General features: G+C 63.3%; 55 protein-coding genes and 4 tRNA genes (1 of these 59 cut by a window edge). 15 read left to right on the top strand and 44 right to left on the bottom strand.

The annotated features are described in order from the left end of the window. The 22 genes from nuoM to B2X67_RS15655 form a co-directional block, all read right to left on the bottom strand. Window positions 1–57, bottom strand: partial view of an NADH-quinone oxidoreductase subunit M gene (gene nuoM / locus B2X67_RS15760; RefSeq protein WP_273230585.1) — the 5' end (the start) only. 1,476 nt of this gene lie to the left of the window's left edge; 57 of the gene's 1,533 nt are visible here — the first part of the coding sequence; its start codon is at window positions 55–57; the stop codon falls past the left edge of the window. A 25-nt stretch (window positions 58–82) separates the two neighbouring features. Continuing rightward, the gene (nuoL, locus tag B2X67_RS15755; RefSeq protein WP_286786056.1) at window positions 83–1,927 is read right to left on the bottom strand and encodes an NADH-quinone oxidoreductase subunit L; all 1,845 of its coding nucleotides are present in this window, start codon (window positions 1,925–1,927) and stop codon (window positions 83–85) included. Next, window positions 1,924–2,232, bottom strand: a complete 309-nt coding sequence (gene nuoK / locus B2X67_RS15750; RefSeq protein ID WP_273230589.1) for an NADH-quinone oxidoreductase subunit NuoK — start codon at window positions 2,230–2,232, stop codon at window positions 1,924–1,926. Before nuoK ends, nuoL begins: the two co-directional genes overlap by 4 nt. Window positions 2,233–2,236: 4 nt before the next feature. After that, the gene (nuoJ, locus tag B2X67_RS15745) at window positions 2,237–2,737 is read right to left on the bottom strand and encodes an NADH-quinone oxidoreductase subunit J (RefSeq protein WP_090230953.1); all 501 of its coding nucleotides are present in this window, start codon (window positions 2,735–2,737) and stop codon (window positions 2,237–2,239) included. Window positions 2,738–2,831: 94 nt separating this feature from the next. Beyond that, window positions 2,832–3,377, bottom strand: a complete 546-nt coding sequence (gene nuoI / locus B2X67_RS15740) for an NADH-quinone oxidoreductase subunit NuoI (protein WP_090230952.1) — start codon at window positions 3,375–3,377, stop codon at window positions 2,832–2,834. Window positions 3,378–3,387: 10 nt separating this feature from the next. Continuing rightward, window positions 3,388–4,383 carry an NADH-quinone oxidoreductase subunit NuoH gene (nuoH, locus tag B2X67_RS15735; RefSeq protein ID WP_273230593.1) on the bottom strand — a complete coding sequence of 332 codons (996 nt, stop codon included), beginning with the start codon at window positions 4,381–4,383 and terminating at the stop codon, window positions 3,388–3,390. Continuing rightward, on the bottom strand, window positions 4,380–7,091 hold the full coding sequence (nuoG, locus tag B2X67_RS15730; RefSeq protein ID WP_286786055.1) for an NADH-quinone oxidoreductase subunit NuoG: 2,712 nt from the start codon (window positions 7,089–7,091) through the stop codon (window positions 4,380–4,382). The genes nuoH and nuoG overlap by 4 nt, the downstream gene beginning before the upstream one ends. A gap of 132 nt (window positions 7,092–7,223) precedes the next feature. Next, window positions 7,224–8,576: an NADH-quinone oxidoreductase subunit NuoF gene (gene nuoF / locus B2X67_RS15725; RefSeq protein ID WP_286786054.1), complete on the bottom strand. Its 1,353-nt coding sequence runs from the start codon at window positions 8,574–8,576 to the stop codon at window positions 7,224–7,226. Further along, window positions 8,573–9,073: an NADH-quinone oxidoreductase subunit NuoE gene (nuoE, locus tag B2X67_RS15720; RefSeq protein ID WP_273230596.1), complete on the bottom strand. Its 501-nt coding sequence runs from the start codon at window positions 9,071–9,073 to the stop codon at window positions 8,573–8,575. The genes nuoF and nuoE overlap by 4 nt, the downstream gene beginning before the upstream one ends. A 1-nt stretch (window position 9,074) precedes the next feature. Further along, window positions 9,075–10,856: an NADH-quinone oxidoreductase subunit C/D gene (gene nuoC / locus B2X67_RS15715; protein ID WP_273230598.1), complete on the bottom strand. Its 1,782-nt coding sequence runs from the start codon at window positions 10,854–10,856 to the stop codon at window positions 9,075–9,077. 62 nt (window positions 10,857–10,918) lie between these two features. Further along, on the bottom strand, window positions 10,919–11,593 hold the full coding sequence (locus B2X67_RS15710; RefSeq protein ID WP_286786053.1) for a NuoB/complex I 20 kDa subunit family protein: 675 nt from the start codon (window positions 11,591–11,593) through the stop codon (window positions 10,919–10,921). Between the two features lie 10 nt (window positions 11,594–11,603). Next, window positions 11,604–12,017, bottom strand: a complete 414-nt coding sequence (locus B2X67_RS15705) for an NADH-quinone oxidoreductase subunit A (RefSeq protein WP_090230945.1) — start codon at window positions 12,015–12,017, stop codon at window positions 11,604–11,606. Window positions 12,018–12,316: 299 nt separating this feature from the next. After that, window positions 12,317–13,912, bottom strand: coding sequence for an isocitrate lyase (locus B2X67_RS15700; RefSeq protein WP_273230601.1), 1,596 nt, complete (start codon window positions 13,910–13,912; stop codon window positions 12,317–12,319). A gap of 473 nt (window positions 13,913–14,385) precedes the next feature. Next, on the bottom strand, window positions 14,386–15,195 hold the full coding sequence (locus B2X67_RS15695) for a secretin N-terminal domain-containing protein (RefSeq protein WP_286786052.1): 810 nt from the start codon (window positions 15,193–15,195) through the stop codon (window positions 14,386–14,388). Then, window positions 15,192–15,818: a histone acetyltransferase HPA2 gene (locus tag B2X67_RS15690; protein WP_273230605.1), complete on the bottom strand. Its 627-nt coding sequence runs from the start codon at window positions 15,816–15,818 to the stop codon at window positions 15,192–15,194. The genes B2X67_RS15695 and B2X67_RS15690 overlap by 4 nt, the downstream gene beginning before the upstream one ends. An 8-nt stretch (window positions 15,819–15,826) precedes the next feature. Continuing rightward, the gene (locus B2X67_RS15685; RefSeq protein ID WP_286786051.1) at window positions 15,827–16,252 is read right to left on the bottom strand and encodes a GNAT family N-acetyltransferase; all 426 of its coding nucleotides are present in this window, start codon (window positions 16,250–16,252) and stop codon (window positions 15,827–15,829) included. After that, the gene (locus B2X67_RS15680) at window positions 16,245–17,411 is read right to left on the bottom strand and encodes a cupin domain-containing protein (protein ID WP_286786050.1); all 1,167 of its coding nucleotides are present in this window, start codon (window positions 17,409–17,411) and stop codon (window positions 16,245–16,247) included. The genes B2X67_RS15685 and B2X67_RS15680 overlap by 8 nt, the downstream gene beginning before the upstream one ends. 61 nt (window positions 17,412–17,472) lie before the next feature. Beyond that, window positions 17,473–18,843, bottom strand: a complete 1,371-nt coding sequence (gene purB / locus B2X67_RS15675) for an adenylosuccinate lyase (RefSeq protein ID WP_273230611.1) — start codon at window positions 18,841–18,843, stop codon at window positions 17,473–17,475. 84 nt (window positions 18,844–18,927) lie between these two features. Beyond that, entirely contained in the window at window positions 18,928–19,548 is a 621-nt protein-coding gene (hflD, locus tag B2X67_RS15670) for a high frequency lysogenization protein HflD (protein WP_090230938.1), read from the bottom strand. Continuing rightward, window positions 19,545–20,663 carry a tRNA 2-thiouridine(34) synthase MnmA gene (mnmA, locus tag B2X67_RS15665; protein ID WP_286786049.1) on the bottom strand — a complete coding sequence of 373 codons (1,119 nt, stop codon included), beginning with the start codon at window positions 20,661–20,663 and terminating at the stop codon, window positions 19,545–19,547. Before mnmA ends, hflD begins: the two co-directional genes overlap by 4 nt. Window positions 20,664–20,724: 61 nt before the next feature. Further along, window positions 20,725–21,171 (bottom strand): NUDIX hydrolase, encoded by a 447-nt coding sequence (locus tag B2X67_RS15660; RefSeq protein WP_286786048.1) that lies wholly within the window; start codon window positions 21,169–21,171, stop codon window positions 20,725–20,727. 101 nt (window positions 21,172–21,272) lie between these two features. Next, window positions 21,273–23,504 (bottom strand): NADP-dependent isocitrate dehydrogenase, encoded by a 2,232-nt coding sequence (locus tag B2X67_RS15655; RefSeq protein ID WP_286786047.1) that lies wholly within the window; start codon window positions 23,502–23,504, stop codon window positions 21,273–21,275. Between the two features lie 354 nt (window positions 23,505–23,858). Between B2X67_RS15655 and icd the strand changes: the two genes are divergently transcribed. Beyond that, complete coding sequence (gene icd, locus B2X67_RS15650; protein ID WP_273230620.1) at window positions 23,859–25,115, top strand: NADP-dependent isocitrate dehydrogenase; 1,257 nt, start codon at window positions 23,859–23,861, stop codon at window positions 25,113–25,115. Between the two features lie 61 nt (window positions 25,116–25,176). Here icd and cspD read toward each other — a convergent pair whose 3' ends face one another. Then, entirely contained in the window at window positions 25,177–25,440 is a 264-nt protein-coding gene (gene cspD, locus B2X67_RS15645) for a cold shock domain-containing protein CspD (protein ID WP_090231083.1), read from the bottom strand. A gap of 216 nt (window positions 25,441–25,656) precedes the next feature. Between cspD and clpS the strand changes: the two genes are divergently transcribed. Both clpS and clpA read left to right on the top strand, forming a co-directional pair. Next, a complete protein-coding gene (gene clpS, locus B2X67_RS15640) occupies window positions 25,657–26,019 on the top strand; it encodes an ATP-dependent Clp protease adapter ClpS (protein ID WP_090231082.1) in 363 nt (120 codons plus the stop codon). A 30-nt stretch (window positions 26,020–26,049) separates the two neighbouring features. Then, a complete protein-coding gene (gene clpA / locus B2X67_RS15635; RefSeq protein ID WP_273230622.1) occupies window positions 26,050–28,320 on the top strand; it encodes an ATP-dependent Clp protease ATP-binding subunit ClpA in 2,271 nt (756 codons plus the stop codon). Between the two features lie 71 nt (window positions 28,321–28,391). Here clpA and infA read toward each other — a convergent pair whose 3' ends face one another. From infA to trxB, 4 genes are all read right to left on the bottom strand, one after another. After that, complete coding sequence (gene infA, locus B2X67_RS15630) at window positions 28,392–28,610, bottom strand: translation initiation factor IF-1 (protein ID WP_002553999.1); 219 nt, start codon at window positions 28,608–28,610, stop codon at window positions 28,392–28,394. Window positions 28,611–28,710: 100 nt separating this feature from the next. Beyond that, window positions 28,711–29,418 (bottom strand): arginyltransferase, encoded by a 708-nt coding sequence (locus B2X67_RS15625; protein ID WP_273230624.1) that lies wholly within the window; start codon window positions 29,416–29,418, stop codon window positions 28,711–28,713. 53 nt (window positions 29,419–29,471) lie between these two features. Then, entirely contained in the window at window positions 29,472–30,152 is a 681-nt protein-coding gene (aat, locus tag B2X67_RS15620) for a leucyl/phenylalanyl-tRNA--protein transferase (protein WP_273230752.1), read from the bottom strand. A gap of 43 nt (window positions 30,153–30,195) precedes the next feature. Beyond that, window positions 30,196–31,146: a thioredoxin-disulfide reductase gene (trxB, locus tag B2X67_RS15615; RefSeq protein WP_282341685.1), complete on the bottom strand. Its 951-nt coding sequence runs from the start codon at window positions 31,144–31,146 to the stop codon at window positions 30,196–30,198. Between the two features lie 229 nt (window positions 31,147–31,375). Here trxB and ftsK point away from each other — a divergent pair, with 229 nt between their 5' ends. From ftsK to cysG, 6 genes are all read left to right on the top strand, one after another. After that, entirely contained in the window at window positions 31,376–33,778 is a 2,403-nt protein-coding gene (ftsK, locus tag B2X67_RS15610; RefSeq protein WP_273230628.1) for a DNA translocase FtsK, read from the top strand. A 15-nt stretch (window positions 33,779–33,793) separates the two neighbouring features. Then, entirely contained in the window at window positions 33,794–34,420 is a 627-nt protein-coding gene (gene lolA, locus B2X67_RS15605; protein ID WP_090230928.1) for an outer membrane lipoprotein chaperone LolA, read from the top strand. A gap of 18 nt (window positions 34,421–34,438) precedes the next feature. After that, the gene (locus B2X67_RS15600) at window positions 34,439–35,764 is read left to right on the top strand and encodes a replication-associated recombination protein A (RefSeq protein WP_273230631.1); all 1,326 of its coding nucleotides are present in this window, start codon (window positions 34,439–34,441) and stop codon (window positions 35,762–35,764) included. Continuing rightward, on the top strand, window positions 35,761–36,135 hold the full coding sequence (gene crcB / locus B2X67_RS15595; protein WP_273230633.1) for a fluoride efflux transporter CrcB: 375 nt from the start codon (window positions 35,761–35,763) through the stop codon (window positions 36,133–36,135). Before B2X67_RS15600 ends, crcB begins: the two co-directional genes overlap by 4 nt. A gap of 57 nt (window positions 36,136–36,192) precedes the next feature. After that, window positions 36,193–37,473: a serine--tRNA ligase gene (gene serS / locus B2X67_RS15590; protein ID WP_286786046.1), complete on the top strand. Its 1,281-nt coding sequence runs from the start codon at window positions 36,193–36,195 to the stop codon at window positions 37,471–37,473. A gap of 68 nt (window positions 37,474–37,541) precedes the next feature. Continuing rightward, window positions 37,542–38,927, top strand: coding sequence for a siroheme synthase CysG (gene cysG / locus B2X67_RS15585; RefSeq protein ID WP_286786045.1), 1,386 nt, complete (start codon window positions 37,542–37,544; stop codon window positions 38,925–38,927). Window positions 38,928–38,934: 7 nt separating this feature from the next. Here cysG and B2X67_RS15580 read toward each other — a convergent pair whose 3' ends face one another. The 6 genes from B2X67_RS15580 to tusD all read right to left on the bottom strand — a co-directional run bounded on the left by B2X67_RS15580 (window position 38,935) and on the right by tusD (window position 42,393). Continuing rightward, window positions 38,935–39,933, bottom strand: a complete 999-nt coding sequence (locus tag B2X67_RS15580; protein WP_286786044.1) for a glutathione S-transferase family protein — start codon at window positions 39,931–39,933, stop codon at window positions 38,935–38,937. A gap of 88 nt (window positions 39,934–40,021) precedes the next feature. Then, complete coding sequence (locus B2X67_RS15575; protein ID WP_273230639.1) at window positions 40,022–41,005, bottom strand: glycosyl transferase family protein; 984 nt, start codon at window positions 41,003–41,005, stop codon at window positions 40,022–40,024. Window positions 41,006–41,013: 8 nt separating this feature from the next. Continuing rightward, window positions 41,014–41,349: a TusE/DsrC/DsvC family sulfur relay protein gene (locus B2X67_RS15570; RefSeq protein WP_273230641.1), complete on the bottom strand. Its 336-nt coding sequence runs from the start codon at window positions 41,347–41,349 to the stop codon at window positions 41,014–41,016. Further along, on the bottom strand, window positions 41,346–41,645 hold the full coding sequence (tusB, locus tag B2X67_RS15565) for a sulfurtransferase complex subunit TusB (RefSeq protein ID WP_273230643.1): 300 nt from the start codon (window positions 41,643–41,645) through the stop codon (window positions 41,346–41,348). The genes B2X67_RS15570 and tusB overlap by 4 nt, the downstream gene beginning before the upstream one ends. Then, window positions 41,645–42,004: a sulfurtransferase complex subunit TusC gene (gene tusC, locus B2X67_RS15560; RefSeq protein ID WP_273230645.1), complete on the bottom strand. Its 360-nt coding sequence runs from the start codon at window positions 42,002–42,004 to the stop codon at window positions 41,645–41,647. The genes tusB and tusC overlap by 1 nt, the downstream gene beginning before the upstream one ends. Next, window positions 42,004–42,393: a sulfurtransferase complex subunit TusD gene (gene tusD, locus B2X67_RS15555; RefSeq protein WP_273230647.1), complete on the bottom strand. Its 390-nt coding sequence runs from the start codon at window positions 42,391–42,393 to the stop codon at window positions 42,004–42,006. The genes tusC and tusD overlap by 1 nt, the downstream gene beginning before the upstream one ends. A gap of 247 nt (window positions 42,394–42,640) precedes the next feature. Between tusD and B2X67_RS15550 the strand changes: the two genes are divergently transcribed. Both B2X67_RS15550 and B2X67_RS15545 read left to right on the top strand, forming a co-directional pair. Beyond that, the gene (locus tag B2X67_RS15550; protein ID WP_273230649.1) at window positions 42,641–43,015 is read left to right on the top strand and encodes a response regulator; all 375 of its coding nucleotides are present in this window, start codon (window positions 42,641–42,643) and stop codon (window positions 43,013–43,015) included. 29 nt (window positions 43,016–43,044) lie between these two features. Beyond that, the gene (locus B2X67_RS15545) at window positions 43,045–43,236 is read left to right on the top strand and encodes a hypothetical protein (protein ID WP_273230651.1); all 192 of its coding nucleotides are present in this window, start codon (window positions 43,045–43,047) and stop codon (window positions 43,234–43,236) included. A 35-nt stretch (window positions 43,237–43,271) separates the two neighbouring features. On the opposite strand, the gene B2X67_RS15540 is transcribed toward B2X67_RS15545, so the two are convergent. From B2X67_RS15540 to B2X67_RS15505, 8 genes are all read right to left on the bottom strand, one after another. Continuing rightward, window positions 43,272–44,456, bottom strand: a complete 1,185-nt coding sequence (locus B2X67_RS15540) for a GAF domain-containing sensor histidine kinase (RefSeq protein ID WP_273230653.1) — start codon at window positions 44,454–44,456, stop codon at window positions 43,272–43,274. A 336-nt stretch (window positions 44,457–44,792) separates the two neighbouring features. Next, a tRNA-Leu gene (locus B2X67_RS15535) sits at window positions 44,793–44,879 on the bottom strand. Window positions 44,880–45,036: 157 nt separating this feature from the next. After that, window positions 45,037–45,110, bottom strand: a tRNA-Cys gene (locus tag B2X67_RS15530). A gap of 45 nt (window positions 45,111–45,155) precedes the next feature. After that, window positions 45,156–45,231: transfer RNA gene (locus tag B2X67_RS15525), tRNA-Gly, on the bottom strand. A 65-nt stretch (window positions 45,232–45,296) separates the two neighbouring features. After that, window positions 45,297–45,857 carry a CDP-diacylglycerol--glycerol-3-phosphate 3-phosphatidyltransferase gene (gene pgsA / locus B2X67_RS15520; RefSeq protein WP_090230839.1) on the bottom strand — a complete coding sequence of 187 codons (561 nt, stop codon included), beginning with the start codon at window positions 45,855–45,857 and terminating at the stop codon, window positions 45,297–45,299. Between the two features lie 33 nt (window positions 45,858–45,890). Further along, window positions 45,891–47,717 (bottom strand): excinuclease ABC subunit UvrC, encoded by a 1,827-nt coding sequence (uvrC, locus tag B2X67_RS15515; protein ID WP_273230754.1) that lies wholly within the window; start codon window positions 47,715–47,717, stop codon window positions 45,891–45,893. A 2-nt stretch (window positions 47,718–47,719) separates the two neighbouring features. Further along, the gene (uvrY, locus tag B2X67_RS15510; RefSeq protein WP_090230834.1) at window positions 47,720–48,364 is read right to left on the bottom strand and encodes a response regulator transcription factor GacA; all 645 of its coding nucleotides are present in this window, start codon (window positions 48,362–48,364) and stop codon (window positions 47,720–47,722) included. A 130-nt stretch (window positions 48,365–48,494) separates the two neighbouring features. Further along, window positions 48,495–48,582, bottom strand: a tRNA-Ser gene (locus B2X67_RS15505). Between the two features lie 129 nt (window positions 48,583–48,711). Between B2X67_RS15505 and B2X67_RS15500 the strand changes: the two genes are divergently transcribed. Together B2X67_RS15500 and B2X67_RS15495 are read left to right on the top strand one after the other, a co-directional pair. Next, window positions 48,712–49,383 (top strand): Bax inhibitor-1/YccA family protein, encoded by a 672-nt coding sequence (locus B2X67_RS15500; protein WP_286786043.1) that lies wholly within the window; start codon window positions 48,712–48,714, stop codon window positions 49,381–49,383. Between the two features lie 238 nt (window positions 49,384–49,621). Continuing rightward, window positions 49,622–49,888, top strand: a complete 267-nt coding sequence (locus B2X67_RS15495; protein ID WP_273230656.1) for a DUF3509 domain-containing protein — start codon at window positions 49,622–49,624, stop codon at window positions 49,886–49,888. 34 nt (window positions 49,889–49,922) lie between these two features. Here B2X67_RS15495 and B2X67_RS15490 read toward each other — a convergent pair whose 3' ends face one another. From B2X67_RS15490 to xthA, 3 genes are all read right to left on the bottom strand, one after another. Continuing rightward, window positions 49,923–50,135, bottom strand: a complete 213-nt coding sequence (locus B2X67_RS15490; protein ID WP_286786042.1) for a hypothetical protein — start codon at window positions 50,133–50,135, stop codon at window positions 49,923–49,925. Between the two features lie 88 nt (window positions 50,136–50,223). After that, the gene (locus B2X67_RS15485; protein ID WP_286786041.1) at window positions 50,224–51,603 is read right to left on the bottom strand and encodes a phosphate ABC transporter substrate-binding/OmpA family protein; all 1,380 of its coding nucleotides are present in this window, start codon (window positions 51,601–51,603) and stop codon (window positions 50,224–50,226) included. An 82-nt stretch (window positions 51,604–51,685) separates the two neighbouring features. Continuing rightward, the gene (gene xthA, locus B2X67_RS15480; protein WP_286786040.1) at window positions 51,686–52,498 is read right to left on the bottom strand and encodes an exodeoxyribonuclease III; all 813 of its coding nucleotides are present in this window, start codon (window positions 52,496–52,498) and stop codon (window positions 51,686–51,688) included. Between the two features lie 127 nt (window positions 52,499–52,625). Between xthA and B2X67_RS15475 the strand changes: the two genes are divergently transcribed. Both B2X67_RS15475 and B2X67_RS15470 read left to right on the top strand, forming a co-directional pair. Beyond that, window positions 52,626–53,309: a GNAT family N-acetyltransferase gene (locus tag B2X67_RS15475; RefSeq protein WP_286786039.1), complete on the top strand. Its 684-nt coding sequence runs from the start codon at window positions 52,626–52,628 to the stop codon at window positions 53,307–53,309. 67 nt (window positions 53,310–53,376) lie between these two features. Then, window positions 53,377–55,110, top strand: a complete 1,734-nt coding sequence (locus B2X67_RS15470) for an autotransporter assembly complex protein TamA (RefSeq protein WP_286786058.1) — start codon at window positions 53,377–53,379, stop codon at window positions 55,108–55,110. The last annotated feature ends 133 nt before the right edge of the window (window positions 55,111–55,243 follow it).

Here is a 55,243-nt window from a genome sequence, read left to right as displayed (position 1 = left end):
TACCAGACACAGGAAGCCGCCGATGAAGGGAATCAGGATTAGCCAAGGCAGAATCATGACGGGTTCGATTCCTTGCGCAATTTCAGAGCAGAACGACGCCGAGCAACAGCACGGCTCCGCCAACGATGGAGAGGGCATACCAGCGCAGCTGGCCGTTTTCGGTGCGGCTCATCAACCCGTTGCCACCCCGCGCCAGGCGCGGCACGAGGCCGATGCCCGAATCGATCGGGTCGCGCGCGAGCAGGCGGGACAGCAGGAGGTAGGGTTGCACGAAGAGCTTGTCGTAAAGCCAGTCGAAGCCCCAGGCGGCATACCACCAGGCGCCAAGGAAACGGCCGGGGGCGCTGGCGGCGATCACGCCGACCAGGCGGCGTTTGCCCAGGAACAGCAGTGCGGCGAGCAGGATACCGGCGATGGCGATGGCTCCGGAGGCGATCTCCAGACTGTGCTTGGCGTCGCCGCCGGCATGGCCGGCGCTTTCCGGAAGCACACCGGCCAGCGGCGGCGTGATCAACGCGCCGATGAAGGTGGACAGCACGATCAGCGTGCCCAGCGGCAGCCAGTGGGAAACGCCGTGGCCGGCGTGCGCCTGGGTCTTCGCTTCGCCATGGAAGGCGATGAAGATCAGCCGGAAAGTATAGATCGAGGTGAGGAAGGCGCCGGCCAGGCCTGCATAGAGCAGCCATTGATGGCCGCTGGCGAAGGCTTCCCAGAGAATCTCGTCCTTCGAGTAGAAGCCCGCGGTTACCAGCGGCAGGGCGGCCAGCGCCGAACCACCGACGATGAAGCTGGCATAGGCCAGCGGCAGCTTCTTCCACAGCCCGCCCATGTTGAAGATGTTCTGCTCGTGGTGGCAGGCAACGATCACCGCACCGGAGGCGAGGAACAGCAAGGCCTTGAAGAACGCGTGGGTCATCAGGTGGAAGATCGCCGCATCCCAGGCACCGACGCCCAGCGCGAGGAACATGTAGCCCAGCTGGCTCATGGTCGAGTAGGCGAGGATGCGCTTGATGTCGGTCTGAACCAGAGCGGCGAAACCGGCCAGCACCAGGGTCACTGCGCCGATGACACCGACCAGATGGAGAACTTCCGGTGCCAGCAGGAACAGGCCGTTGGTACGTGCGATGAGGTAGACGCCGGCGGTGACCATGGTCGCCGCGTGGATCAGTGCCGAAACCGGGGTCGGGCCAGCCATCGCATCGGCCAGCCAGGTCTGCAGCGGCAGCTGAGCGGACTTGCCGACCGCTCCCCCGAGCAGCGCCAGGGTCGCCATGACGATCCACGGATCACCGACGGAGAACTTCTGCGGCGCCAGCACCAACAGTTCCTGAATGTTCAGGGTGCCCAGCTGGATCACCAGAATGAACAGGCCGAAGGCGAGGAACACGTCACCGATGCGGGTGACGATGAACGCCTTGAGCGCCGCGTTGCCGTTCTTGCGTTCGCTGTAATAGAAGCCGATCAGCAGATAACTGCACAGCCCCACGCCTTCCCAGCCGAAGTAGAGGAACAGCAGGTTATCGCCGAGAACCAGGAACAGCATGCTGGCGATGAACAGGTTGGTGTAGGCGAAAAAGCGGGAATAGCCGTTCTCGCCGCGCATGTACCAGGACGCGAACAGGTGGATCAGGAAGCCGACGCCGGTCACCACGCCAAGCATGGTCACCGACAGGCCATCCAGATGCAGGGCGAAGTTCGGTGCGAAGCCGTCGACGCTCATCCACTGCCAGAGCAACTGGTTGAACGCGCCATCAGCGGGCGGGTTGGTGTGGAACTGCAGGATGACCCAGGCGCTAGTGAGCGCCGAGAGGCCGACGGAACCCACGCCGATCAGTGCCGACAGGTTCTCCGAGAAGCGACCGCGGGAGAACGACAGCAGCAGGAAGCCGACCAGCGGGAAGACGAAGGTGAGGAATAGTAGGTTCATCCGCGCATCTCGCTGGCAGCGTCGACATCGAGGGTATGGAAGCGGCGATAGAGCTGCAGCAGGATCGCCAGGCCAATGGAGGCTTCGGCGGCTGCCAGGGTGATCACCAGAATGAACATCACCTGGCCATCGGCCTGTTGCCAGCGGCTACCGGCGACGATGAACGCCAGAGCGGCGGCGTTCATCATGATTTCCAGGCTCATCAGCACGAACAGAATGTTGCGCCGCACCATCAGGCCGGTGAGACCGAGGCAGAACAGAATGCCGGCGACGGCCAGGCCGTGTTCGAGGGGAATGGCTTGCATGGCGTTACTCCTTCGCCTCCTGGCGGCCGAGGTGGTAGGCGGCGACCAGCGCGGCCAGCAGCAGCATCGAGGCCAGCTCCACCACCAGCAGGTAGGGACCGAACAGGCTGATACCGACGGCTTTCGCATCGACGGTGGCGAGCCCCAGCGGTGCATTGCTCGGCTGTTTGAACAGCGCCCAGAGCAGTTGCAGCAGCAGTACGCCGGCGAGCAGCGACGGGCCGACCCACATACCGGGTTTCAGCCAGACTCGCTCCTGGGCCTCACCCGCCGGGCCGAGGTTGAGCATCATCACCACGAAGACGAACAGCACCATGATGGCGCCGGCATAGACGATGATTTCCAGCGCGCCGGCGAACGGCGCGCCGAGGGCGAAGAAGCACAGCGCCACGGCGAGCAGCGACACCACCAGATACAGCAGCGCGTGCACCGGGTTGCTGTTGGTGATCACCCGCAGGGTCGCCACGACGGCGGCTCCCGCGGACAGGTAAAAAGCGAATTCCATGTTTAAAAACTCCTCGGCACGGCCGCCCACGGCGTCCGGCCAGACAGGCCTGCGGACGACATGAGGGAAGGGGACGCGATGACGGAAAGACGCTTCATGGCAGCAGGCCTTTCACGTTGATCGGCTCGGCTTCGTTCTGCGCGGCGCCTTTCGGCTTGCCGGCGATGGCCATCCCGGCGACACGGTAGAAGTTGTAGTCCGGGTACTTGCCGGGGCCGGAAATCAGCAGGTCTTCCTTTTCGTATACCAGGTCCTGGCGCTTGTACTCGCCCATCTCGAAATCGGGCGTGAGCTGGATCGCGGTGGTCGGGCAGGCCTCTTCGCACAGGCCACAGAAAATGCAGCGCGAGAAGTTGATGCGGAAGAATTCCGGATACCAGCGGCCGTCCTCGGCCTCGGTCTTCTGCAGGGAAATGCAGCCAACCGGGCAGGCCACCGCACACAGGTTGCAGGCCACGCAGCGTTCCTCGCCATCGGGATCGCGGGTCAGCACGATCCGGCCGCGGTAGCGCGGTGGGAGGTAAACCGCTTCTTCGGGGTATTGCAGGGTGTCACGCTTGCGGAAGGTGTGGCCGAAGACCATCACCAGGCTGCGCAACTGGGTCCAGGTGCCATGCAGCACGTCGAGGATATATCTCACATTCTTCTCCTTACTGGGCCGCGGCCAGCACCAAAGCGCCGGTCACCAGCAGGTTGAAAAGGGTCAGCGGCAGGCAGAACTTCCAGCTGAAAGCCATCACCTGGTCATAGCGCGGCCGGGGAATGGCGGCGCGCAGCAGGATGAAAAGCATGATGAAGAAGCCGGTTTTTAGGGCGAAGTAGATGAACGACAGCCAGGGCAGCGTCTCCAGGAACGGACCGTGCCAGCCGCCGAAGAACAGCGTCACCAGCAGTGCCGAGACCAGAACGATGCCGATGTACTCGCCGACGAAGAACATGCCCCATTTCATCCCGGCATATTCGATGTGGTAGCCGTCGGCCAGTTCCTGCTCGGCTTCCGGCTGATCGAACGGGTGACGGTGGGTCACCGCGACGCCGGCGATGAAGAACGTACAGAAACCGAAGAACTGCGGAATGATGAACCACAGGTTCTGGTGCTGATACTCGACGATGTCGCGCATGTTGAACGAGCCGACCTGGGCGACGATGCCCATCAGCGCGAGGCCCATGAAGACTTCGTAGGAGACCGTCTGCGCCGAGGCGCGCAGGCTGCCGAGCAGGGCGAACTTGTTGTTGCTCGACCAGCCGGCGAAGAGCACCGCATACACGGTCAGGCCAGCCATGGCGAAGAAGAACAGAAGGCCGATGTTCAGATCGGCCACGCCCCAGGTCGGCGTGACCGGAACGACCGCAAAGGCCAGCAGAAGCGCACTCATCGCCACCACGGGAGCCAGGGTGAAGATGAACTTGTCGGCGAACGGCGGCGTCCAGTCCTCCTTGAAGAACATCTTGACCATATCGGCACCGAGCTGGAAGGCGCCGAACGGGCCCACGCGGTTCGGCCCGTAACGGTCCTGCCAGAGACCGAGCAAGCGCCGCTCGACGAAGCTCAGTAGCGCGCCACTTACGACCACCGCCAGCAAAATGACGATGGCCTTGAGCACGGCGATGAGGGTGTCGACCACTTCGGGAGTCAGCCAGCTCATTGCGCGGCCTCCTGCAGAAGGGTGACTTCGGCCCCAGCGGCGAAGGGCGGAATGCCCGGCAGGCCGGTTGGCAGCCCGACGACACCGATCGCCAGCTCTTCGCGAACCTGCAGCGGCAGACGCAGGGCCTGGCCGTTGACGCTCAGACTGAGCAGAGCGCCGTCATTGACGCCCAGGCGGTCGGCTTCGGCCTTCGCCAAGGCGACGTAAGGCTGGGGAATGCGCGCCTGGATCGGTGCGGAGCGCGAGGAGTTCTCCTCGCTGCCGAACAGGTGATGCAGCGGAACCGCCTGCCAGGTGCCCGGCGCCGGATTGAATGCCGAGCCGACCCTGAACCACGGCAGACTTTCACCCTTGGCCTCGATCAGGCGCACGCCTGGGTCCCCTGCACGCAGGTGACCGCCGACTTCGTCCTGGAACTTGTTCCAGGCTTGCGGCGAGTTCCAGCCCGGCGACCAGGCGAAGGGGATCTGCTGACGGTTTTCCGCGCTGCCCGAGTAGCCCTCCATGGAGAAGGCGAAGGCCGTATCGACGTCCTGCGGAGCGCGGGGCTCGCTGACGTTGATGTTGGCGCGCATGGCGGTACGGCCGCTGTAGCGGTGCGGTTCGCGCGCCAGCTTGAGCCCCTTGATACGGAACGAGGCGCTCGGCGCGGCGTCGACGATGCCGGCCAGTTGAACGTTGCTGCCGGCACAGGCGGCGGTGACTTCGTCCAGCTGAGTCCAGTCGACGGCCTTGCCCTGCAGCGTGCTGTGCAGCGCATGCAACCAGCGCCAGCCTTCGCGGATCAGCACGTTGGAGTCGTAGTAGGCGGGATCGTAGACTTGGAAGAAGCGCTGGGCGCGACCTTCCTGGCTGACCAGGGTGCCGTCGCCTTCGGCGAAACTGGCGACCGGCAGGACCAGATCGGCCTTCACCAGCGTGTCGGTCGCCTGGTGGTCGGCGACGATCACGACCTCGCCAGCCGCCAGCGCGGCGTCGACCTTGGCGGCCTCGGCGCGGCGGTACAGGTCGTTCTCCAGAACCAGCACGGCGTTCGCCTGGCCACCCGTCAGGGCGTCGAGCGCCACATCCAGCGACTCGCCGCCGAGCAGGGCCAGGCCCATGCTGTTGGCTTCCGGAACGACCAGGCTGATGGAGGCGTTCTTGCCGCGATTCTTCAGGGCATTGGCGAGGTTGCCGGCGGCTTCGATCAGTGCCTTGCTGCCCAGGGAGGCGCCGGAGACGATCAGCGGACGCTTGGCAGCGAGCAGTGCGTCGGCGATGCGCTGCACCAGTTCGCCGGCCTCGCTGTCGAGACCTTCCACCGCCGGCGCGCTGGCGTCCAGCGCGTGGGCGACGGCGAAGCCCAGGCGAGCCAGGTCGTCCGGCGCGGCATGTACGCATTCCTCGGCCACGTCATCGAGACGGGTGGCGGAGACGCTGGCGATAAACAGCGGGTTGAGCGCGTGCTGTGCGACGTTCTGCACCGCCGCCATGTGCCAATCCTGGATTTTCATCGAGGCGGCGATTTCCGTGGCCTTGCCTTTCACCGACTGGCGCAGCGCCAGGGCAACGCGGGCGGCGGTCTGCGTCAGGTCCTCGCCGAGAACGAACACGGCGTCGTGTTCCTCGATCTCGCGTATCGACGGAACCGGCAGCGGGCCGTTCTGCAGGATGTCGCGAATCAGGCGGATGTTTTCCAGCTCGCCGGCGGCGATGCCGGAATAGAAGTTATCCGCGCCGACCAGTTCGCGCAGGGCGAAGTTGCCTTCCAGGCTGGCGCGTGGCGAACCGATGCCGATCACGCGTTTGCCTTTGAGCAGTTCGGCGGCCTTGTCCAGCGCGGCGTCGATGCCCAGGGTGGCGCCGCTTTCCAGCAACGGCTGGCGGGGGCGATCGTCGCGATTGACGTAGCCATAGCCGAAGCGTCCGCGGTCGCAGAGGAAATACTGGTTCACCGAGCCGTTGAAGCGGTTCTCGATGCGGCGGATTTCGCCGTAGCGCTCACCGGGGCTGGTGTTGCAGCCACTCGAGCAACCGTGGCAGATGCTCGGCGAGAACTGCATGTCCCACTTGCGGTTATAGCGCTCGGAGTGGGTCTTGTCGGTGAACACGCCGGTCGGGCAGACCTCGACCAGGTTGCCGGAAAACTCGCTTTCCAGAACGCCGTCTTCGACGCGACCGAAGTACACGTTGTCATGCGCGCCATAGACGCCCAGGTCGGTGCCGCCGGCGTAGTCCTTGTAGTAACGCACGCAGCGGTAGCAGGCGATGCAGCGGTTCATCTCGTGACCAATGAACGGGCCGAGTTCCTGGTTCTGGTGGGTGCGCTTGCTGAAGCGATAACGGCGCTGGTTGTGGCCGGTCATCACCGTCATGTCCTGCAGGTGGCAGTGACCACCTTCCTCGCAGACCGGGCAGTCGTGCGGGTGGTTGGTCATCAGCCACTCGACGACGCTGGCGCGAAACGCCTTGGATTCATCGTCGTCGATGGAGATCCAGGTGTTGTCGGTGGCGGGTGTCATGCACGACATGACGATGCGTCCGCGCTTGTCGTTTTCGTCGCTGTACTGCTTCACCGCGCACTGGCGGCAGGCACCGACGCTACCGAGCGCGGGATGCCAGCAGAAATAGGGGATATCGAGGCCAAGGGACAGACAGGCCTGCAAGAGGTTGTCCGCTCCATCGACTTCGAAGTCTTTGCCGTCTACGTGGATAGTGGCCATGGCTAGGTTTTCTTCTTTACCCGCCGAAGCGGGTTTGGCTAATGGAATTCTTTGCTGCCGTGCAGGGCGGCTGGGGAAATGGCGACTGCCAACGTCCTGTCCACCGCTACACGACACTCATCATCGGTTTCGTTACTGCAGCGTCTCCACCGCCGAAGGTTTCGGCTCCTGCGGTGCGCGCACCACGCCGGCTTCGAACTCCTCGCGGAAATACTTGATCGCGCTGCCCAGCGGCTCCACGGCTCCTGGCGCATGCGCGCAGAAGGTCTTGCCGGGGCCGAGGAAATTGACCAGACCGAGCAGCGTGGCGATGTCTTCCGAAGTGCCCTGCTTGCGTTCCAGCGCGCGCAGGATCTTCACGCTCCACGGTAGCCCGTCACGGCACGGGGTACACCAGCCGCAGGATTCGCGGGCGAAGAACTCTTCCATGTTGCGCAGCAGGGAGACCATGTTGATGCTGTCGTCGATGGCCAGCGCCAGGCCGGTACCCATGCGGGTGCCAACCTTGCCGATACCGGCGGCGTACATCTGCGCATCCAGGTGCTCCGGCAGCAGGAAGCCGGTCCCGGCGCCGCCGGGCTGCCAGGCTTTCAGCGTGTAGCCGTCGCGCATGCCGCCGGCGTAGTCCTCGAACAGTTCCCGTGCGGTGATGCCGAACGGCAGTTCCCAGAGGCCGGGGTTCTTCACCTTGCCGGAGAAGCCCATCAGCTTGGTTCCCATGTCCTCGCTGCCTTCGCGGGCCAGGGATTTGTACCAGTCGACGCCATTGCCGATGATCGACGGCACGTTGCACAGCGTCTCGACGTTGTTCACGCAGGTCGGCTTGCCCCAGACGCCAACGGCGGCGGGGAAAGGCGGCTTGGAGCGCGGGTTGGCGCGGCGGCCTTCGAGCGAGTTGATCAGCGCGGTTTCTTCGCCGCAGATGTAGCGGCCGGCGCCGGTGTGGACGAACAGTTCGAAGTCGAAGCCGCTGCCGAGAATGTTCTTGCCCAGCAGGCCGGCGGCCTTGGCTTCGTCGATGGCGCGATTCAGGTTGACGGCCGCGTCGACGTACTCGCCGCGCAGGAAGATGTAACCGCGGTAGGCCTTGAGCGCGCGTGCACTGATCAGCATGCCTTCCACCAGCAGGTGCGGCAGCTGCTCCATGAGCATGCGGTCTTTCCAGGTGTTGGGTTCCATCTCATCCGCGTTGCACAGCAGGTAGCGGATGTTCATGGATTCATCGGCGGGCATCAGCCCCCACTTCACGCCGGTGGGGAAGCCGGCGCCGCCGCGCCCCTTGAGGCCGGAATCCTTGACCGTCTGCACGATGTCGGCCTGCGCCATTTCGGCGAGGGCCTTGCGCGCAGCGCTGTAGCCATCCTTGCGCTGGTATTCGTCGAGCCAGACAGGCTCGCCGTCATCGCGCAGGCGCCAGGTCAGTGGATGGGTTTCCGCGCTGCGGGCGATCAGGTTGGCCGGGCCGAACGAGGTGAGCTTCTTCATGGGTAGCTCTCCAGCAGGGTGCCGACGCCGTCAGCCTGCACGCCGCCAAAGGTGTCGTCGTCGATCATCAGCGCGGGAGCCTTGTCGCAATTGCCCAGGCAGCAGACGGGCAGCAGCGTGAAGCGACCGTCCGGCGTGGTTTCACCCAGGGCGATGCCCAGTTGGCGGGAAATGCTCTGCACCACGCTTTCATGGCCGCCGACGAAGCAGGTCATGCTGTCGCAGACGCGGATCACGTGGCGCCCGACCGGCTGGCGGAATATCTGGCTATAGAAGGTGGCGACGCCTTCTACATCGCTCCCGGGAATGCCGAGGATCTCGGCGATCGCCGGAATCGCGCCGTCGGGCACCCAGCCTCGCTGCTTCTGGACGATCTTCAGCGCTTCGATGGAAGCGGCGCGCGAGTCTTCGTAATGATGCAGTTCATGCTCGATGGCAGAACGTTCGGCTTCGCTGAGTACGAAGCGGTCAGACTGGATGAGGGTCGTGGTAGTCATATCAGCGGTCCACGTCGGCCATGACGAAATCGATGCTGCCCAGATACGCGATCAGGTCAGCCACCATGCTCCCGCGGATCACCGAGGGAATCTGCTGAAGGTGGGCGAAGCTCGGCGTCCGGATGCGCGTGCGGTAGCTCATGGTGCTGCCGTCGCTCGTCAGGTAGTAACTGTTGATGCCCTTGGTCGCCTCGATCATCTGGAAGGCTTCGTTGGCCGGCATGACCGGGCCCCAGGAAACCTGCAGGAAGTGGGTGATCAGGGTTTCGATGTGCTGCAGCGTGCGCTCTTTAGGCGGCGGCGTGGTCAGCGGGTGGTCGGCCTTGTACGGGCCTTCCGGCATGTTCTTCAGGCACTGCTGGATGATGCGCAGGCTTTCGCGCATCTCGCCCATCTTGACCATGCAGCGGTCGTAGGCATCGCCATTGGCGGCCAGCGGCACTTCGAACTCGAAGTTTTCGTAGCCCGAGTAGGGGCGCGTCTTGCGCAGGTCGAAATCGCAGCCCGTGGCACGTAGGCCGGCACCGGTGACGCCCCACTCGAGGGCTTCCTTGGTGTTGTAGGCAGCGACACCGATGGTGCGCCCCCTCAGGATGCTGTTGCGAAGCGCGGCCTTCTCGTACTCGTCGAGGCGCTTGGGCATCCAGTCGAGGAACTCCTGGACCAGCTTGTCCCAGCCGCGCGGCAGATCGTGGGCGACCCCGCCGATGCGGTACCAGGCCGGGTGCAGGCGGAACCCGGTGATAGCTTCCACCACCTTGTAGGCGCGCTGGCGGTCGGTAAAGGTGAAGAACACCGGAGTCATCGCGCCCACGTCCTGGATGTAGGTGCCCAGGTACAGCAGGTGGTTAAGGATGCGGAAGAACTCGGCCATCATGATGCGGATGACGTCGACCCGTTGCGGCACCTTGATTCCGGCGAGCTTCTCCACCGAGAGCACGTAGGGGAGGTTGTTCATCACCCCGCCCAGGTAGTCGATGCGGTCGGTGTAGGGAATGAAACTGTGCCACGACTGGCGCTCGGCCATCTTTTCCGCGCCGCGGTGGTGATAGCCGATTTCCGGCACGCAGTCGATGATCTCTTCACCGTCCAGTTGCAGGATGATGCGGAACGCACCGTGGGCAGAAGGGTGGTTCGGGCCGAGGTTGAGGAACATGTAGTCCTCGTTCTCGCCGTGAGTCTTCATGCCCCAGTCCTCGGGCTTGAAGCGCAGCGCTTCCTGCTCCAGATCCTGCTTGGCGACGGACAGGCTGTAGGGGTCGAACTCGGTGGCGCGCGCCGGATAGTCCTTGCGCAGCGGGTGGCCTTGCCAGGTGGGCGGCATCAGCAGGCGGGTCAGATGCGGATGGCCGCGGAAGGTGATCCCGTAGAGATCCCACACCTCGCGCTCGTACCAGTTGGCGTTCGGCCAGATACCGGTGGCGGTGGGCAGGCTGAGATCGCTCTCCGACAGCGCGACCTTGATCATGATGTCGCTGTTACGTTCCAGCGACATCAGGTGATAGAACACGCTGAAGTCGGCGCCCGGCAAGCCACGGCGGTGGGTCCGCAGGCGTTCGTCCATGCCATGCAGGTCGTACAGCATCACGTACGGCTTGCTCGCCTGGCGGAGGAAAGTCAGTACGTCGATCAGCCGTTCGCGCGCCACCCAGAGAACCGGCATGCCGGTGCGGGTGGATTGCACGGTGAAGGTGTCGGCGCCGAAGCGCGCATTCAGTTCGACGACGATATCTTGGTCGTCAGCCTTGTAAGGCGGGATGTACAGAGCGCTGTCTGCAGTCATGGTCTCGATCGCTATCGGTCAACGTCAGGTATGAAGGTGCGCTTTCGCGGGAAAGCGCGGATTCACACGTCGTCGGGGCTGCGCAGGTTGGTGACCTGGATACGCTGTTCGCGGCGCTGTTCCTTTTGCGAAGGCATCTCGGCGCGGTAAACGCCTTGATCGCCGACGACCCAGGACAACGGGCGGCGCTCCTCGCCGATGGATTCCTGCAGCAACATCAGGCCTTGCAGGAATGCTTCGGGACGGGGCGGGCAGCCGGGTATGTAGACGTCCACGGGAAGGAACTTGTCCACCCCCTGAACGACCGAGTAGATATCGTACATACCGCCGGAATTGGCGCAGGAGCCCATGGAAATGACCCACTTGGGCTCGAGCATCTGCTCATAGAGACGCTGGATAACTGGCGCCATCTTGATGAAGCAGGTACCGGCAATGACCATGAAGTCGGCCTGGCGCGGTGATGCCCGAATTACTTCGGCACCGAATCGGGCGATGTCATGGGGGGCGGTGAAAGCCGTGGTCATCTCCACATAGCAGCAGGACAAACCGAAGTTGTACGGCCACAGGGAGTTCTTGCGACCCCAGTTGACCGCGCCATTCAGCACGTCCTCGAGCTTGCCCATGTAGATATTGCGATGAACCTGGTCTTCGACAGGGTCGGTTACGGTCTCCCGCTGGCCGATTGGATACTGGTCATTGACCGCATCCGGATCGATCCGAGTAAGTTTGTATTGCATCGCCAAAGCCTCATTGTTTTAGCTTCGCCTGCCGCTTGCGACGGCTTTCGGGAGCCCAATCGAGCGCACCGATCCGCCAAAGGTAGACAAGACCTGCCAACAGAATTGCTATGAAAACGGTAGCTTCTATGAGACCGGCCCAGCCGCTTTCGCGAACGGACACCGACCAGGCGAAGAGAAAGAGGGCTTCAACGTCGAAGATCACGAAGAGCATCGCGACCAGATAGAATTTTGCCGACAAGCGCAGGCGCGCATTGCCGGTGGGAACGACGCCCGCTTCGAAGGGCTCGTTCTTGCTGTGACCGAAAGCTTTGCTGCCCAGGAGGCTGGAGACACCGAGCATGAAGGCACAAAGGCCGAAGACGCCCAGGAAGAAAATGGCAAATGCCCAGTTATGAGGCATCGTAGAAACTGCATCAGGCATGCCGGACTCCTCGTTGGGACGGCTTTTGAATTATTTGCACAGGTTCAGTCTTCCGACTTGGAGCGAGATTTTATGCGCTTGTCCGGGCTCAAGTAAATTTTTCTAGGAATTAAATATCGAACAATCCGTTCTGTTGCCGCTTGTTGATAGGAATTCTTATTAAAGGAAACGCTAGACCGGACGCCTCGCATGGGCTTGGCGCTGTGGGGCATTATGCCGCAGCGCTATAAAAATGGGACAAAAAAAACGCCCCGGATTGAAGCCCGGGGCGCCTTTATTTCCTGCGGATCAGCCGATCGTCAGTGGAACTGATTCATCGTGTTGTCCTTGCCGCCTGCCTTGAGTGCGGCTTCGCCGGCAAAGTATTCCTTGTGGGCGTCGCCCATGTCGGAACCGGCCATGTTCTGGTGCTTCACGCAGGCGATACCTTGGCGGATTTCCTGACGTTGAACGCCTTTGACGTAGGCCAGCATGCCCTGGTCCGCGAAGTACCCTTTCGCCAGGTTGTCGGTGGACAGCGCAGCGGTGTGGTAGGTCGGCAGGGTGATCAGGTGGTGGAAGATACCGGCCTCAGCAGCGGCGTCGCGCTGGAAGGTGCGGATCTTCTCGTCGGCGATCTTGGCCAGCTCGGTTTCGTCGTACTCGACGCTCATCAGCTTGGCGCGATCGTACGCCGACACATCCTTGCCTTCCGCGACGAAGGTGTCGAACACCTGCTGGCGGAAGTTCAGCGTCCAGTTGAACGACGGGCTGTTGTTGTAGACCAGCTTGGCGTTCGGGATCACTTCACGGATGCGGTTGACCATCGCGGCAATCTGGCCCACGTGCGGCTTCTCGGTTTCGATCCACAGCAGGTCGGCGCCGTTTTGCAGCGAGGTGATGCAGTCCAGCACGCAACGGTCTTCGCCGGTGCCTTTGCGGAACTGGAAGAGGTTGCTCGGCAGGCGCTTGGGACGCAGCAGCTTGCCTTCGCGCTTGATGACCACATCGCCATTGCCCAGCTCGTTGGCGCTGATTTCCTCGCAGTCGAGGAACGAGTTGTACAGGTCGCCCAGGTCGCCCGGCTCGTTGGTCACGGCGATCTGCTTGGTCAGGCCGGCACCCAGCGAGTCGGTACGCGCTACGATCACGCCGTCGTCCACGCCCAGCTCGAGGAAGGCGTAGCGAACCGCGTTGATCTTGGCCAGGAAGTCGGCATGGGGAACGGTCACTTTGCCGTCCTGGTGACCACACTGCTTCTCGTCCGAGACCTGGTTTTCGATCTGGATGCAGCAGGCACCCGCTTCGATCATCTTCTTGGCCAGCAGATAGGTGGCTTCCGGGTTGCCGAAGCCGGCGTCGATGTCGGCGATGATGGGTACTACGTGGGTCTCGTAGTTGTCGATCTGCGACTGGATTTCGCTGGCCTTGGCGTTGTCATCGGCAGCGCGGGCGGCGTCCAGTGCGGTGAACAGCAGGTCGAGTTCGCGGGCGTCGGCCTGGCGCAGGAAGGTGTACAGCTCTTCGATCAGCGCAGCTACCGAGGTTTTCTCGTGCATGGACTGGTCGGGCAGCGGGCCGAACTCGGAACGCAGCGCGGCAACCATCCAGCCGGACAGGTAGAGGTAACGCTTGTTGGTGGTCTTGAGGTGCTTCTTGATCGAAATCAGCTTCTGCTGACCGATGAAGCCATGCCAGCAGCCCAGCGACTGGGTGTAGACGGAGGAGTCAGCGTCGTACTCCTCCATGTCCTTGCGCATGATCGCGGCGGTGTACTTGGCGATGTCCAGACCAGTCTTGAAGCGGTTCTGGGTGCGCATGCGGGCGACGAATTCGGGGTTGATGGCGCTCCAGCTGCTGCCTGCCTTTTCTTTGAGAGCGGCGACGGCCTTGATGTCGTTTTGATAAGCGGACATGGTCGATCCTTTCGAAGTAGAGAATGGGTAAGCGCTGAGCGCTGCCACTCGAAACCTGGGTGCTGAAGTCAATGGGTTCGGGTGCTCGGGCTACTGCGTCGAGGGATCGACTAGGGCGAGGTTGCTGCTGAGGAGGGGAACGAGCGGGGCGGGCGGCGTTCTGGCGGGTTTGAACGAGCCGATCGGGCGGTTCGCCGACAGAAGCATGCAGTCCATCTCGTTGTAACGCTAAGCGCTTCCCCGTCCCTCAGGACGACTTCGTTCCAGTCGCAACCTCGTCAAACTGCCTTGTGGGCGGCGCAGACACGGAACGGCTCGACTGGTTGGTCTGAGCACGCTCCGGGAGACCTCTTTCGAGGCCCCTGGCTAGCGGGAGCGAGGCCATCATGCCCCTGGCAAAAACGTTCGTCAAACGATTTTGTAGTGTTTTTTCAAAGCTACTACAAAAGTCTGATGAGGCTGAAGATGACTGATCAGTCGAGCGCCTCGACCTTCACCCGAAGGGTCATGTCGTCCTGCCCCTGGGTCGAATAACGCTGCACGAAACCACGCTGATCGGCCTGGCTGCCCTGAGTCACGCCACCCAGCGGCAGCCATTCGCCGAGCCGTCCGCTGATGCGGGTGTCGGTGCTCTGGATGTCGATGGCACCGGGTTGGCGCTGCGAGAGGCGATCCCGGTTGCTGCTGATGTTCAGGTGCACGGTATCGCCCGTCAGGCTGGCAGTGACGTAAAAACCCTGGGTGACGTTGCGGTACTGGGTGTCCTGATACACCTGCCCGTAGGGACCGGTGCTCGTCGTTGTCAGGGGCACGCTCTGGCCGACCTGGATCAGCGCCGGATAGCCTTCGGTTGCCTGCACCTGTTGCACACCGTCGCCGCGGCTTTCCGTACTGTGGCGGATAATCCGAACCTGGTCTCGGCCATTCACTTCACCACGCCCGCTCTCGACGGATACGCCACCGGCGCTGGCGGAACCGTCCACACGGTAACCCCGGTCATCGCGCGAACTGGCTTCCTGGGTGTCGACGCTGATCAGCAGTCGACGCGGCTGGGTATCCAGCTGATCGAGCAACCCGCGCAACTCCTGAATCTTCTCCGGCGGCGCGTTGACGACCAACTGGTTGCCGTAAGCACTCACCTTACCCTCCTGGCCGAGCACCGAACGCGCGGTGGGCAGCACGTCCTCGGCGGTGCGGAAGTTCAGCTGGATGATCTCGGTGGCGGCCTGCGCGGGCACGGCAGCGGCGAGCAGCAGGGCGACGAGGAGGGTGCGAGGCGTCATAGCAGAAAACTCCGCAGATCGGGATCGAGTGTGCTGGTGTTCCATGCCTGGTCGAACTGCGCCTGGCGCAGTCGCACCTGGGCGACATCGCGATAACGGACGTGACCTGCGTATTGATCGAGCTCGGGACGCAGCAACAGCCCGCAGTCGTCGGCGATGAGGAAGGCGCACTCTTCGTTGGGGTAGTCGGGATGCAGCTTGCGTATCTGACAGTTGCTCGACAGGCGCCGGCTAAGGTTCAACAGGCGATGGCCTTCCTTCACGGCGCGGCTGGAATCACGCAGGAGGATGCGCAAGTGGTTCCGTGGATGAGCCAGCAGGAAGCGTGTGCAGGCTTCCTGGATGCTGCTGTGGTTGTACAGCCAGGGCTCGAGGTCACTGCTGTACAGGCACAGGGCGCGGCGCGCCTGCTGCAGAAGGGCGGTGGCATGGCGACGGGCCTCGTCCGCCGTGCGGAACGCCTGCAGTTCGGTGGTCTGGTTGAGCGTGAAGGGCGCCGCTTCCCAGCGCTCCGCCTCGGGGAGATCGGGAAGAGGATTGTGCACATCGAAACGTCCCGGCGACTGGAACTCGATAGCGGGCAGGTCGCTCGGCTCGTCAGGCAATTCCGGGGCATCGTTCATGCGAATCCTCAGTGACTGCGGCGCACCATGTCGACGTGGGGAATGCCGGCTTCGAGGTATTCGCTGCTGACGATCTCGAAGCCCAGGCGCTCATAGAACGGCGCGGCATGGACCTGTGCACTGAGCGTTTGCTCGGCCAGACCGAGACGCTCGGCCTCGGTCAGTACGGCGCGCATCAGCGCATCACCGACCTTCAGCCCGCGCCAGTCGCGCAGCACCGACACCCGGCCGATGTGGCCGTTGGACAGCAGGCGCGCGGTGCCTATCGGGAAGTCGCCCTCCAAGGCGAGGAAGTGCACGGCGCTCGCGTCGTCCGAATCCCATTCCAGCTCCGGCGGCACCGCCTGTTCTGCGATGAACACGCTTTCGCGGATACGTCTTAGCTCGGCATTTTCCTTCTGCCAGTCGGCGACACGAACGTGGATGCTACTCATCGGCAAACTCCAGACTTCCCTGTTTGACCAACTCCCACAGGAGATTACGCCCGTCGTCCTCGGCAAGCCATTGCGCAAGGTTTTCCTGATGCAGCGCGTCGCAGGCGCAGACCAGCTTCAGCAGCTCCAGCAGGTGTTCGGGCAACAGGCGGCTCTGCCCGCTGGCGAACAGCAGCAGGCCGATATCGACCTGACTCCAGGCCATGCGCGCACTGGGGTTGCGGATCAGCACCGCGCCATCCTGAAGAGCCTTGAGGAAATCGCGCTCGGAGAACTCTTCGCCGGCGACGAGTTCCGGATAACGCGGCTCGGTCATGAACTGGCCGAACCAGGTGAGCAGGAGGCGCTCGTCGCCCATGTGCTCGTCCAGCAGCGATTTAAGGCGCTGCAAGGCGTCCATCTGGATCTGGTGCGGGTCGCTGACCGGCGCGATGTCGGCGTCGCCGTAACGGTCTTCGTCCGGGAGGAACTGGGCGAGGAAATCGGTGAAGTGGGTCAGCACCTCGGCAGCGCTGGGGGCGCGGAAACCCACGGAATAGGTCATGCACTCATCCACCGCGGTGCCGAAATGCGCCAGCCGCGGGGGCAGGTAGAGCATATCGCCGGGTTCCAGAACCCAGTCGTCGGTCTCGTCGAAGCCGGCCAGGATGCGCAGGTCGGCATGGTCGAGCATCGGGCTGTCGCTGTCGCACATCTGCCCGATCTTCCAGCGACGCTGACCATGGGCCTGCAGCAGGAACACGTCGTAGTTGTCGAAATGCGGTCCCACGCCGCCGCCGGGCGCGGCATAGCTGATCATCACATCGTCGATGCGCCAGCTCGGCAGGAAGTGAAAGTGTTCGCGCAGCTCGGCGACTTCCGGAACGAACTGGTCGACGGCCTGCACCAGCAGCGTCCAGTCACGCTCGGGCAGATTCTGGAAGGCGTCCTCGGCGAACGGGCCGCGGCGCAATTCCCAGGGGCGCTCGCCGTGCTCGATGACCATCCGCGACTCGACCTGCTCTTCCAGAGCCAGGCCGGCCAGCTCGTCCGGGGACAGCGGGCTTTCGAAGTTGGGAATGGCCTGACGGATCAGCAGCGGCTTCTTTTGCCAGTAGTCACGGAGGAACTCACGCGCGCTGATGCCGCCGAGGATTTGCAGGGGAAGATCGGAAGTCATGCGTTTGCCTATGCAAATAAAAACGCCCGGCACTGCCGGGCGTGCAGAAAAGTGAGGCGGGTCAGATGCGCTTGGCCTGGGCCACGGCATTGCCAATGTAGGTAGCTGGCGTGAGGTTGCGCAGCTCGGCCTTGGCGTCTTCCGGCATCTCCAGCCCGTCGATGAAAGTCTGCAGCGCCTCCGGGCTGATGCCCTTGCCGCGGGTCAGCTCCTTGAGCTTCTCGTAGGGATTCTCGATGGCGTAGCGGCGCATGACGGTCTGGATCGGCTCGGCGAGGACTTCCCAGCAGGCGTCCAGGTCTTCAGCAATCTTCTGAGCGTTGAGCTCCAACTTGCTGATTCCCTTGAGGCTTGCCTCGTAGGCAATCACGCTATGGGCGAAGCCGACACCGAGGTTGCGCAGCACGGTGGAGTCGGTCAGGTCGCGCTGCCAGCGGGACACCGGCAGCTTGCTGGCCAGGTGCTGGAGCAGCGCGTTGGCGATGCCGAGGTTGCCTTCGGAGTTCTCGAAGTCGATCGGATTGACCTTGTGCGGCATGGTCGAGGAACCGATCTCGCCGGCGATGGTGCGCTGCTTGAAGTAACCTAGGGAGATGTAGCCCCAGATGTCGCGATCGAAGTCGATGAGGATGGTGTTGAAGCGCGCGGTGGCGTCGAACAGCTCGGCGATGTAGTCGTGCGGCTCGATCTGCGTCGTGTACGGGTTCCACTGCAAGCCGAGATCCTGCTCGATGAACTCCCGGGCATTGGCTTCCCAGTCGATGGACGGATAGGCCGACAGGTGTGCGTTGTAGTTGCCCACCGCGCCATTGATCTTGCCCAGCAGCGGTACGCCGGCGACCTGGGCGATCTGGCGCTCCAGGCGATAGACGACGTTGGCCAGCTCCTTGCCGAGGGTGGTCGGCGAGGCCGGCTGGCCGTGGGTGCGCGAAAGCATCGGCACATCGGCGAACTTCACCGCCAGCTCGCGGATCGACTCGGCGACCTGGCGCATCAGCGGCAGCAGCACGGTGTCGCGGCCTTCGCGGAGCATCAGGGCGTGGGACAGGTTGTTGATGTCCTCGCTGGTGCAGGCGAAGTGGATGAATTCGCTGACCTTGGCCAGTTCCGGCAGCTTCGCCGCCTGCTCCTTGAGCAGGTACTCCACGGCCTTGACGTCGTGATTGGTGGTGCGTTCGATTTCCTTGATGCGCTCGGCGTGTTCGAGCTGGAAATCCTCGGCCAGTCGATCGAGCAGCGCGTTGGCTTCGGCCGAGAAAGGCGCGACTTCGGCGACGCCGGAGTGGGCGGCCAGGCGTTGCAGCCAGCGGACCTCGACCTGTACGCGGAAACGGATCAGGCCGTATTCACTGAAGATCGGGCGCAGAGCGCTGGTTTTGCCGGCGTAGCGGCCATCGACGGGGGAAACCGCGGTGAGCGAGGAAAGCTGCATGGGGCGTTCTCGGACGGTCGGGGCAGGAAATGGGGCGCGTATCATACACGAATCGGCCGACCTGCCGACCGCGTGCCCCGACGGTCAGTTGCGCAGCAGCGGGTACAGCTCGGCCAGCAGCTTGCGGCGGCTGAACACCAGTTGCCAGCGATGTCCGCCCAGCTGGCGCCATAGGCGCGCGGAGCGAATACCGGCGAGGAGCAGGGCTCGGATCTTCGAGGCGTTGCTGCTTTGCTGCAGGAAGCGCATGTCGCCATGCACCTGGATGCGCTGGCGGAAGGTGCTCAGGGTGTCCTGATAGAGCCCGCCACAGGCGGCGATGACGTTGTCGTGAACGAGCCCGAAGTGCTGCACCTGCAGCTGGATCTGGTCGAGGCGGGTGCCGATGGTCTCCAGCATGTCGTCGCGCTTGGCCAGCTTGCGTTCGAGGCCGAGCAGCGCAAGCGCGTAGCGCAGCGGCTCGCGCTGCAGGCTGTTGGGGTCGCGCTCGAGGGCACTGGCCAGCGCGCGATAACCGTCGCGCAGGTTGAGATCGTCGCCGCCGTAGACGTCCAGTGTGTTTTGCGGATCGCGTACCAGCAGGCTGCCGAGCAAGCAGCCAAGGGCGCCTTCGTTGACCTGGCCGGTCCTGGCGATCCGGTCGGCGAGCGCGGCGGCGCTGAACACCGCTCCCAGGGCGACCAGCTGTTCCTGTATCGGCGTCATGCGAATTCCTTGGCGGTGCAGGGCTCGGCGATTTCGATGACGCCGCCGCCGAGGCAGATTTCGCCGTCGTAGAACACCACCGACTGACCCGGCGTCACGGCGCGCTGGGGCTCTTCGAAAACGGCGCGGTAGCCGTCGGGTGTACGCTCCAGCGTGCAGGCCTGATCCGACTGGCGATAGCGGACCTTGGCGGTCAGCGGCCGTGGCGTGGTGCCGAACTCGACCGGGTTGACCCAGAAGATCTCGCTGGCGAGGAGGGCGCCGGAAAACAGCAGCGGATGGTCGTTGCCCTGGCCGACGATCAGTACATTGCGCTCCAGATCCTTGGCCAGCACGTACCACGGCTCGTCGCCGGCGTCCTTCAAGCCGCCGATACCCAGCCCCTGACGCTGGCCGATGGTGTGGTACATCAGCCCGGCGTGCCGGCCGATGACCTCGCCGCGGGTGTTCTGGATTTCGCCCGGTTGCGCCGGCAGATACTGCTTGAGGAAGTCGGAGAAGCGCCGCTCGCCGATGAAGCAGATGCCGGTGGAGTCCTTCTTCTTCGCGGTCGCCAGCCCGTGCATTTCGGCGATCGCGCGCACTTCGGCCTTTTCCAGCTCGCCGACCGGGAACAGCGTGCGGGCGATCTGCTCGCCGCCGACGGCGTGGAGGAAGTAGCTCTGGTCCTTGTTCGGATCGAGGCCCTTGAGCAACTGGGTCTGCCCATCGACATCGCGGCGGCGCACGTAATGGCCGGTGGCGATCAGGTCGGCGCCGAGCATCAGCGCATAGTCGAGGAAGGCTTTGAACTTGATTTCGCGGTTGCAGAGGATGTCCGGGTTCGGCGTACGCCCGGCCTTGTACTCGGCGAGGAAGTGCTCGAAGACGTTGTCCCAGTATTCGGCGGCGAAGTTCGCGGTGTGCAGCTTGATGCCGATCCGGTCGCACACCGCCTGGGCGTCGGCGAGGTCTTCGCGCGCGGTGCAGTATTCGGTGCCGTCGTCCTCCTCCCAGTTCTTCATGAACAGACCTTCCACCTGGTAGCCCTGCTTGAGCAGGAGAAGGGCGGAAACCGAGGAGTCCACGCCGCCGGACATGCCGACGATGACGCGTGTATGGGCTGGATCGTGCATAGGTTCGGGGTTGACGGCCACAAAAAGGAATAATTCTAACAGGCGAACTGTCGCAGGGCGATCAGCCGGCCGTGCGGATCAGCGCCAGCGGAAAGCGCTCGCCGCGGAGGTAGTCGTCGATGCAGCGCACTACCAGCTCGCTGCGCCAGCGCTCGGGCACGGCGGCGAGTTCGTCGCGGGTCATCCAGCGCGGCCCGATGATGCCGTGGTCTAGCGGCGAATCGGGCAGGTGTCGCAGCGGCCGCGCGGCGAAGCAGACGCGTTGGTAGGTCACGCCGTTGCTCGGCGCGGTATACAGATAGATGCCGGTAACGGCGGTCAGCTCGACCTCCCAGCCGGTTTCTTCGAGTGTTTCGCGCACGGCGGCCTGAAGCAGGCTTTCGTTGGCTTCGAGATGGCCCGCCGGCTGGTTGAGGACGGCTTTCTCGCCCGCGAACTCTTCCACCAGCAGGAAGCGCCCCTGGTCTTCGACGACGGTGGCGACGGTGATGTGCGGATTCCAATCCATAAGGATGACCTCTGTAGGGTGGACGGGCGATCAATGATCGCCCGGAAACAGAACCCCCGGCACGTGGCCGGGGGTCTGTTGAAACGCAACAACCTTCGCGGTCAGCCCTGGATCAGGGCGTCGATCGCGGCGTTGAAGGTTTTGCTCGGGCGCATGACCTGGCTGGTCAGCTCCGGGTTGGAGCGGTAGTAGCCACCGATGTCCACCGGCGATCCCTGGACCGCATTCAGCTCGGCGACGATGGTCGCTTCCTGCTCGGCCAGAGTGCTGGCGAGCTTGCTGAAACGCTCGCGCAGAGCGGCGTCTTCGGTCTGGCTGGCCAGGGCTTCGGCCCAGTAAAGCGCCAGATAGAAGTGGCTACCACGGTTGTCCAGCTCGCCAGTCTTGCGCGAAGGCGACTTGTTGTTGTCGAGCAGCTTGCCGGTCGCGGCGTCGAGGGTGGTGCCCAGCAACTTGGCTTTCCGGTTGTCGGTCTTGATCCCGGTTTCCTCAAGGGACACGGCCAGGGCCAGGAACTCGCCAAGCGAATCCCAGCGCAGGTGGTTTTCCTCGATCAGCTGTTGGACATGCTTGGGGGCCGAACCACCGGCGCCGGTTTCGTACATGCCACCGCCGGCCATCAGCGGAACGATGGAGAGCATCTTCGCCGAAGTGCCCAGTTCCATGATCGGGAACAGGTCGGTCAGGTAGTCGCGCAGGACGTTGCCGGTCACCGAGATGGTGTCCTTGCCACGAATCATCCGCTCCATGCTGAAGCGGATGGCTTCGTTGTAGTCCATCACGCGAATGTCGAGGCCACTCAGGTCGTGTTCCTGCAGGTAGGCGTCGACCTTCAGTTTGAGCTGACGGTCATGCGCGCGCTCCGGGTCGAGCCAGAAGACCGCCGGGGTGCCGGACTGGCGGGCGCGGGTGACGGCCAGCTTCACCCAGTCGCGGATCGGGGCATCCTTGGTCTGGCAGGCGCGCCAGATGTCGCCGGCTTCGACTTCGTGCTGGATCTTCACGGTGCCGTCGGCCAGCACGACGCGCATGATGCCGTCGGCCTTCATCTCGAAGGTCTTGTCGTGGGAACCGTATTCCTCGGCCTTCTGCGCCATCAGGCCGACGTTCGGTACCGAGCCCATGGTGGTCGGATCGAACGCGCCGTTGGTTTTGCAGAAGTTGATCATCTCCTGATAGATGCGCGCGTAGGTGCTTTCCGGCATCACCGCCTTGGTGTCCTTCTGCTTGCCGTCGCGGCCCCACATCTGGCCGGAGTTGCGGATCATCGCCGGCATCGAGGCGTCGACGATGACGTCGCTCGGGATATGCAGGTTGGTGATGCCCTTGACCGAGTCGACCATCGCCATTTCCGGGCGATGGCTGTACACCTCGTGGATGTCGTGGAGGATCTCTTCCTGCTGCGAGGCAGGCAGCGACTTGATCTTGTCGTAGACGCTGGAGAGACCGTTGTTCGGGTTCACGCCCAGCTCTTCGAAGAGCGCGCCGTGCTTCTCGAAGACGTCCTTGTAATACACGCTGACGGCATGGCCGAAGACGATGGGGTGGGACACCTTCATCATGGTCGCCTTGACGTGCAGGGACCACATGACGCCGGTTTCCTTGCAATCCTGCAGAGTCTTCTCGAAGAAGGCACGCAGCTTGTTGCAGCTCATGAACATGCCGTCGAAAACTTCGCCTTCCTTCAGGCTCAACTGCTTCTTGAGCTCGACCTTGCCATCCTTGCCGACGAATTCGATGCGCACGTCACCGGCCTGGGGCATGGTGAAGGACTGCTCGCTGGAGAAGAAGTCACCGCCGCGCATGTAGTCGGCGTGGGACTGCGAAGCCATGCTCCACTTGCCCATCGAGTGCGGATGCTTGCGGGCGTAGGCCTTGACCGCGGCCGGGGCGCGACGGTCCGAGTTGCCTTCGCGCAGCACCGGGTTCACGGCGCTGCCGAGCACTTTGCTGTAACGCGCGCGGACTTCTTTTTCCGCGTCGGTCTGCGGGTCTTCGGGGAAATCCGGAACGGCGAAGCCCTGCGCCTGCAGCTCGGCGATCGCGCCTTTGAGTTGCGGCACGGAGGCGCTGATGTTCGGCAGCTTGATGATGTTGGCGTCTGGCGAGGTGGCCAGAACCGCCAGTTGGGCCAGTTCGTCTTCGACCGGTTGGCTGCTGTCGAGCTGGTCAGCGAAGCTTGCGATGATGCGTCCAGCCAGAGAGATATCGCGGGTTTCGACGTCTATATCGGCGGAGGCCGCGAAGGCCTTGACGATGGGAAGAAGCGAATAGGTTGCGAGGGCGGGGGCTTCGTCGGTGAAGGTGTAGGTAATCTTCGAGCGGGTGGACATTGGCGAGAACTCTCTCTTTGCTGGGCGTGCACAGGATCTCGAGGCGCGCCGGATAGACGCTTTCGCTCAGGTCAGAGTCGAAATTCGAGAATTTGCCGCAGGTGATGTTGATGGCACCAGTAGAGCGTTGTGCGGTCGGATCTGGTTTGCGATTCGACCGTTGCGAGGGCGGACATCCTGTTGCAGATGTCTCGGCTCTCGATGACTCTTTAGTCACGCGGCGCAGTATACCACCGTGTTGTTCGTCGGGAGCTTGCCGGTGCCCGATGATTAGACTAAGGAATACAGTTCGGCTCGACGCAGGTGGACTACGCTGAACACCTGCCTGAGGTTAACCACAACGTGGAGTACAGCATGGGATATCAAAAGATTCAGGTGCCTGCCGATGGTGTGAAAATCACCGTAAACGCCGATAACACCCTGAATGTGCCGAACAATCCGATCATTCCCTTCATCGAGGGGGATGGCATCGGTATCGATATCAGCCCGGTGATGATCAAGGTCGTCGACGCCGCCGTCAAAAAGGCCTACGGCGGCGAGCGCAAGATTTCCTGGATGGAAGTCTATGCCGGCGAGAAAGCCACCCAGGTCTACGATCAGGACACCTGGCTGCCGAAGGAGACCCTCGAGGCCGTTCGCGATTTCGTCGTCTCGATCAAGGGCCCGTTGACCACCCCGGTGGGCGGCGGCATTCGCTCGCTGAACGTCGCCCTGCGGCAGGAACTCGACCTCTACGTCTGCCTGCGCCCGGTGCGCTGGTTCGAGGGCGTGCCGAGCCCGGTGAAGAAGCCAGGCGACGTCGACATGACGATCTTTCGCGAGAACTCCGAAGATATCTATGCCGGTATCGAGTGGAAAGCCGGATCGCCCGAGGCGACCAAGGTCATCAAGTTCCTCAAGGAAGAGATGGGCGTCACCAAGATCCGCTTCGACCAGGATTGCGGCATCGGCATCAAGCCGGTATCGAAGGAGGGCACCCAGCGCCTGGTGCGCAAGGCGTTGCAGTACGTCGTCGACAACGACCGCGAGTCGCTGACCATCGTCCACAAAGGCAACATCATGAAGTTCACCGAAGGTGCCTTCAAAGACTGGGGCTACGAGATCGCCAAGAACGAATTCGGCGCGGAGCTTCTCGATGGCGGTCCCTGGATGCAGTTCAAGAACCCGCGGACCGGCAAGAACATAGTCGTCAAGGACGCCATCGCCGACGCCATGCTTCAGCAGATTCTGCTGCGCCCGGCGGAATATGACGTCATCGCTACCCTGAACCTGAACGGTGACTACCTCTCCGATGCGCTCGCGGCGGAAGTGGGTGGCATCGGCATCGCGCCGGGCGCCAACCTGTCGGACACCATAGCCATGTTCGAGGCTACCCACGGGACTGCGCCCAAGTACGCCGGCCAGGACAAGGTCAATCCGGGGTCGGTGATTCTGTCTGCCGAAATGATGCTGCGCCACCTGGGATGGGTCGAGGCGGCGGATCTCATCATCAAGGGTACCAATGGAGCGATCTCGGCCAAGACGGTGACCTACGATTTCGAGCGCCTGATGGATGGCGCAACGCTGCTGTCCTGTTCCGAGTTCGGCGACGCATTGATCGCCCATATGTAAAGTGATGGACGAAAGAAAAGGCCGATCAGAGATCGGCCTTTTTTTGCACGCTATCCAACAGTCAGGCCTCGGCGGCCTGGCTCTGTAGATTTACCGCCGGCGTCAGGTTTTCGGCATTGCTCAACACAGGGCTAATGTTCACCGCGTGTAGCCCCTTGGGCCCTTGAATGATGTCGAAACTCACAGGCTGTCCTGCCTTAAGGGTTTTATAACCGTCCATCTGAATGGCCGAGTAATGAGCGAACAGGTCCTCATCTCGGCCGTCGGCCAGAACGAATCCATAGCCTTTGGCGTTGTTGAACCACTTGACCTTACCGCTGAGCATGCTGACATCCCTCTGCAAAGGACTCCATCTCTGGAGTATCATCCACGACGACTCCACGCAAAAAAGCAATTCGCGTGGGTTCCCAATACCCAACTGGGCATTCATTGTTTGTAACACCGTTTCGCCGTTAGTCAAGGCTATGCGGCGGACGGTTGAGAAGCCTGTCATATTTGCCCTGCAGCCCAGCTCCAACCATGTGCGAGCCTTTATTTCCGTATGTTTGCAAGCAGCCAGATTCGACTAACATTCAATCAGGATGGCCCGGACAAGTGGGAGGACGAAGCGTCCGGGCTCGCTGTGCAGGAAGCCAAACCAAAATTGCAGGCACCTCCGCTGTATAAAGTGGTCATGTATAACGATGACTACACGCCGATGGATTTCGTCGTCGAAGTGCTGGAGGTGTTTTTTAATCTGAACCGAGAACTGTCGACCAAAATCATGCTGGCCGTCCATACAGAAGGGCGTGCAGTATGCGGAGTGTTCACCCGGGATATCGCAGAAACGAAGGCTGAACAGGTCAATCAGTACGCGAGGGAAAGCCATCATCCGCTACTCTGTGAAATCGAGAAGGACGGTTAGACGCCGGCCACTTGGGTATGAGGTGAAGCTATGTTGAACCGCGAACTCGAAGTCACCCTCAATCTGGCCTTCAAGGAAGCCCGTTCCAAGCGTCATGAATTCATGACCGTGGAACACCTGCTCCTGGCCCTGTTGGATAACGAAGCTGCAGCCACCGTATTGCGTGCCTGCGGCGCCAGCCTCGACAAGCTCCGGCATGAGTTGCAGGAGTTCATCGACTCGACCACCCCACTCATTCCGCAGCATGACGAAGAACGCGAAACTCAGCCGACGCTCGGGTTTCAGCGGGTTCTGCAGCGCGCCGTTTTCCATGTGCAAAGTTCTGGCAAGCGCGAAGTAACCGGCGCGAATGTGCTGGTCGCCATCTTCAGCGAGCAGGAGAGCCAGGCGGTTTTCCTGCTCAAGCAGCAGAGCGTTGCCCGCATCGACATCGTCAACTTCATCGCCCATGGCATTTCCAAGGTGCCTGGTCAGGGTGATCAGAGCGACAGCGAGCAGGAAATCAACGACGAGGAAGGCGGTGAGGCCGTCTCCACCAATCATCCCCTGGAAGCTTATGCCAGCAACCTGAACGAGCTCGCTCGTCAGGGCCGCATCGACCCTCTGGTCGGGCGCGAAAGCGAAGTCGAGCGCGTGGCTCAGATCCTGGCCCGTCGGCGCAAGAACAACCCGCTGCTGGTTGGCGAGGCCGGTGTCGGCAAAACGGCGATCGCCGAAGGCCTGGCCAAGCGTATCGTTGATGGTCAGGTACCCGACCTTCTCGCCGATAGCATCGTTTTCTCCCTCGACCTGGGCGCGCTGCTCGCGGGCACCAAGTACCGCGGCGACTTCGAGAAACGCTTCAAGGCGCTGCTCAACGAGTTGCGCAAGCGGCCTCATGCGATCCTCTTCATTGATGAGATCCACACCATCATCGGTGCCGGTGCGGCTTCGGGCGGCGTGATGGATGCGTCCAACCTGCTCAAGCCGCTGCTGTCTTCCGGCGAGATCCGTTGCATCGGCTCGACGACCTTCCAGGAATTCCGCGGCATCTTCGAGAAAGACCGCGCACTCGCTCGGCGCTTCCAGAAGGTCGATGTGGTCGAACCTTCCGTGGATGACACCGTCGGCATCCTGCGCGGCCTGAAAGCTCGTTTCGAACAGCATCACCACATCGAGTACAGCGATGAGGCGTTGCGCGCCGCCGCCGAGCTGGCGTCTCGCTACATCAACGACAGACACATGCCCGACAAGGCCATCGACGTGATCGACGAGGCGGGCGCCTATCAGCGTCTCCAGCCCGAAGAGCGGCGTGTGGCGCGCATCGACGTGGCACAGGTGGAAGACATCGTGGCGAAGATCGCCCGTATTCCCCCCAAACACGTGTCTAGCGACGATAAGGAGCTGCTGCGTAACCTGGAGCGCGACCTCAAGCTCACCGTGTTCGGCCAGGATGCAGCCATCGACTCGCTGTCGACGGCAATCAAGCTGTCTCGTGCAGGGTTGAAGGCGCCTGACAAGCCGGTGGGTTCGTTCCTCTTCGCCGGACCGACCGGTGTCGGCAAGACCGAAGCGGCGCGGCAACTGGCGAAAGCCATGGGCATCGAGCTGGTGCGCTTCGACATGTCGGAGTACATGGAACGGCACACCGTTTCCCGGCTGATCGGCGCGCCTCCGGGCTACGTCGGCTTCGACCAGGGCGGTCTGCTTACGGAAGCGATCACCAAGCAGCCGCATTGCGTGTTGCTGCTCGATGAGATCGAGAAGGCGCACCCGGAAGTCTTCAACCTGCTGCTGCAGGTGATGGACCATGGCACGCTGACCGACAACAATGGGCGCAAGGCGGATTTCCGCAACGTGATCCTGATCATGACCACCAACGCCGGTGCGGAAACCGCGTCGCGCGCCTCAATCGGCTTCACCCATCAGGATCACTCTTCAGATGCCATGGAGGTCATCAAGAAGAGCTTCACTCCGGAGTTCCGCAACCGCCTGGACACCATCATCCAGTTCGGCCGCCTGAGCACCGAAGTGATCAAGAGCATCGTCGACAAGTTCCTCACCGAACTGCAGGCGCAGCTCGAGGACAAGCGCGTGCAACTCGAAGTCAGCGATGCCGCTCGCGGCTGGCTGGCAGAGCGTGGTTACGATGCGCAGATGGGGGCTCGGCCGATGGCGCGCCTGATTCAGGACAAGATCAAGCGTCCTCTGGCCGAAGAGATCCTGTTCGGCGAACTGGCAGAGCATGGAGGAATCGTGCACATCGATGTCGAGGCCGGTGAATTGGCCTTCGAGTTCGAAACCACGGCGGAAGTGGCCTAACCGCTTCCTTCCGGACTGCGCAATAACGAAAACGCCCGGCTAGACCGGGCGTTTTTCATGACGCGAAAACTTCAGCGGGCACGGTAGGTGATGCGGCCTTTGCTCAAGTCGTAGGGCGTCAGTTCAACACGAACCTTGTCGCCGGTGAGAATGCGGATGTAGTTCTTGCGCATCTTTCCGGAGATGTGCGCGGTAACGACGTGCCCGTTTTCCAACTCCACTCGGAACATGGTGTTGGGTAGGGTGTCGACGACAGTGCCTTCCATTTCGAAGCTGTCTTCTTTCGACATTCAGTAAAGCCCTCGGTGTTCTATAGGTGGCCGGACGCAAACGGCGCCTGGCAAAAGCGGCGTGCATTGTGCCCGAAAATGTGTCTTGTCGCCAAGCGATTCAGGTCAGAGCGACCCAGCGCTGGTTGACGAACAGCTCTATCGGCCGGTACTGGGTCTTGTAATTCATCTTCCGACAATTCTTGATCCAGTAGCCGAGGTAGACCGCGTGGAGGCCAAGACGTGCGGTCTCGCCGATCTGCCAGAGAATGGCGTAGCGGCCGAGGCTGCGGCGTTCTTCATCGGGGTCGTAGAAGGTGTAAACCGCGGAAAGACCGTTCGGCAGCAGGTCGGTGACGGCGATCGCCATCAGCCGGTCGTCAAGACGGAACTCGTAGAAGCGCGCGAAATTCAGGTCGCGGACGAGAAAGGTGCTGAACTGATCGCGGCTCGGCGGATACATATCGCCATCGGCGTGGCGCTGTTCGATGTAGCGCGCGTAGAGCGCGTAATACTCTTCGCTGAACTTGGGCCGTACCGGCATGACGCACAGGTCGGCATTGCGCTTGAGAATGCGTTTCTGCTGGCGATTGGGTTGAAACTGGTCGGCTGGAATACGCGCAGGGACGCAAGCCGAGCAACGCTGGCAGTGAGGCCTGTAGAGGTGATCGCCACTGCGACGAAAGCCCATCTCCGACAGCCCGGCATACACCTGCGCATCCATGAGCTGGCTGGGATCGAGGAACAGGGTGGTGGCCTGCTCGCCGGGCAGATAGCTGCATGGATGAGGCTGGGTGGCGTAGAACTTCAGGCGAGCCAGCTCTGTCATCGTCGGCACTCGGGTGGACCTGACGCCAGTGTAAGCCAGGCTGCCGGTAACGCCTAGACGAGCCAGTCGGCGGTCGTCGGTTGATCCAGGTGGCGTTCGAGCCACCCGGCGAACTCGGCGCGGGAAATCGAGCGTGCGCCGAAACTCTGCAGGTGCTGGGTGGGCATCTGGCAATCGATCAGGACGAAACCCCACTGCCTCAAACGCTCAACCAGCGTAACGAAACCCACCTTGGAGGCATTGTCGACCCGACTGAACATCGACTCGCCGAAGAACAGTTGCCCCATCGCCAGTCCATAGAGCCCACCCACCAGTTCATCGTCCAGCCACACCTCCACCGAATGGGCGAAGCCCAACTCGTGCAAGCGCAGGTAGGCCTGCTGCATCGGCTCGGTGATCCAGGTGCCATCGCTGTAGGCGCGAGGTCCGGCGCAGCCCTGCAGGACGTCCACGAAGGCACTGTCAAAAGTCACCCGGAAGCGTTGTTGGCGAAGAACCTTCGCCAGACTGCGGGAAACGTGAAGTGCTTCGGGCGGTAGAACGGTGCGCGGGTCGGGCGACCACCAGAGTATGGGCTGGCCATCCTGGAACCACGGGAAGCAGCCATGTCGATAGGCCCGGATCAGGCGTTCGGCGCTGAGATCGCCACCCGCGGCGAGCAGGCCATTGGGCTCGCGCATGGCTTTGCTCAGCGGCGGGAATTCCAGCGAATCGCGGGAGAGCCAGGTCAGCATGGCGGGGGAGGGCGACAGGCAGGCCACGGGCCCGCCCGAAGGCTCAGATATCGTCGAGGAATTTTTCGGCGTCCAGCGCGGCCATGCAGCCGGCGCCTGCCGAAGTGATTGCCTGGCGATAGACGTGGTCGGCCACGTCGCCGGCGGCGAATACGCCCTCGATGCTGGTGGCTGTGGCGTTGCCTTCACCGCCGCCGCGCACGATCAGATAGCCGTCACGCATTTCCAGCTGGCCCCGGAACAGGTCGGTGTTGGGTTTGTGGCCGATAGCGATGAAAACACCGGCCAGCGGCAGCTCCTTGGTCGTTCCGCTCAGGGTGTCTTTCAGGCGCACGCCGGTCACGCCGCTGGCATCGCCCAGGACCTCGTCCAGCGCATGGTTCCAATGGATGCGGACGTTGCCGTTGGCGGCTTTGTCGAACAGCTTGTCCTGCAGGATCTTCTCCGAGCGCAGCTTGTCGCGACGGTGGACCAGATGGACCTCCTTGGCGATGTTCGACAGATACAGGGCTTCCTCGACGGCGGTGTTGCCACCGCCCACCACGCAGACGACCTGGTTGCGGTAGAAGAAGCCGTCGCAGGTGGCACAAGCGGACACGCCGCGACCAGCGAAGGCTTCCTCGGAAGGCAAGCCGAGGTACTGGGCAGAGGCGCCGGTGGAAATGATCAGGGCATCGCAGGTGTAGGTGGCGTTGTCGCCCTTGAGGGTGAACGGACGCTGCTGCAACTCGGCGGTATGGATATGGTCGTAGACGATCTCGGTATCGAAGCGCTCGGCGTGTTTCTGCATGCGCTCCATCAGCGCCGGGCCGGTCAGCCCCTCGACATCGCCGGGCCAGTTGTCGACTTCGGTGGTGGTGGTGAGCTGTCCACCGGGCTGGATTCCGGTGATCACCAGCGGCTTCAGATTGGCCCGGGCGGCGTACACCGCAGCGGTGTAGCCCGCGGGACCGGAGCCCAGAACGATCAGCCGCGAATGCTTGACTTCACCCATAAAAAGACTCCATAAGCCTTTGTCACAAAAGAGAATGCATGCTCCAATTGGGCCGCACGCAAGGAATGCCAATTATGCTACACCGAAGAATGGGCGAGCGGGGAGCAGCGGTTTTCCGACACCGCGCCCGGGCGGTCGACATGGGCAGCGCCTTGGCAAAGCCGTACAATGGACCGCATTTTCGCCGTCATCGTTAGTTGGCGCGCCCCGAGCGCAGGAAAGACGTGTTTTGAAGAATTCCAGTTCTACCCTCCAAACCCCTCCCTGGCGACAGCAACTGAACTACCGCCTGAAGGAGGGCGCGCTGATCGCCCTGGGTGCGCTTTGCCTGTACCTGTGGATGGCGTTGCTCACCTACGACCAGAACGATCCGGGCTGGTCGCACACCAGCCGCGTGGAGCAGGTGCAGAACGCGGCCGGCCGTGCCGGCGCCTGGTTCGCCGACATCCTGTTCATGGCCCTCGGCTATTTCGCCTACCTGTTCCCCTTGTTGTTGGCAGTGAAGACCTGGCAGGTGTTCCGTAACCGCCACCAGCCCTGGCAGTGGAACGGCTGGCTGTTTTCCTGGCGTCTTATCGGCCTGGTGTTCCTGATTCTCTCCGGCGCTGCGCTGGCGTATATCCACTTCCATTCCACCAACAGCATGCCGGCATCGGCGGGCGGCGCGCTGGGCGAGAGCCTCGGCCAACTGGCCGTCGCCGCGCTGAACGTGCAGGGCAGCACGCTGCTGTTCCTGGCGCTGTTCCTCTTCGGCCTCACCGTATTCGCCGACCTGTCCTGGTTCCGCGTGATGGACATCACCGGCAAGATCACCCTGGATCTGCTGGAGCTGATCCAGAGCGGCATGAACCGCTGGTGGAGCGCCCGCAACAACCGCAAGCAACTGGTCGCCCAGTTGCGCGAGGTGGACGACCGGGTGAATACCGTGGCAGCGCCACTGGTGCCCGATCGCCGCGAACAGGCCAAGGTCAAGGAGCGCCTGATCGAGCGCGAGGAAGCGCTGACCAAGCACATGAGCGAGCGCGAGAAGCGCCAGCCCCCGGTGATCACGCCTCCGGCGCCGGCGAAAGCCGCTGAGCCGAGCAAGCGGGTACTGAAGGAAAAGCAGGCGCCGTTGTTCGTCGACAGCGCCATCGAAGGTTCGCTACCGCCCATTTCGATCCTCGACCGCGCCGAGAAGAAGCAGAAAAGTTTCTCTCCGGAGTCCCTTGAGGCGATGTCGCGGCTGCTGGAAATCAAACTCAAGGAATTCGGCGTCGAGGTGATCGTCGAGTCCGTGCATCCGGGGCCGGTGATCACCCGCTTCGAGATTCAGCCCGGCATCGGCGTCAAGGTCAGCCGCATTTCCAACCTGGCCAAGGACCTTGCGCGCTCGCTGGCGGTGATCAGCGTGCGGGTGGTCGAGGTCATTCCCGGCAAGACCACGGTCGGCATCGAGATTCCCAACGAGGATCGCCAGATCGTGCGCTTCTCCGAAGTGCTCGAATCCAGCGAGTACGACGACGCCAAGTCGCCGGTCACCCTGGCCCTGGGCCACGACATCGGCGGCAAGCCGATCATCACCGACCTGGCGAAGATGCCGCACCTGCTGGTCGCGGGTACCACCGGCTCCGGTAAGTCGGTGGGTGTCAACGCGATGATCCTGTCGATCCTGTTCAAGTCCGGTCCGAAGGACGCACGACTGATCATGATCGACCCGAAGATGCTCGAACTGTCGATCTACGAGGGCATTCCGCACCTGCTGTGTCCTGTGGTCACCGACATGAAGGAGGCAGCCAACGCGCTGCGCTGGAGCGTTGCCGAGATGGAGCGGCGCTACAAGCTGATGTCGAAGATGGGCGTGCGCAACCTGGCCGGCTTCAACCGCAAGGTGAAGGAGGCCGAGGAAGCGGGCACGCCGCTTGCCGATCCGCTCTACAAGCGCGAGAACATGCACGACGAGGCGCCGCTGCTCGAGCACCTGCCGACCATCGTGGTGGTGGTCGACGAGTTCGCCGACATGATGATGATCGTCGGCAAGAAGGTCGAAGAGCTGATCGCGCGTATAGCACAGAAGGCGCGGGCTGCAGGCATCCACCTGATCCTCGCCACCCAGCGCCCCTCGGTGGACGTGATCACCGGCCTGATCAAGGCCAATATCCCGACCCGCATGGCGTTCCAGGTGTCGAGCAAGATCGACTCGCGGACCATCATCGACCAGGGCGGCGCGGAGCAATTGCTCGGCCACGGCGACATGCTCTACATGCCGCCGGGCACCAGCCTGCCGATTCGTGTGCACGGCGCCTTCGTGTCCGACGAGGAAGTCCACCGCGTGGTCGAGGCCTGGAAGCTGCGTGGCGCGCCGGATTACAACCAGGACATCCTGGCCGGCGTCGAGGAGGCCGGCAGCGGCTTCGACGGCGGCAGCGGCGAGGGTGGCGAGGACAGCGAGGACGATCCGCTCTACGACGAGGCGGTCAACTTCGTGCTGGAAAGCCGCCGCGCGTCGATTTCCGCCGTGCAGCGCAAGCTGAAGATCGGCTACAACCGCGCCGCGCGGATGATCGAATCGATGGAAATGGCCGGCGTAGTGACCTCGATGAACACCAATGGCTCGCGCGAAGTGATCGCGCCGGGGCCGACCCGCGACTGACTGATGAGGATTTCCATGCGCCTGTTTCGCGTGCTGTTGCTGTCCCTGCTGGGTTTCGCCGCTATGCCGGCCCACGCCGACCAGGATGCGTCGGTGAAGCGCCTGACCGAACTGCTCCAGCAGGCGCAGACCCTGACCTCGCGCTTCACCCAGCTGACCCTCGACGCCTCCGGCGCCAACCTGCAGGAAACCGCCGGCGAGCTGGCGTTGAAACGTCCGGGGCTGTTCCGCTGGCACACCGATGCGCCGCAGGAGCAACTGCTGGTCTCGAATGGCGAGAAGGTCTGGCTGTACGACCCGGACCTGCAGCAGGTCACCGTGCAGAAGCTCGACCAGCGCCTGACCCACACGCCCGCGCTGCTGCTGTCCGGCGACGTCTCGCAGATCAGCGAGAACTTCGAGATCAGCCACAAGGAAGCCGGCGGCGTGGTCGATTTCGTGCTCAAACCCAAGGCCAAGGACACGCTGTTCGACAACCTGCGCGTGTCTTTCCGCAACGGCACCATCAACGATATGCAGCTGATCGACAGCGTTGGCCAGCGCACCAACATCCTGTTCCTCGGCGTGAAAATGAATCAGCCGATCGACGCCGGGCAATTCGACTTCAAGATTCCCGAAGGCGCCGACGTCATTCAGGAATAAGAGGCTCGCGCGTTTCCCATGGACCTGTTCCGCTCTGACCCGGTAGCCCAGCCGCTGGCTGCGCGTTTACGCGCTGCCACGCTGGACGAGTACGTCGGTCAGGAGCACCTTCTGGCGCGCGGCAAGCCGCTGCGCGAGGCGCTGGAGCAGGGCGCGCTGCACTCGATGATCTTCTGGGGCCCGCCGGGTGTCGGCAAGACCACGCTGGCGCGACTGCTGGCGCAGGTCTCGGAAGCGCATTTCGAGACGATTTCGGCGGTGCTTTCCGGGGTCAAGGAAATTCGCCAGGCGGTCGAGATGGCCAAGCAGCAGGCCGCGCAGTACGGTCGCCGGACCATACTCTTCGTCGACGAAGTGCACCGTTTCAACAAGAGCCAGCAGGACGCCTTTCTCCCGTACGTGGAGGACGGCACGCTGATCTTCATCGGCGCGACCACGGAAAATCCCTCGTTCGAGCTCAACAACGCGCTGCTCTCGCGGGCGCGGGTCTACGTGCTCAAGAGTCTCGACGAAGCGGCGATGCGCAAGCTGGTGGAGCGTGCGCTGGGTGAGGACAAGGGGCTCGGACAGCGCCACCTGAGCCTGCCCGAGGAAAGCTTCCAGATTCTCCTGGCCGCGGCCGACGGCGATGGTCGACGGCTGCTCAACTTGCTGGAAAACGCCTCCGACCTCGCCGAGGACGACGGCGAGATCGGCGTGAGCCTGCTGCAGAGCCTGCTCGGCGACAGCCGGCGACGCTTCGACAAGGGCGGAGAAGCCTTCTACGACCAGATTTCCGCGCTGCACAAGTCGGTGCGCGGCTCCAACCCGGACGCGGCGCTGTACTGGTTCGCCCGGATGATCGATGGCGGTTGCGATCCGCTGTACTTGGCGCGGCGGGTCGTGCGCATGGCGAGCGAAGAGGTCGGCAATGCCGATCCGCGCGCGCTGGCGCTGTGCCTCGACGCCTGGAACGTCCAGGAGCGCCTTGGCAGTCCCGAAGGCGAGCTGGCGATCGCCCAGGCGATCGTCTATCTGGCCTGCGCGCCGAAGAGCAACGCGGTCTACACGGGCTTCAACGCCGCCATGCGCGATGTCGCCGAGAACGGCTCGCACGAGGTGCCGCTGCACTTGCGCAATGCGCCGACCAAGCTGATGAAGCAGTTGGGCTACGGCGAGGAATACCGCTACGCCCACGACGAGCCGGACGCCTACGCCGCGGGTGAGGACTATTTCCCCGAAGACATGCAACCGCGCCAATACTACCGGCCGGTGCCGCGTGGCCTGGAAAGCAAGATTCGCGACAAGCTCGATCACCTCACGGCACTGGACCGGGCCAGCGCCCGACAACGGAGAAAGCCATGATCCGCCTGATCCTCGCCGTTGCCCTGGGCGGTGCGCTGGGCTCGGTCGCCCGTTTCCTGACCTCGGCCTGGATGGTCAGCCACTGGCCGCGTCACTACTTTCTCGGCACCTTCGCGGTGAACATCGTCGGCTGCCTCGCCATCGGCTACCTGTACGGCCTGTTCCTGATCCGCACCGACCTGCCCTTGGAGCTGCGCCTTGGCCTCACCGTCGGCGTACTCGGCGGCCTGACCACCTTTTCCTCGTTCAGCATGGAAGTGGTACGGTTGTTCGAGGGCGGCCAGACGGGCCTCGCCGTCGGTTACCTGGGCTGCAGCATCCTCGGCGGTTTATTAGCGGTCTGGGCCGGTTTATCCTTCGCACGCCTTTGAATTCCTTTCGCCGGCGACCGCCGGCGTCCTCCTTTAGGTTCCAGCTGAGATTTGCACATGCTCGATTCCAAGTTGATACGCAGCCAACTACACGACGTCGCCGCACGCCTGGCCACGCGTGGCTATTCGTTGGACGTCACGCGTATCGAAGCGCTCGAAGCCCAGCGCAAGAGCGTCCAGACCCGCACCGAACAACTGCAGGCCGAGCGCAATGCCCGCTCCAAGAGCATCGGCCAGGCGAAGCAGCGCGGTGAGGACATCGCGCCGCTGTTGGCCGAGGTCGATCGCATGGGCGGCGAGCTGGACGAGGGCAAGCGCGAGCTGGACGGCATCCAGCTGGAACTGGACAACCTGCTGTTGGGCATCCCCAACCTTCCGCATGAATCCGTGCCGGTCGGCGCGGACGAGGAGGGCAACGTCGAAGTGCGCCGCTGGGGTACGCCGAAGGTCTTCGATTTCCCGGTGCAGGACCACGTGAGTCTCGGCGAACGGCATGGCTGGCTGGATTTCGAGACGGCCGCCAAGCTTTCCGGCGCGCGCTTTGCCCTGCTGCGCGGGCCGATCGCCCGGCTGCACCGCGCCCTGGCGCAGTTCATGATCAACCTGCACACCGCCGAGCACGGTTACGAGGAGGCCTACACGCCTTATCTGGTGCAGGCCTCGGCGTTGCAGGGTACCGGCCAGTTGCCGAAGTTCGAGGAAGACCTGTTTCGCATCGCTCGTGAGGACCAGGCCGACCTGTACCTGATCCCGACCGCCGAAGTCTCGCTGACCAACATCGTCGCCGGGCAGATCCTCGATCCGAAGCTGCTGCCGCTGAAATTCGTCGCCCACACGCCCTGCTTCCGCAGCGAGGCCGGCGCGTCGGGCCGCGATACCCGCGGGATGATCCGCCAGCACCAGTTCGACAAGGTCGAAATGGTGCAGATCGTCGACCCCGCCACCTCCTACGAGGCGCTGGAGAACCTGACGGCCAACGCCGAGCGCGTCCTGCAGCTGCTCGAACTGCCGTACCGCGTGCTCGCACTCTGCACCGGTGACATGGGCTTCGGCGCTACCAAGACCTACGACCTGGAAGTCTGGGTGCCGAGCCAGGACAAGTTCCGCGAGATTTCCTCGTGCTCGAACTGCGGCGACTTCCAGGCGCGCCGCATGCAGGCGCGCTATCGCAACCCGGAAACCGGCAAGCCCGAGCTGCTGCACACGCTCAACGGCTCCGGCCTTGCCGTCGGGCGGACGCTGGTGGCGGTGCTGGAGAACTACCAGCAGGCCGACGGTTCGATCCGCGTGCCCGAAGTGCTCAAGCCCTACATGGGCGGTATCGACCTCATCGGTTGATGATTCCGTCGCCGGATACGCGTATCCGGCGACGCTCCTGACTCGTCGCGTCTCTCTCGCAGGCCGCCATGGACTATCTCCCGCTTTTCCATAACCTCCAGGGCCGTTGCGTGCTGCTCGTCGGCGGTGGCGAGGTGGCGCTGCGCAAGTCGCGTCTGCTCGCCGATGCCGGCGCGTCGCTGCGCGTCGTTGCGCCGGAGATCGTCCCCGAGCTGCGAGCGCTAGCTGGCCGGGGCGCACATCTTCGCGGCTATGCGAGCGTTGATCTGCAGGGCGCCTGCCTGGTCATCGCGGCCACTGACGACGAGATGCTGAACGCGCGGATATCCAGTGAAGCCAAGGCGCTGGGTATTCCGGTCAATGTGGTGGACGCCCCGGCGTTGTGCAGTGTGATCTTTCCCGCCATCGTCGACCGCTCGCCGCTGATCGTCGCGGTGTCCAGCGGCGGCGACGCCCCGGTGCTGGCACGGCTGATCCGCGCCCGCATCGAGACCTGGATTCCGGCGCGCTACGGCGAGCTGGCCGGCCTGGCCAAACGGTTCCGCTCGCGGGTGAAGACGCTGTTTCCCAGCGTCCGCGAGCGCCGGGTGTTCTGGGAAGACGTACTCCAAGGGCCGATCGCCGAACGCGTGCTGGCCGGGCAGGGCGATGAAGCCCAGCGCCTGCTGGAAAACCGGTTGGCCGGTGCGCCCGAGCCGGCGGGCGGGGAGGTGTACCTGGTCGGCGCCGGCCCGGGCGATCCGGATCTGCTGACCTTCCGCGCCCTGCGTCTCATGCAGCAGGCCGATGTGGTGCTCTACGACCGACTCGTTGCCCCGGCGATCGTCGAGCTTTGCCGCCGCGATGCCGAGCGCATCTATGTCGGCAAGCGTCGCGCCGAGCATGCGGTGACCCAGGAACGCATCAACCAGATGCTCATCGAGCTGGCGGAAGAGGGCAAACGGGTGCTTCGCCTCAAGGGTGGCGATCCGTTCATCTTCGGTCGTGGCGGCGAGGAAATCGAAGGCCTGGCGGCGCGCGGCATTCCGTTCCAGGTGGTGCCCGGCATCACCGCCGCCAGCGGCTGCGCGGCCTACGCCGGAATCCCGCTCACCCACCGCGACTACGCGCAGTCGGTGCGCTTCGTCACCGGACACCTGAAGGACGACAGCTACGACCTGCCCTGGGCCGACCTGACCTCGCCCGGACAGACGCTGGTGTTCTACATGGGCCTGGTCGGGCTACCGGTGATCTGCGAGCGGCTGATCGCGCATGGGTGTGCGTCGAGTACGCCGGCGGCGCTGGTACAGCAGGGCACCACCGCCGCACAGCGGGTGTTCACCGGCACGCTGGCGGACTTGCCTGGACTGGTCGCGGCCCATGAGGTCCATGCGCCGACCCTGATCATCGTTGGCGAAGTGGTACGGCTGCATGAGAAGCTGGCCTGGTTCGAAGGTGCCGCCGCCGACGCCTGAAGGCGTCTTACGCCTGCCAGACCCCCTTGCCTGGCAACCGCTCGCGGTCGTGCGGGCGTATGAAGTCCAGCGCGGGGCCGTCCGGAATGATGCCGGTCGGATTGATGGTCTTGTGACTGGCGTAGTAATGCCCCTTGATGTGGGTGAAGTCGACGGTATCGGCGATCCCCGGCCACTGGTACAGCTCGCGCAGCCAGTTGGACAGATTCGGGTAGTCCTCGATGCGCAGACGGTTGCACTTGAAGTGACCGTGGTAGACGGCGTCGAAGCGAATCATCGTGGTGAACAGCCGCAGGTCGGCCTCGGTGAGGTATTCACCGGCCAGGTAGCGGCGTTCGCCCAGCAAGGTGTCGAGGCGGTCGAGTTCGTCGAACAACTCGGCGAAGGCTTCCGAGTAGGCTTTCTGTGTGGTGGCGAACCCGGCGCGATAGACACCGTTGTTGACCGCCGGATAGATCCGCCCGTTGAGCGCGTCGATTTCCGCCCGCAACGCCTGCGGATAGAAATCCAGCGTGTTGCCGGTCAGTCCGCCGAACGCGCTATTGAACATACGGATGATCTCGGATGATTCGTTGCTGACGATCTCCGCGCGCTGCTTATCCCATAGCAGGGGCACGGTCACCCGGCCGCTGTACTTCGGGTCGTCACGCGTGTAGCGCTGATGCAGGAAGTCCAGGCCGTCCAGCGGGTCGCCGGTGGAGCCGTAGGCGCGATCGAAGGTCCAACCCTGCTCGGCCATCAACCATCCGACGACAGAGACGTCGATCAGTCCGCCGATGTCCTTGAGCCTGCGCATGATCAGCGTGCGGTGAGCCCAGGGGCAGGCCAGCGAAACGTAGAGGTGATAGCGCCCGGCTTCGGCCGCGAAACCCGGTTTGCCGCTTGGGCCGGCTTCGCCGTCTGCGGTGATCCAGTTGCGGCGCTGGGCCATCTCGCGTTTGAAACGGCCGTCCTCGCCGTTCTCGTACCACTGGTCATGCCAGCGCCCGTCGATCAAAAGCCCCATCGTCACATCCTCGCCAATTTCAGATTGGAGAGGAGTCTACCGGCATAGGTTCAATCGAATGGCGCAACTTACTGCCCATACGAATCGGCTAAATCGATGGATTGCGGGTTTCCCAGCAGGTTTTCGCCTGGGCGAAGGCCTCGTCGCGCGTGCGACCGAGGGCGCGCAAGCCCAGGGCAATGGTCGCCAGCACCGCCAATTGGCCGTAACTGTCTTCCACTTCGCCCAGCCAGAAGGCCTTCAGATGGGCGGGGTCCAGGCGCTCCGGCTTGACGTGGCGGAGCGCCGACAGCGCCGGCCAATCCTCATCCCAGTTTTCGCCGTTCGCGGTACCGAAGAGGTGCGAGGCGGCGTCGGGGTTGATTTCGATCTCGCCCCCGTCGCCTTTGACCACGATGGAGGTGTCGCCCAGCAGGTGGCTGGCTTCGCGGTGAACCGCTTGGTATCCGGGATGAAAGATACTCTGCAAGCCGCATCTGGCGCCCAGCGGGTTGAGCACACGGGCCAGCGAGTGGATCGGCGACCGCAGCCCGAGGATGTTGCGCAGGTCGATCATTCGCTGCAGCTCCGGCATCCAGGCGCCCAGCGGAATGAAGGCAATGGACTCGTGGTCGAGGCTTTGCGCCACTTCGTCCCAGTTGGCGCAGCAGGGCAGGTCCAGCAGTTCCAGCAGTTGCTCGCTGTACAGGCGCCCGGCGGTGTGCGCGCCGGCGCCATGGATGAGGATGCGCACGCCGTGCCGCGCGAGACACTTGGCAGCCAGGAGGAACCAGGGCAGGTGGCGCTTCTTGCCGGCGTAGGTCGGCCAGTCCAGGTCGAGGGGAATGGCTGGGGGCGAAAGGCGAGCACGTACCGCCTCGGTGAACCCGGCAAGCTCTTCGGCGCTTTCTTCCTTGTGCCGCAGCAGCATGAGGAAAGCACCGAGCTGGGTATCCTCCACCTTGCCATCGAGCAGGAAGCCCATGGCCTCGCGCGCTTCCTCGCGGGTGAGCCCTCGGGCGCCGCGCTTGCCTTTGCCGAGGATGCGCACGTAATGGGCGAAAGGGTGTTCGGCGGGCGTCACCAGATTCATAACCTGACTCATAGACAGTTGCTCGGTTTCGGCAACCCGGCGAGCTTGGCCGCGAGTTTCGCCGGGGTACCCTGGAAGAGATGGTTGAGGTGCAGGCTGTTGCCTTTTTCAGGGCCCAGCTTGAGCGCCACGTACTTGATCAGCGGGCGGGTGGCCGGCGACAGCTGGAATTCGGCATAGAAGGCGCGCAACAGGTCGAGGATTTCCCAGTGTGCGGTCTGCAGCGCCAGCCCTTCGCGCTCGGCCAGGACGGCGGCAACCGCTGTCGACCAGTCATCCAGGCGAACCAGATAGCCATCCTTGTCCAGGGCGATGCTCCGTCCTTCGACGTCGATGCTGCTCATAGCCAGCCATTCACCTTGTCGAAACGGCCGCACAGCTCGACGAAGCCCGGATAGTCGACGACCGTGCAGTGTGCCGGCGCACTGACCCCGCGCGCGTGAAGGTCTTCGTCAAGGGCGAACAGTGGAAAGCCTTTCGGCAGGGCAGCCAGCTCGCGCGCGGGCTGGCTGTCGCCGCGCAGCGCGTACGTGGCGTCGCCGGTGAGCAGGACGCCATCGCGGCTGCCGAGCAGGCGCAGGCAGCTGTCGAACCGATCATCGCCGAAGGGCGAATGGGAAAGCAGATGCAGGGTGGTCATCAGAGCGTCACCAGCAGGTCGAAACGATCGAGCAGGGTGCGCAACGCCCCATCGTCCAGCGGCGTCACCGGCAGGTCGAGCGCCTCCGCGGAGAGGCCGCGGGCGTCGAGGCTGCGCTGATCGACGTACAGTTCGTCGACACCGAACATCGGCAATGCCCGCAGGTTGGCGCTCAGGTCCTTCTGCTGGACGGCGGCGGCCTGCTGCGCGGTGGCCAGCTGCAGCACGCCGTCGTCGAGAAACAGCAGCGCGACCGGCAGATCGAACGCACCGCCAGCGAGGGCGATATCCAGGGCCTCACGGGCGCCGCTGCCACTCCAGGGTGACTGCCTGCAGACCAGCAACATCGACTTGGCCATCACGGACCTCCGAAACAGACGAGGCGATCGGCGAGCTGCGCCGCTTCATGCAACTGTCCCAATCCTGACAGTTCCCAAGGCGCGGCTACGCTTGCGCTGCGCTGGTAACGCTGCGCCTCGCCCTCATCCAGAACGCCACGGCGCAGGGCCGCGGCGATGCAGACCACAGCATCCAGCGCGTGCCGCTCGACCAGTTCCCGCCAGTCGGCCGGCAGATCGAGTTCGTCCTGCGGGGTTACCGGATTGGTGGACGCGTTGTGCACACCGTCCTGATAGAAGAACAGCCGCACGATCTGATGCCCGCCCGCCAGTGCCGCCTCGGCAAAACGCAGGGCCCGGCGTGAGGAGGGCGCATGGGGTGGAGCGAACAGGGCGATGGCGAATTTCATGGCACGAACGCGGCTTACGAACAGGCCGCCATGATAGGGTGCTTTGCCGTTCCGTGCAGCGCCCATCGGCATCGGGGAAGCAGATCCGGTCAGCCCGTCCGGCGTCGGAGCAGGATGTTCCTACGAAGCCGCATGCTGTTCGTCCGGTAATTGCCTGTTACTACGGGACTCTTTCTGGAAATGGCGGTCAGTGACTCTATGAGAAGCCGGGCGCCATTGCCCGACGCATCCTTTCGCAGGTGTTGTTTTGCACAAGTCAGTCCTGGTCGTAGACGACGAGCCCGATATTCTCTCCATGCTGCTGGAGCACCTGGCCGATTGTGGTTATGACGCCTACGGCGCCGGCAACACCGCCCAGGCCATGGATGTGCTCCAGGCACACGACGACATCAACCTGCTCATCTCGGATTTCCGCCTGAACGATGGCACCAACGGCATGATGGTGGCGGAGGCTGCGCTGAAGAAACTTCCGATGATCAAGGTGCTGTTCATCAGCGGTCATCCCTACGAAGTCTGGTCGGCGAAGAACTTCAAGAGCCTGAATGCCCAACTGGTCAGCAAACCCTTCAGGCTCGAGCAACTGGACGCATCGATTCACCAGCTCGTCGGTTCGGCGGCCTGACCGATTTCATCGATTGTCTGGAGGTGACCATGATCCATTACGTACCGCAGCCTCAGGTGACACGGCTACCGATGTGGCGCGCCGATGAGTCTCCGCTGAACGATCTGGACGAGACCGAAAGCGAGATCGACGAAGACCAGCCATTGCCGGATGAGGTACTGGAAAACCTTACCGAAGAGGCCGATGTCCCCGCGGCAATCCCCGATCCGGGGCCGATGTAGCCAGCCCGAGAAGCCCCGCATCCGCGGGGCTTCTGCTATGTGCTCTGCAGCGGCTGATGGAAGGTGAACGTGGTGCCGGCCTCGCGGCTCGACGTTACCGTCAGGCTGCCGCCATGGGCACGCGCGACCTCGCTGGCGATGTACAGCCCCAGGCCAAGACCGGCTCGCGGCAGATCGCTGAGCGGCCGGGAGTAGGGCAGGAACAGCCGCTCGAGCACACAGGCCGGAATAGGCTCGCCCTGGTTGCTTACCGAGATGCTGAAGCCACCTACGTTGCGCCCGATATTCACCTCGACCGTTCCATCCTGCGCGCCATGGGCGATGGCGTTGGCGACCAGGTTGGAAAGCAGTTGGCCGATCCGCTCGGGGTCGCAGCGAAACCCTTCCAGTCGCTCGATGTTCGCATTGATGACCCGTTCCGAATGAATCCGCTGAATCTCGGCAACCACGTGACGAAGGCTGTCCGCCAGGTTCGGGCACTCTCGCAGCTTCACCGGGATTCCGTCGCCCAAGCGTCCGCGGGCAAAATCGAGGACGTCCTCGACCAACTGCGACGCGCGCTGGTTGCTGCTCACGATGTGTTTCACCAGCCGCTCGGTGCGTTCATCCATAGGTTTGCGCATCAGCATTTCCGCACAGGCGTCGATCGCGAACAGCGGATTGCGCAGGTCGTGCCCCAGCACCGCGATGAACTGCTCGCGCAGCTCGGCGTTCTTTCGCTCCAGCAGCAGCGCGGCTTCCGTGCGCTGGAAGCCTTCCTCGGCCTCCAGCTGGATCGCCAGCAACCGTGCGAAGGACGCCATCATCGCGACGATGTGGGGCTCGGAGAGCTTGGCTGGAAGGGGATCCAGCGCGCAGAGGGTGCCGAAGAAGCTGCCGTCGGCGCGAATCACCGGATAGGAGATGTAGCTCTCGAACTTGTACAGGCGCGGGGTGTGATGGGTGCAGTAACGCTCGTCCATGCTCGCGTGATCGATGATCACCGGCTCGCGGGAGCCTCGTACCTCTTCGCACAGGGTGGTGGCGATTTCCAGCGTGTCGTTGACCTCCAGCCCGAAGCCCAGCAGATCCAGCACCGCGCACGCCGTCCAGTCACTCTCGGTGACCCGCGCCACCGCGACGAAACGCAGCCCCGTACTCTCCGCGATGACCTGCAGGATCGCCGGCACCGCGCTGATCCGCCCAATGGCGGATACGTCTGAAGCTATCGAGTGTTGCATGCCGATATCCACTGCAGGCGAAGAGCGCCGTTTCCCGAACAAGTGACGCCATCCCCACTCATGAAGGGGCGATGCGAGCGGCGTGGGAAGGTTGTTTCGGTAAAGCCTAAAAAAGAAAAGCCCGCACAGGGCGGGCTAAGAGCCATAACACACAGCAACACAAAGGAGTCATTTGCGTGAAAGGAAAGACTACGCCGGTGAAGGTGAAAGATTCGTGAAGAAAAAACCAGACATCGAGACCGGACTAGCTAGGCATTCGAAAGAAATTGCGGACCGGATGAATAATTGCGGACCAGACGTGGCTTCGGAAGAAAAAGCTGGAAGCCGCGTGATGTTTGGTGCCCGAAGCCGGGGTCGAACCGGCACGGGGTTACCCCCGAGGGATTTTAAGTCCCTTGCGTCTACCGATTTCGCCATTCGGGCGGTAGCGCTACAGCGTGATCGCCTGGCGGCGACGCGCGGAATATATACAGCGAGGCAAGTGCAGGCAAGGTTGCCCAGGCATTTTCCCTCGTGCCGAAATAGGGGGCAGCAGAAATGAAAAAACCCCGTAGATGCTTGATCTACGGGGCTTTCATAATGGAGGCCGATGTCGGAATCGAACCGGCGTACACGGATTTGCAATCCGCTGCATAACCACTCTGCCAACCGGCCTCAAAAACGAAGACGCCGCAAACTGCGGCGTCAACGTCAACAAACTGGAGCGGGAAACGAGACTCGAACTCGCGACCCCGACCTTGGCAAGGTCGTGCTCTACCAACTGAGCTATTCCCGCGTCTTGGTGACGGGCGCCATTCTAGCGATTCGGAACGCCCCGTCAACCCCTTGATTCAAAAAAGTTTATTTCTTTTCAGGGTTGATGCTCAGATGCGGCCATGCGGCGATCAGGTATTGCAGCATCGACCACAGCGTCAGCACCGCGGAGATGATCAGCAGGACGAAACCGAGCAGCACCCAGTTGCTCATTACCGGCGGGTTGGCCAGCAGGATGATCAGCGCGGCCATCTGCGCAGCAGTCTTCCATTTACCCCAGCTGGACACCGCGACATGGGCGCGGGCGCCAAGCTCGGCCATCCATTCGCGCAGGGCGGACACCACGATCTCGCGACCGATGATGATCGCAGCCGGCAGCGTCAGCCACAGCGTGGCGTGCTCTTCGACCAGCAGCACGAGGGCGACGGCGACCATCAGCTTGTCCGCCACCGGATCGAGAAAGGCGCCGAACGGCGTGCTCTGTTCCAAGCGGCGAGCAAGATAGCCGTCGAACCAGTCGGTGACCGCGGCAATGGCGAATACGCCGCTGGACGCCCAGTAGCTCCAGGAGAACGGCAGATAGAAGAAGAGGATGAAGACCGGGATCAGAAGAACGCGCAACACGGTGAGCAAATTTGGAATATTCATCGGCGCGAACTGGCTGCTAAGTGAAGCGGTATTCTACTCGCTGTGCAGGGCTGCATAAATCGACTCGGCGAGCTTTTTGCTGACGCCGGGCGCTTTGGCGATTTCCTCGGCACTGGCGCGGGCCAGCTCCTGCAGGCCGCCGAAGTGCTTGAGCAACTCCCTTCGACGCTTCGGCCCGACGCCCGCGACGTCCTCCAGCGTGGAGGTGCGACGGGTCTTGCCGCGGCGCGCACGGTGTCCGGTGATGGCGAATCGGTGCGCTTCGTCGCGGATTTGCTGGATCAGGTGCAGGGCAGGGGAATCGCCGGGCAGGGTGAATTCGTGGGCCGCATCGTTCAGGTACAGCGTTTCCAGGCCTGGCTTGCGCGTTACGCCCTTCGCCACGCCGAGCAGGATCAGATCCGGCACCGCCAGCTCCTGGAGCACCTCCTGGGCCATCGTCAGCTGGCCCTTGCCGCCGTCGACCAGCAGCACGTCCGGCAGCTTGCCTTCACCTTCCTTCAACTTGCTGAAGCGCCGGGTCAGTGCCTGGTGCATGGCGGCGTAATCGTCGCCCGCGGTGACGCCTTCGATGTTGTAGCGGCGATAGTCGGACTTCAACGGACCTTCCGGGCCGAACACCACGCAGGACGCCACCGTCGCCTCGCCGCTGGAATGGCTGATGTCGTAGCACTCCAGGCGCTGCGGCGGTTCATCGAGGCCGAGCGCTTCGGCCAGGGCGTCGAAGCGCGCACTGAGGTGTTGCCGGTTCGCCAGTCGCGCCGCCAGCGCCTGCTCGGCGTTGGTCACCGCCAGCGCCTGCCAGCGCGCACGCGTGCCGCGTACCCGATGGCTGATGTCGAGTTCGCGACCACGCAGTTCGTGGATCGCCGAGAGCAGCGTCGGGTAGTCATCGTGGAGCACGTTGACGATCAGTTCGCTGGGCAGGTCGCGTTCGCTGTTGGTCAGGTAGTACTGGGCGAGGAATGCGTAGAGCACCTCGCCGGTGTCTTCCTCGATGGCGACCTGCGGGAAGAAGTTCTTGCTGCCGAGTACCCGCCCGCCGCGCACGCTGATCAGGTGCACGCAGGCGCCGCCGGGGTTGACCATGGCCGCGACCACGTCGACGTCGCCGCTGCCGCCCTCCATGCTCTGCTGGTCCTGCACGCGACGCAGGATGGCGGCCTTGTCGCGCAGCTCGGCGGCCCGCTCGAAGTCCAAACGCATCGCCGCCTGCTCCATGTTCGCCGACAGCTCGGCCGACAGGGCGTTGCTGCGCCCTTCGAGGAACATCACCGAATGGCGCACGTCCTCGGCATATTCCTCGGGCTCGACCAGGCCCACGCAAGGGCCCTTGCAGCGTTTGATCTGGTATTGCAGGCAGGGCCGCGTGCGATTGCGGTAGTAGCTGTCTTCGCATTGCCGGACCAGGAACGCCTTCTGTAGCAGGCCGAGACTCTCGCGAATCGCTCCGGCGCTGGGGTAGGGGCCGAAATAGCGGCCCTTCTGCTTCTTCGCGCCGCGATGGATGCCCAGGCGAGGAAACGCGTCCTCGCTGGAAAGGAAGACGTACGGGTAGGATTTGTCGTCGCGCAGCAGGATGTTGTACGGCGGCCGCCATTCCTTGATCAGCGTCTGCTCCAGCAGCAGCGCCTCGGTTTCGTTGGCGGTGATGGTGGTTTCGATCTGCGCGATGCGCGCCACCAGGGCGGCGGTCTTCGGCGCCAGGCCGACCTTGCGGAAGTAACTGGCCAGCCGCTTCTTTAGGTTCTTCGCCTTGCCGACGTAGAGCAGCTTGGCGTCCACGTCGAACATGCGGTAAACGCCGGGGCGACCGCTGCAGTGGGCGAGGAAGGCGCTGGGGTCGAACGCGTGCGGCATCGTCAATTGATGGTGTCGACCATGCCGTGGCGCACCGCCAGCAGGGCCAATTCCACATCGCTGGTGATCGAGAGCTTCTCGTAGATGCGATAACGGTAGGTGTTCACCGTTTTCGGCGACAGGCAGAGCTTGTCGGAGATGCTCTGCACCTTCTGGCAATTGGCGATCATCAGCGCGATCTGGATCTCGCGCTCGGACAGCAGGTCGAACGGCGAACCGTTGACCTGCGGCTGGAACGACTTAAGTGCCAGTTGCTGGGCAATCTGCGGGCTGATGTAGCGCTGCCCGGCGAAGACCAGGCGAATAGCCTGGACCATTTCCTCCAGCGCGGCGCCCTTGGTCAGGTAACCGGCGGCACCGGCCTGCAGCAGGCGCGTGGGGAAGGGGTCCTCTTCGCAGATGGTCACCGCGATCACCTTGACGTCCGGCTGGCTGCGCAACAGCTTGCGTGTCGCTTCCAGACCGCCGATACCGGGCATCTTGATGTCCATGAGAACGATGTCGGGCTTGAGTTCGCGCGCTTTCTTCAGCGCCAGCTCGCCGCTGTCGGCCTGACCGATGACTTGCAGACCTTCTATATCTGCGAGCATTCGGGTAATGCCCGTACGTACCAGATCGTGATCGTCGACCACCAGGACCCTAATCAAGCGACACCTCGTTGCACAACGCCGTTTTCACAGCATCGCGTCACTTTAACAAAAAGCCGAAGCGTCACCTAGCACGGTGCAGGTAACGGGATGACCAGCGGACATAGGAGAGGGAGACGCGGTAGATGAATGGCGGAAGCGCAGAGATTCGAACTCTGGGACCTGTTACAGTCGGCGGTTTTCAAGACCGCTGCCTTAAACCACTCGGCCACACTTCCGCAGGTATTGCGGGCGGCAATAGTACCGGATCGCAACACGCTGTCAAACACTGTGCCTTGGCAGGCGGCGGGCCTTTGCTATGATCCGTTCATCCTTGCCGCAGGACCCATTTTTACAGGAGCGTTGCCATGCAAGATCGTGAATATTCCCTGAGCAGTCAGGTGCAAGTCGAACAGGCCGAGGTCGGTCGCGTTCTGCGCAACACCTACGGGCTACTGGCCATGACCCTGGCATTCAGCGGTCTGGTCGCTTTCGTCGCGCAGCAGATGCGCGTGGGCTACCCGAACTTCCTCATCGTGCTGGCGGGTTTCTACGGGCTGTTCTTCCTGACCGTGAAACTCCGCGACTCCGCCTGGGGATTGCTGTCGACCTTCGCCCTGACCGGGTTCATGGGCTACACGCTCGGCCCGATCCTCAACCGCTACATGGGCATGAGCAACGGCGCTGAAGTGATCAGCTCGGCATTCGCCATGACCGCACTGGTGTTCTTCGGTCTGTCGGCGTACGTGCTCACCACCCGCAAGGACATGAGCTTCCTCGCCGGTTTCATCACCGCGGGCTTCTTCGTCCTGCTGGGCGCAATGCTGGTCAGCCTGTTCTTCCAGATCAGCGGCCTGCAGCTCGCAATCAGCGCCGGCTTCGTGCTGTTCTCCTCGGCGGCGATCCTGTTCCAGACCAGCGCGATCATCCATGGTGGCGAGCGTAACTACATCATGGCGACCATCAGCCTCTACGTGTCGATCTACAACCTGTTCATCAGCCTGTTGCAGATCTTCGGCATCTTCGGTCGCGACGACTGATCCTGGCCGCGATGAATGAAGCCCGCTTCGGCGGGCTTTTTCATGCCTGGAGAAAGGCGGTGCGTCAGACCCTGCAAAATGCATGAGTGTTTCGCCCCCGCATTGCAGAATAAATGACGGCGCTGCAAGCAGCGCTCTCAGACCCCTGATAAACAAAGGCTTTAAGGGTAAAGCGGATTTGGCATGAAGGCTGCTTTAAAGATGCGAGTCCTGGCCCCACCCCCTTCGGAGTAGAACAATGACCATCTCCCTGCAGCCAATCATTTCCGCCTTTCCCGACTACACCGTAACCGCTACCCAGCGCCCGGATGGCAGCCAGTTGCTGTCGCTGGAGAAGGACGGCGTGCAGGTCACTCGGGTGATCCCTTCGCCCCAGTTGAGTGCTCCGGTTCGAGTGGAATGGCTCCTCAGCGCGATCCGCCGCGACATCGCCCAGGCCGGTGGCGTGGTCGCCGAAATCGCCGCCATGCAATCCCAGCGTCAGGCGGTCGCCCAGCATCCCTGAAGTCTGGAATTGACTGGAAAACGGCCCGACAGCGTCAGTCGCTGTCGGGCCGTTGCGTTTCCGGGGTCGAAGGCGGGGAGGTGTTCGATCCGCCCGAGCGCTCCGTCAGCCATTGCAGGCGGACCTGCAATTGCGCGGCGAAATGGCGAGCAGCACGCTCGTCCTGGAAGGTCAGGCAGCGTCGTCCGGCGCTTACCTGCCAAAGCCGTTGACCATGTTCCTCACGTACCTCGATGCGAACCACCATGAGCGGATTCCGATTCCCTGTCGCGCCGCAGATGGCGCGATGGGCGGAAGACTACGCGATCCGAACAGCGGGTTGAATCGGTCGCGCCTCAGTAAACCCAGACTTCCACACGACGGTTCTTGATCCGTCCCTCGTCTGCACTGTTGGCGGCCACCGGCATCTCGTCACCGAGCCCGGTGACCTCACGGAAGATCACGCCGGCCTTCGACAGTTCGCGGCGCACCGCCATGGCGCGCAGTTTGGACAGCAGCGAGGCGCGTTGCGGGTCGACCTTGTCGTCCGCGAAGCCGACCAGCACCGTGCGTTTGTAGAGTTTGTCGTTCTGTCGCAGGTACTCGGTAACGCGATCGATGTCCCGCTGGGCCTTGTTGTCCAGCCGGGCACTGCCGTGCTGGAAACGGAAATTCACCGACAGGCGCTGGGCCTCGCTGGCCAGCTGGAAGTACTCCGCAGGCATCGCCGGCGCAGCGGCGACCTGCATGGCACGCACGTCCTGGGCGACGAACCCGACCTTGGCGACGATCGCCTGGCCCGCGGCGCTGTGGGCGAAGGCGACCAGCGCCAGCACCCAGGGGTTGTTCTGCTCCGGAGAGTTGTAAAGGAACAGCCGGCGCGAGAGCGGATAGTCCTCGGTGGCGATCAGGCTGACCGAAGGTTCCATGGCTTGCGACTCTCCGGCCGAAATCGCCAGCGTCTTGGCCCTGCCCACCGAGGCCAGCCCTGCGAAACCGATGCCCTGCGGATCACCGGCGACGATCTCGGAGAGCTGGTCGCTGGATTCGAACCGCGCGGCGTCCGGCGCCAGGGCCTTGCCGTTGGCGACCAGCACCAGTTCCTTGAAGGTATCGAAGGTGCCGGACTTGTCGTCCCGCGCATACAGATGGATCGCCCCCGCCTTGCCACCGAGGGCCGCCCAGTCACGAATCTCGCCGGCGAACACCTTCGCCAGTTGCTCGCTGGTCAGGCTCTTCAGTCCGTTGTCGGGGTGTACGAGGATCGCCAGGCCATCGATGCCGATCACCTGTTCAGCGGAGCGGCTGCGCAGGTCACCCAGTTCGGCGAGTGCGGCGACTTCGCTGTCCTTGATCGGGCGGGACGAGGCAGCCAGCTCGGCGCGGCCTTGCTGGAGGGCGACGAACCCCGTGCTGGAACCGTGGGCGGCAATGTCCACGTGCACTTCGCGACCCTCGGCAGTGCGCGCGGATATGCGCTGCTCGTTCTCCGCCGGGCCGGGCTGGCTGCGCACCATGAGCAGACCCTGTTGGCGCATCAGCCCTTCGACCAGCGCCGGCGCCAGGCGCGCACCGATGGTATTTGAGCCCTGGATGCGCAGCAGCGGGGCGTTGCCCTCGGGGATCGGCAAGGCGGCGAACACCGACCAGGGCAGGGCGTAGCAGACGAAGCCGAGGATCAGCATGCCGAGCACGCGGCTCCAGGTATCGGCTTCGTGATCGGACGCGTGGGACATACGGCAGGCACCTGTTGGAGAGGAGGTGCCGGCAGACTAAGTCAGTTGCATGTCGCCCATATGACAACGGGAAAAACCCCGGTCAGCTCAGTTCGAGCCACACCGGCGCGTGGTCGGAAGGCTTCTCCATCGCGCGCAGCTCATAGTCGACGCCGGTGGCGAGGATGCGTTCCTGCAGCGGCCTGGAGGCCATGATCAGGTCGATGCGCAGGCCGCGCTTGGGCTCGTCCTCGAAGCCGCGACTGCGGTAGTCGAACCAGCTGAAGCGGTCTTCCACGGTCGGATTCTGCAACCGGAAGGTATCCGCCAGCCCCCAGCTCTTGAGCTTCTCGAGCCACTCGCGCTCCTCGGGCAGGAAGCTGCACTTGCCGGTACGCAACCAGCGCCTGGCGTTGTCGGCACCGATGCCGATGTCGCAATCCTGCGGCGAGATGTTGAAGTCGCCCATCACCAACAGGCGATGCTCGGGCTGAAAGCGTTCCTCGAGCAGGCGCTGCAGGTCGGCATAGAAACGCGTCTTGGCCGGGAACTTCACCGGATGATCGCGGCTTTCGCCCTGGGGGAAGTAACCATTGAACACATGGACCGGTTGGCCGTCGCCGTCGGCGAAGGTGCCGCCGATCCAGCGCCGCTGGGATTCCTCGTCATCGCCGGGGAATCCCTTGAACACTTCCAGCGGCTTCGCCAGGGACATCAGTGCAACGCCGTAATGACCTTTCTGCCCGTGGAAATGCACGTGGTAACCCAGCGCCTCGACTTCGGCGAAAGGGAACTGGTCGTCGGAGACCTTGGTTTCCTGCAGGCCGATGATGTCCGGGCGATGTTTTTCGACCAGTGCCGCCAGTTGGTGAGGACGTGCGCGCAGGCCGTTGATATTGAAGGAAACGACTTTCATCGCGGGACTCCTGGGAAAACCCCGATGCTAGCCCATCCGGCGCCGCGCCAGCCAGCGCTGGCGGCCCGCCCATGGCGCTGCTAACGTCAGCGAAGACCCATAACCATAACTAGAGAGGTCGATCGCCATGCCCGCAACCCAACCCGCCGCGCCCGCTACGACGCGCTTCCTCGACAGCGGCTACGCACGCGAGGCGCGCTCGCTGCTGTACCAGGCCTATCGCCACGAACCCACCTTCGCCTACCTGTTCGAAGCCGAGCGCCCTGGCTACGACCATCGCGTGCGCGCCACCGTTCGCGAACTGGTGAACCAGCATTTCAGCGAGGACCTGCCGGCGATCGGCCTGCTGGTGGAGGACAGGCTGATCGGTGTCGCGCTGATCGCGCCGCCGCAACGCCGGCTGGAGATCACCGAGAGCTGGGTGTGGCGCATGCGCATGCTGCTGACCACCGGATTGCGCTGCACCCAGCGTTACCTCGACTACCACGCGGCCGTGCTGGCCTGCCTGCCGCCCGGCCCGTTCCACGTCTTGCCGCTGATCGGCATCCATCCGCGCTGCCAGGGCCTGCACTACGGCGAGCAGATGCTCGAGGCCGTGCACGCCTGGTGCGCCGGGGACAGCGCGTCGCAAGGCGTGGTACTGGATACCGGCAACACCCGCTATCTGGAGTTCTATCGGCGCCAGGGTTACCAGGAGATCGGCGAAGTGGCGATCGGGCCGATTCGCGAGCACGTTTTCCTTCATGCGAACGCTCCGGTCGCTGCGCACGACGGCGCCCCGGATCTCCCGACAGGGGAAAATCTTCGATAATTCGAGGGGTTAGCGCGACCAAGGGTTGCCGGATCGAGCCCGCTTGCATGGTAGCATCCGGCCCATGATGTCCCGATCCAGCTTCAGCTTCAGCTTCTGCCTATCGTTCTGTTCGCTGCTCAGCACTTCGGTGCTGGCGCAGGAGCAGCTGGACGTGCGCGTGCAGCCGAACAACGCGAAGCTTCGCGGCAATATCCAGGGCTATGTCGGCAGCCTGGAAGGCCGTGACCGGCAGGCGCTGGAACAGCTCACGCGGGTCGCCGAAACCCAGGCACAGCAGGCCGCGCAAGCCCTTGGCTACTACAACGCGCAGATCGACAGCGAAGTCGACCAACGCCAGCCGCCGCGCCTGGTGCTCACCGTGCATCCGGGCGAGCCGGTGCGGCTGCGCAACGTCAGCATCCGCGTCGAAGGCCCGGCCGCGCAGCTGGCCAGCTTTCGCTTGCCCGACCGCGAGATGCTCAAGCCCGGCGCGATACTCGACCACGGCCATTACGAAGACGCGAAGAAGCTCATCGAGAACCAGGCGTCGCGCTTCGGTTTCTTCAGCGGCCGGTTCATCCGGCAGAAGCTGCTGATCGACCCGCGCGAGGGCTTCGCCGATATCGAACTGATCTACGACAGCGGCCCGCGTTACCGGCTCGGCGCGGTCAAGTTCGGCGGCGATGCGCCGCTGTCCGAGGACCTGTTGCAACGCCTGGTGCCGTTCAAGCGCGGCGATCCCTACGACTCCGAACTGATCGCCGAGCTGAACCAGGCGTTGCAGACCAGCGGCTATTTCGATGCCGTGCGCGTCGATGCCGCGCCCGAGCAGGCACGCGACGAGCAGATCCCGGTGGATGTACGCCTCACCACGCGCAAGCCGCGCACCTTCGGCATCGGTCTCGGCTATTCCACCGACGTCGGCCCGCGCGGCAAGGTCAACTGGACGCGCCATTGGGTGAACCCGCAGGGCCACAGCTACGGCGCAGAACTGGAGCTTTCGGCGCCGCGGCAGAACGTAGGCCTGTGGTACGACATTCCGGGCCAGGCGCCCCTGACCGACAAACTGCGCCTGGCCGCCGGCTATCAATACGAGGAACTGGCCGACACCGACTCGCTGAGCCGCCTGCTCACCATCGGCCCGGAATGGCACAGCCTGCGACCGAGCGGCTGGACGCGCGTGCTCTCGGTGAAGTGGCAGCGCGAGGAATATCGCCTGGGTGACGACTCCGGGTTGAGCACGCTGCTGATGCCCGGCGCCAGCTACTCGCTGTTGCGCAGCAACAACCGGCTCGACCCCAGCCACGGCTATCGCCTGCAGTTCGACGTATCGGCGGCCAAGGACGGCATGCTGTCGGACGCCGACCTGGTGCATGTCGAAGGGGCGATCAAGGGCCTCACCACGCTGGCGGACAAGCACCGCTTCCTCGGGCGTCTGCAACTGGGCGGCAACTACACCGACGAATACAAGGCGATTCCGCCGTCGCTGCGCTTCTTCGCCGGTGGCGACCAGACCGTGCGCGGCTACGACTACCAGATGCTCTCGCCGGAAAACTCCGACGGCGACCGCATCGGCGGTCGCTACATGATCGCCGGGAGCCTCGAGTATCAGTACGCGATCGCCGATCGCTGGCGCATCGCGACCTTCGTCGACCAGGGCAACGCGTTCTCATCGCTTGAGCTGCCGTCGCTGAAGACCGGCGTTGGCTTCGGCGTGCGCTGGGTCTCGCCGGTGGGGCCGTTGCGCGTCGACCTGGCGCATCCGCTGGACGGCGACGGCGGCGTACGCCTGCACTTTTCCATGGGCCCCGAACTGTGAGGCGCGTCGCCTGGGGAGTGCTCGCCCTGGTACTGCTGCTGGTGCTGGGCCTGACGCTGCTGCTCGGCAGCCTGGCCGGCAGCCGCTGGGCGCTGGCGCAGGTGCCGGGCTTGCAGGTGCAGGGCTTCGACGG

The organism is Pseudomonas sp. UBA3153, assembly GCF_002364635.1.
Taxonomy (GTDB): Bacteria; Pseudomonadota; Gammaproteobacteria; order Pseudomonadales; family Pseudomonadaceae; genus Pseudomonas_O; species Pseudomonas_O kuykendallii.
Note: the sequence above shows the minus strand (reverse complement) of the source record. Positions and strands in the feature narration are given on the sequence as shown.

Excerpts from the sequence above, each read along its gene's own strand:
- nuoL (WP_286786056.1), bottom strand. The coding sequence starts at position 1,927 with ATGAACCTACTATTCCTCACCTTCGTCTTCCCGCTGGTCGGCTTCCTG.
- nuoK (WP_273230589.1), bottom strand. The coding sequence starts at position 2,232 with ATGCAAGCCATTCCCCTCGAACACGGCCTGGCCGTCGCCGGCATTCTG.
- nuoJ (WP_090230953.1), bottom strand. The coding sequence starts at position 2,737 with ATGGAATTCGCTTTTTACCTGTCCGCGGGAGCCGCCGTCGTGGCGACC.
- nuoH (WP_273230593.1), bottom strand. The coding sequence starts at position 4,383 with ATGAGCTGGCTGACTCCCGAAGTGGTCGACACCCTCATCGCCGTGCTC.
- nuoG (WP_286786055.1), bottom strand. The coding sequence starts at position 7,091 with ATGGCCACTATCCACGTAGACGGCAAAGACTTCGAAGTCGATGGAGCG.
- nuoF (WP_286786054.1), bottom strand. The coding sequence starts at position 8,576 with ATGAAGAAGCTCACCTCGTTCGGCCCGGCCAACCTGATCGCCCGCAGC.
- nuoE (WP_273230596.1), bottom strand. The coding sequence starts at position 9,073 with ATGACTACCACGACCCTCATCCAGTCTGACCGCTTCGTACTCAGCGAA.
- nuoC (WP_273230598.1), bottom strand. The coding sequence starts at position 10,856 with ATGACTGCAGACAGCGCTCTGTACATCCCGCCTTACAAGGCTGACGAC.
- B2X67_RS15710 (WP_286786053.1), bottom strand. The coding sequence starts at position 11,593 with ATGCAATACAAACTTACTCGGATCGATCCGGATGCGGTCAATGACCAG.
- B2X67_RS15705 (WP_090230945.1), bottom strand. The coding sequence starts at position 12,017 with ATGCCTGATGCAGTTTCTACGATGCCTCATAACTGGGCATTTGCCATT.
- B2X67_RS15700 (WP_273230601.1), bottom strand. The coding sequence starts at position 13,912 with ATGTCCGCTTATCAAAACGACATCAAGGCCGTCGCCGCTCTCAAAGAA.
- B2X67_RS15695 (WP_286786052.1), bottom strand. The coding sequence starts at position 15,195 with ATGACGCCTCGCACCCTCCTCGTCGCCCTGCTGCTCGCCGCTGCCGTG.
- B2X67_RS15690 (WP_273230605.1), bottom strand. The coding sequence starts at position 15,818 with ATGAACGATGCCCCGGAATTGCCTGACGAGCCGAGCGACCTGCCCGCT.
- B2X67_RS15685 (WP_286786051.1), bottom strand. The coding sequence starts at position 16,252 with ATGAGTAGCATCCACGTTCGTGTCGCCGACTGGCAGAAGGAAAATGCC.
- B2X67_RS15680 (WP_286786050.1), bottom strand. The coding sequence starts at position 17,411 with ATGACTTCCGATCTTCCCCTGCAAATCCTCGGCGGCATCAGCGCGCGT.
- purB (WP_273230611.1), bottom strand. The coding sequence starts at position 18,843 with ATGCAGCTTTCCTCGCTCACCGCGGTTTCCCCCGTCGATGGCCGCTAC.
- hflD (WP_090230938.1), bottom strand. The coding sequence starts at position 19,548 with ATGACGCCGATACAGGAACAGCTGGTCGCCCTGGGAGCGGTGTTCAGC.
- mnmA (WP_286786049.1), bottom strand. The coding sequence starts at position 20,663 with ATGCACGATCCAGCCCATACACGCGTCATCGTCGGCATGTCCGGCGGC.
- B2X67_RS15660 (WP_286786048.1), bottom strand. The coding sequence starts at position 21,171 with ATGGATTGGAATCCGCACATCACCGTCGCCACCGTCGTCGAAGACCAG.
- B2X67_RS15655 (WP_286786047.1), bottom strand. The coding sequence starts at position 23,504 with ATGTCCACCCGCTCGAAGATTACCTACACCTTCACCGACGAAGCCCCC.
- icd (WP_273230620.1), top strand. The coding sequence starts at position 23,859 with ATGGGATATCAAAAGATTCAGGTGCCTGCCGATGGTGTGAAAATCACC.
- cspD (WP_090231083.1), bottom strand. The coding sequence starts at position 25,440 with ATGCTCAGCGGTAAGGTCAAGTGGTTCAACAACGCCAAAGGCTATGGA.
- clpS (WP_090231082.1), top strand. The coding sequence starts at position 25,657 with ATGTTTGCAAGCAGCCAGATTCGACTAACATTCAATCAGGATGGCCCG.
- clpA (WP_273230622.1), top strand. The coding sequence starts at position 26,050 with ATGTTGAACCGCGAACTCGAAGTCACCCTCAATCTGGCCTTCAAGGAA.
- infA (WP_002553999.1), bottom strand. The coding sequence starts at position 28,610 with ATGTCGAAAGAAGACAGCTTCGAAATGGAAGGCACTGTCGTCGACACC.
- B2X67_RS15625 (WP_273230624.1), bottom strand. The coding sequence starts at position 29,418 with ATGACAGAGCTGGCTCGCCTGAAGTTCTACGCCACCCAGCCTCATCCA.
- aat (WP_273230752.1), bottom strand. The coding sequence starts at position 30,152 with ATGCTGACCTGGCTCTCCCGCGATTCGCTGGAATTCCCGCCGCTGAGC.
- trxB (WP_282341685.1), bottom strand. The coding sequence starts at position 31,146 with ATGGGTGAAGTCAAGCATTCGCGGCTGATCGTTCTGGGCTCCGGTCCC.
- lolA (WP_090230928.1), top strand. The coding sequence starts at position 33,794 with ATGCGCCTGTTTCGCGTGCTGTTGCTGTCCCTGCTGGGTTTCGCCGCT.
- B2X67_RS15600 (WP_273230631.1), top strand. The coding sequence starts at position 34,439 with ATGGACCTGTTCCGCTCTGACCCGGTAGCCCAGCCGCTGGCTGCGCGT.
- crcB (WP_273230633.1), top strand. The coding sequence starts at position 35,761 with ATGATCCGCCTGATCCTCGCCGTTGCCCTGGGCGGTGCGCTGGGCTCG.
- serS (WP_286786046.1), top strand. The coding sequence starts at position 36,193 with ATGCTCGATTCCAAGTTGATACGCAGCCAACTACACGACGTCGCCGCA.
- cysG (WP_286786045.1), top strand. The coding sequence starts at position 37,542 with ATGGACTATCTCCCGCTTTTCCATAACCTCCAGGGCCGTTGCGTGCTG.
- B2X67_RS15580 (WP_286786044.1), bottom strand. The coding sequence starts at position 39,933 with ATGGGGCTTTTGATCGACGGGCGCTGGCATGACCAGTGGTACGAGAAC.
- B2X67_RS15575 (WP_273230639.1), bottom strand. The coding sequence starts at position 41,005 with ATGAATCTGGTGACGCCCGCCGAACACCCTTTCGCCCATTACGTGCGC.
- B2X67_RS15570 (WP_273230641.1), bottom strand. The coding sequence starts at position 41,349 with ATGAGCAGCATCGACGTCGAAGGACGGAGCATCGCCCTGGACAAGGAT.
- tusB (WP_273230643.1), bottom strand. The coding sequence starts at position 41,645 with ATGACCACCCTGCATCTGCTTTCCCATTCGCCCTTCGGCGATGATCGG.
- tusC (WP_273230645.1), bottom strand. The coding sequence starts at position 42,004 with ATGGCCAAGTCGATGTTGCTGGTCTGCAGGCAGTCACCCTGGAGTGGC.
- tusD (WP_273230647.1), bottom strand. The coding sequence starts at position 42,393 with ATGAAATTCGCCATCGCCCTGTTCGCTCCACCCCATGCGCCCTCCTCA.
- B2X67_RS15545 (WP_273230651.1), top strand. The coding sequence starts at position 43,045 with ATGATCCATTACGTACCGCAGCCTCAGGTGACACGGCTACCGATGTGG.
- B2X67_RS15540 (WP_273230653.1), bottom strand. The coding sequence starts at position 44,456 with ATGCAACACTCGATAGCTTCAGACGTATCCGCCATTGGGCGGATCAGC.
- pgsA (WP_090230839.1), bottom strand. The coding sequence starts at position 45,857 with ATGAATATTCCAAATTTGCTCACCGTGTTGCGCGTTCTTCTGATCCCG.
- uvrC (WP_273230754.1), bottom strand. The coding sequence starts at position 47,717 with ATGCCGCACGCGTTCGACCCCAGCGCCTTCCTCGCCCACTGCAGCGGT.
- B2X67_RS15500 (WP_286786043.1), top strand. The coding sequence starts at position 48,712 with ATGCAAGATCGTGAATATTCCCTGAGCAGTCAGGTGCAAGTCGAACAG.
- B2X67_RS15495 (WP_273230656.1), top strand. The coding sequence starts at position 49,622 with ATGACCATCTCCCTGCAGCCAATCATTTCCGCCTTTCCCGACTACACC.
- B2X67_RS15490 (WP_286786042.1), bottom strand. The coding sequence starts at position 50,135 with ATGGTGGTTCGCATCGAGGTACGTGAGGAACATGGTCAACGGCTTTGG.
- B2X67_RS15485 (WP_286786041.1), bottom strand. The coding sequence starts at position 51,603 with ATGTCCCACGCGTCCGATCACGAAGCCGATACCTGGAGCCGCGTGCTC.
- xthA (WP_286786040.1), bottom strand. The coding sequence starts at position 52,498 with ATGAAAGTCGTTTCCTTCAATATCAACGGCCTGCGCGCACGTCCTCAC.
- B2X67_RS15475 (WP_286786039.1), top strand. The coding sequence starts at position 52,626 with ATGCCCGCAACCCAACCCGCCGCGCCCGCTACGACGCGCTTCCTCGAC.
- B2X67_RS15470 (WP_286786058.1), top strand. The coding sequence starts at position 53,377 with ATGTCCCGATCCAGCTTCAGCTTCAGCTTCTGCCTATCGTTCTGTTCG.